Raw genomic sequence first — 41,384 nt, 5'->3', positions numbered from 1 at the left:
GGCCCCCCCCCCCCCCGCAAGCGGGGGAGGAGCAGGTCGCTCCAACCGCCAGCCGCTAGCCGACCAGCGCCTCTACGCTCGGCATAGTCTCGCTGAGCCGGCCGCCGATGCGGATGGGCTCGACGCGGCGGGCCAGGCCCGTGGCGTTGTCGGTCTCCACATAGACCCCGCAGACCGTGGCCGGGCCCTCCGCGGGGCGGTAGCGGCCGCCGGAGATGCGGGTGGTGAAGCGCCGCAGGGGTTCTTCCTTCTGGTTGCCGATCACGCTGTCGTAGTCGGCGCAGGCGCCGGCGTCGGTCTGGTAGGCGGTGCCGCCGGTAAGGATCTGGCAGTCGGCGGTGGGCACGTGGGTGTGGGTGCCCACCACCAGGCTGGCGCGCCCGTCGCAGAAGTGGCCCATGGCCATCTTCTCAGAGGTCGCCTCGGCGTGGATGTCGACCACGATGGCGTCGGCGACGGCGCCCAAGGGGCAGGCCTCCAGCTCCTTGTCGACCGCGGCGAAGGGGTCGTCGAGGCTGTCCATGTGCACCCGGCCCAGCAGGTTGATGACCAGGATCTGCTTGCCGCCGCTCGTCTCGAAGAGCTGGGCGCCGCGGCCCGGCGCGTCGGAGAAGGCGGAATAGTTGAGCGGACGGATCAGCCGCGGTTCGCGCACGATGTAGGTCAGCGCCTCCTTCTGGTCCCAGGAGTGGTTGCCCAGGGTGAGCGCGTCGGCGCCCGCCTCGAACAGCTCGCGCGCCGTGGACTCGGTGATGCCGAAGCCCGCGGCGGCGTTCTCGGCGTTGACGATCACGAACTCCAGGCCAAGCCGCTTGCGCAGCCCCGGCAGGTGGTCCGCCAGGCCGTCGCGCCCGGCGCGGCCCACCACGTCCCCGAAAAAGGCAAATCTCATCGAACTTCTCTAGCCACTTCTATGTATTCCGTCTCCGTCACGATGGCGTCGAGGCGCTGATCGTGGGGCCCCATGGGCACGGCGGCCAGTTCCTGGCCGGCGAAGGCGACGCCAAGCACGAAAACCGGCCGCTGCCGCCGAAGGTTCGCGAGCGTCCGGTCATAGTGGCCGCCGCCCTGCCCCAGCCGCCCGCCGTGGCGGTCGAAGGCCAGCAGCGGGGTGATCAGCAGGTTCGGCAGGACCTCGGGCGCGGAGGCCAGCGGCGAGGGGATGCCGTAGAGGTCCGGCTTCAGGGGATCCTCCGGCCGCCAGAGGCGGAAATGCAGGGCGGCGTCCTTCGCGGCCGCCACCGGAAGGGCGGCCTGGGTGCGCCCCTGGCCGAGCTCGAGGATCGCCTGCAGGATGGGGCCGGGGTCGAGCTCGGTCCCTTGCGCGCAATAGGCGCCCACGATGCTGAAGCGGCTGAAGCGGGAGACCGGCAGCTTGCGGGCGGCCCGGCTGGCCGCGTCCGGCGTCTCGTCCAGCAGCCGGCGGCGCAGGACGCGCATCTCCACGCGCAGCGCCTTCTTGTCGAGCGGCTCGGTCACGGCCCGATCCTATACGCGAAAGGATGACCTCGGGGGAAACGGTGGCGGCGCCGCGAGAACCGTGAAGGACTGTTTCATTCCCTCGACCTGGTAGACCAGGTGGGCGCCGTGTGCTCGCAACCACGGTCACGAGCAGGGACAGCTCCCTATGAGTGAATTAAGGTCGCTGGAATATGTCGCCTTCGACGTGGGCCGCAGCAGACCCGCCGGCAGCTAATGTAGGCCCGCGGCCGGGGCTTCTCAAGCGAAGCCGGCATTTGGCCAGGCGGGGCGCGAAATGCCCTAGTGGCTGTGGGCGATCAGCATCGCGAGCTGCACCAGCGGAAAGGTCGCCGGAACGATCAGCGAGCCCCAGAGGCCCATGGCGAAAGCGTTGCGGCGGTAGCGGTCGGCATCGGCCGGTTTCACCCAGCCTTCGACCGCCGGGCCCAGGAGGTAGAAGACGTTGGCCACGCCCATGACCACCAGGAAGATCGTGCCGAGGAAAAGGGTCATGCCGAGGCCGCCGCGCCAGTCCTTCCAGACCGGATGGCCCAACCCGTAGTTCAGCGCGACCGCGGCGCCGTAGCAGGCCCAGCCGCCGGCCGCGAGCGTCAGGTTGTAGCGGAGCCGTCGCGCCTGCCACCAGGTCCAGGTCTCGCCGGAAAAGAAGTCGCTCGAAGGCGCGCTGTCGAGGGAAGTCATCTGCAAGACTCCGTCGGAATCCGAGCCGTCTTAGCACGATATCGGCTCGGGATGGACCCTACGCCTCTTCCGTCGCCAGCTTCTCGATGCGCTTGGCGGCGCCTTCCAGGGCGGTGACGGCGCGGGCTTCGACGCGGGTGCGGTCGGCCTGCAGGCGGGCGACCTCGGCCTGCAGCGAGCCCAGGCGCCCGCGGGCGTCGGCGAGCTCGTCGGCGAGCAGCAGGGCGCCCATCAGGAACAGCCGCGTGTCGCCGAGCTGGCCCATGTCCTGGCCGACCTGGCGGACCTGGTGGTCGAACATCCGGGCCAGTTCCATGAGGTGGGCCTCCTGGCCGTCCTCGCAGCCCACCGCATAGGGCCGGCCGTTCACCTCGACGCTGATCTGGGCCATCGCTAGTGCTCCGTCGGGAAGGCGGGCGGCGACGACGGCGGCGGGCCCGAGCCGTTCAGCGCGGCCCGGATCTCGACGATCGCGCGGCCAAGCGCCGCGGAGGCCTCGGCGCCGGCGGCCTCCAGCTCGCGCTCGCGGGCGCGGGCCTCATCGAGCTGGGACGCCAGGTTGGCGCGGTCCTGGTCGAACAGGCCGCCCACCGCATCGCTCGCGGTCTTCAGCCGTTGCGCCAGCCGCTGCTCCAGGACATGCACCGCCTGCTCCAGCCGCCGGGCCGCCAGGTCCAGGGCGTTGTCACCGCCGCTCATCGCCATCCTCCGCCAAGCCCCTATCTATAGACCTGCGTCGCGCGCCTTGCGAAGGGCGATCCGGCCTCCGCGCGAAGCGCGGCGAAGAGGCGTGTCGGCATTCCTTGACCCTGCCGCCCCCACATGCGACCCCGCCGCCATTCCTTAACGCCGGACGACTCGACGCCCATGCCTGCGCCCCTTCAGACCATGGCCAACGCCATCCGCGCCCTCTCGATGGACGCCGTGCACAAGGCGAAGTCCGGCCACCAGGGCATGCCGATGGGCATGGCCGACGTGGCCACGGTGCTGTTCACGAAGTTCCTGAAATACGACGCCGCCCGCCCGGACTGGGCCGACCGCGACCGCTTCGTGCTGTCGGCCGGCCACGGCTCGATGCTGCTCTACAGCCTCCTGCACCTGACCGGGGTGAAGGCGGTGACCATGGAGCAGATCCGGAACTTCCGGCAGCTCGGCTCCAACACGCCGGGCCACCCGGAGTACGGCCACACCCCGGGCGTCGAGACCACCACCGGGCCGCTCGGCCAGGGGCTCGCCACGGCGGTCGGCATGGCCATGGCCGAGCGGCACGTGGCCGCCCGCTTCGGCGACGCCCTGGTCGACCACCGCACCTGGGTGGTGGCCGGCGACGGCTGCCTGATGGAGGGCGTCAGCCACGAGGCGATCAGCCTGGCGGGCCGCTTCAAGCTCGCCAAGCTGACGGTGCTGTTCGACGACAACAACACCACCATCGACGGCGAGGCGACCATCGCGGAGACCGGCGACCAGCTCGCCCGCTTCAAGGCCGCCGGCTGGGCGGTGAAGGCGGTGGACGGCCACGACTTTGCGAAGATCGCCGCGGCGATGCGCTGGGCCACGCGCCAGGACAGGCCGACGCTCATCGCGTGCAAGACCAGGATCTCCAAGGGCGCGGGGCCCAAGGAGGGCGACCCGCACAGCCACGGCTACACCCTGTTCGATCCGGAGATCGCCGCGGCGCGCGCCGCCATGGGCTGGGGTCACGAGCCCTTCACCGTGCCCGACGAGGCGCTGAAGCCCTGGCGCGCGGCCGGCCGCCGCGGCGCCAAGGTCCGCAAGGCCTGGGAGGCCAAGCTCGCCGCCTCCAACCGGCGCGACGAGTTCGAGCGCGCCATGGCGGGCGACCTGCCCGCGGGCGCCTATGAGGCGATCGACGCCCACATCGCCCGGGCCGAGGCCGAGAAGCCCGCCGCGGCCACCCGCCAGCACTCCGGCGCGGCGCTGGCCGAACTGGTCCCGGCGATCCCGGAGATGGTCGGCGGCTCGGCGGACCTGACCGGCTCCAACAACACCATCGTCAAGGGCATGGGGACCTTCGACCTCCCCGACTACGCCGGGCGCTACGTGCACTATGGCGTGCGCGAATTCGGCATGGCGGCGGCCATGAACGGCATGGCCCTGCACGGCGGGGTGATCCCCTATTCGGGGACCTTCCTGGTGTTCTCCGACTACAGCCGCCCGGCGATCCGGCTGGGCGCGCTGATGGGCGCCCGGGTGATCCATGTGATGACCCACGATTCGATCGGCGTCGGCGAGGACGGGCCGACGCACCAGCCGGTGGAGCATGTGGCGTCGCTGCGCGCGATCCCGAACCTCAACGTCTTCCGCCCCGCCGACGCGGTGGAGGCCGCGGAGTGCTGGAAGCTGGCGCTGGAGGCGCGCACGATGCCGTCGATCATGGCCCTGTCCCGCCAGAAGGTCCCGGCGGTGCGCGGCGCGGTCGCAGGCGAGAACCTCTCGGCCCGCGGCGCCTATCAGCTCGCCGGCGCCGGCGCCGGCCACCCGGCCCAGGTCACGATCTTCGCCTCCGGCTCGGAGGTCTCCGTCGCCATGGCGGCGCGCGACCTGCTGGAAGCCGAAGGCATCGGCGCCCGCGTCGTCTCGACGCCCTGCTGGGAGCTGTTCGACGCCCAGCCGGCCGACTACCAGGCCCAGGTGATCGGCGAGACGGACGTGCGCGTCGCCGTGGAGGCCGGCATCGGCATGGGCTGGGAGAAGTTCATCGGCGAGGGCGGCGCCTTCGTCGGCATGACCGGCTTCGGCGCCAGCGCGCCCGCCGAGGTGCTCTACAAGCACTTCGGCATCACCGCCGAGGCGGTGGCCGCCGCCGCCAAGGCGAAGCTGTAGGGACGCGGCCTCGCCTCCTCTCCCCCGGCGAAGCCGAGAGGGAGAGGCCGGGAGAGGGCGGCTCCGAGTCAAAGGGTCACGGATGGTCCAGCCGGTATCTCCTTTCCGAGGCGTCTGTCGGATGACGATGGGCGCACCGGGAGTGCGCGCACCACGCCCTGCGCCGCCCTTTCCCTACCCTCTTCCTCTCGCTGCGTGGGGGAGAGGATGACGCGCCTCGGCACGCCGCTTTCGCCGACCGCCGTGAAGGTCATGCTCCTCGGCTCCGGCGAACTCGGCAAGGAGGTCGCCATCGAGCTGCAGCGGCTGGGCTGCGAGGTGATCGCCGTCGACCGCTACGCCGACGCCCCGGCGATGCAGGTGGCGCACCGAAGCCACGTGATCGCCATGACCGACGCGGTCGCCTTGCGCGCCCTGGTCGAGGCCGAGCGGCCGCACCTGATCGTGCCGGAGATCGAGGCCATCGCCACCGACGAGCTGGCCGCCATCGAGGCCGCGGGCCTGGCGGTCGTCATCCCGACCGCCCGGGCCGCCCAGCTCACCATGAACCGCGAGGGCATCCGCCGGCTGGCCGCCGAGGACCTCGGCCTGCCGACCAGCGCCTACGCCTTCGCCTCGTCCGAGGCGGAGCTGGCGGAGGGCGCGCAAGCCGTGGGCTTCCCCTGCTTCGTCAAGCCGGTGATGAGTTCGTCCGGCAAGGGCCAGTCCTATGTGGAGGGCCCCGACGGGATCGCCGCGGCCTGGCGCTACGCCCTGGAGAGCGGCCGGGTCGCTGAGGCCCGCGTCATCGTCGAGGGCCGGGTGGACTTCGACTTCGAGATCACCCAGCTCACCGTCCGCAGCCTGGCCGGCGGGACGACGGTGACCGGCTTCTGCGAGCCCATCGGCCACCGCCAGGTGAAGGGCGACTATGTGGAAAGCTGGCAGCCGCAGGCGATGAGCCCGGCCGCCCTGAAGGCCGCCCGCGACATCGCCGCCAAGGTCACCGAGGCCCTGGGCGGCCAGGGCCTGTTCGGCGTCGAGCTGTTCGTGAAGGGTGACGAGGTCTGGTTCTCGGAGGTCAGCCCGCGGCCGCACGACACGGGCCTCGTGACCCTGGTCACCCAATACCAGAGCGAGTTCGCCATCCACGCCCGCGCCATCCTGGGCCTGCCGGTGGACGTGTCCCTGCGCGAACCCGGCGCCAGCGCGGTGATCTACGGCGGCCTGGAGGCCAGGGGAATCGCCTTCGAGGGCGTCGCCGAGGCCCTGGCCGTCCCGGGCGCCGACCTGCGCCTGTTCGGCAAGCCGGAGAGCTTCGCGCGCCGCCGCATGGGCGTCGCCCTGGCGCGGGCGGGCGATGTGCAGACCGCGCGGCAGCGGGCGACCGAGGCCGCCGGCAAGGTAAAGCCAAAGGCGTAGTAGGCGCTACCCGCCGAACGATCGGATGGCTTGACAAGTCACAATCGTTCCCCTTTGGTTCTACAACCATTGCGATCTATCGCGCGGATGGCCAGTCTGGCGCGATCAGTAGGGGGGCCTATGATTCAAACCATTCGAGCGACAGCCGTGGCTGTCGCGATCAGCTTGGCGTGCGCGGGTGCGGCGGTCGCCCAGCCGGCGGCGCCGACTGACGCTCAGAAGGCGGAAATCACTCGGCTGCGCGGTATCCTGGCCGCCCAGCACCGACAGTTCGACGACGTGCGACTGGCCGGGCCCGATGTCACCCTACACCTTGGCCGGCGCTTCTACTTCCTGGGCCCTGACGAGGCGAAGCAGGTCCTCAAGGAGTGGGGCAACCCACCGGAGGCCATTGACGGAGTGCTCGGGATCATCTTCCCCGCCGGCAAGACCTTCGTGAACGACACCTGGGGCGCGGTGATCACCTTCAAGCCTTCGGGCTTCGTGACCGACAAGGACGCAGACAAGGCCGACTACGACAAGTTCATCCGCGACGTGCAGAGCCATGAGGACGAGGATAACGAAGCGCGCAAGAAGAGTGGTTTTGCGTCAATCCACTTGGTCGGATGGGCGCAGCCCCCTTCGTATGATCGCACCCACCACTTCCTGATCTGGGCGCGCGACCTGAAGTTCGGTGGCGAGGCGGACGACACCCTGAACTACGATCTGCGCGTGTTGGGCCGACGCGGCGTGTTGAGCGTGAACCTAGTGTCGACGATGCCGCAACTCGCCGCCGTTCGCGCCGATGCCAGCCAGCTCGCCGCCGATGTGACCTTCGATCCCGGAAGCGCGTATGGCGACTTCCGGGCCGGGACAGACAAGAAGGCGGAATATGGTGTCGCCGGCCTGGTTGCCGCGGGCCTGGGGCTCGCCGCGGCGCAGAAGTTCGGCCTGCTGGCGGTCATCCTGCTCTTCGCCAAGAAAGGGTTGGTCCTGATCTTGGCGGGGTTCGCCGCGGTGACAGCCTGGTTCCGTCGAGTTTTCAACCGCAGAAAGACCATAATCCCGAGCACGGAGCCCGCCAGCACGGCCACCAATGAGGAGCCGGACGAAGCGGCCTGATCAGTCGCCCGAGCGGGAACTGTCACCGTCCGGCTCCGGTGTTAATCCCTCCGGGGGTTGACTTAGGTCCCCCCGCCCGAAAAAACGCGCGAACTTCAATTGGGAGAGCTGATCTCATGACCGTCCGCGTCGCCATCAATGGTTTCGGCCGCATCGGCAGGCTGGTCCTGCGCTCGATCGTCGAACATGGGCGCACCGACATCGAGGTTGTGGCGATCAACGACCTGGGCCCGGTGGAGACCAACGCCCACCTGCTGCGCTACGACAGCGTCCACGGCCGCTTTCCCGGAACGGTCACCACGGGCGAGGACTGGATCGACGCCGGCCGCGGCAAGATCAAGGTCACGGCGATCCGCGACCCCAAGGACCTGCCGCACAAGGACCTGAACGTCGACATCGCCCTGGAATGCACCGGCCTCTTCACGTCCAAGGAAAAGGCCGGCGCCCACCTGGCCGCCGGCGCCAAGCGGGTGATCGTCTCGGCCCCCGCCGACGGGGTCGACAAGACCATCGTCTATGGGGTGAACCACGACACGCTCACCGCCGGCGATCTGGTGATCTCCAACGCGTCGTGCACCACCAACTGCCTGGCGCCGGTGGCCCACGTGCTGCAGGGGCTGTGCGGCATCGAGCGCGGCTACATGACCACGATCCACTCTTACACCGGCGACCAGCCGACGCTGGACACCCTGCACAAGGACCTCTACCGCGCCCGCGCCGCGGCCATGTCGATGATCCCGACCTCCACCGGCGCGGCCAAGGCGCTGGGCCTGGTGATCCCGGCGCTGGCCGGCAAGCTGGACGGCTCCTCGATCCGCGTGCCGACCCCCAATGTCTCGGTGGTCGACCTGAACTTCGTGCCCAGCCGCAAGGTGACGGTGGACGAGATCAACGCGGCCATGGAGGCCGCCGCCGCCTCCGGCCCGCTGAAGGGCATCTTAGGCGTGACCAAGGAGCCGCTGGTTTCCCACGACTTCAACCACATCGCCGCCTCCTCGACCGTGGCCCTGCCGCAGACCCAGATGGTCGACGGCGGCCTCGGCCGGGTGCTCTCCTGGTACGACAACGAATGGGGCTTCTCGTCGCGGATGGCCGACACCGCCGTCGCCATGGCCAAGTTGATTTGATCGGGACCGCGTGAGCTTCAAAACCCTCGACGACGCCGATCTGCAGGGCAAGCGCGCCCTGGTCCGCGTGGACTTCAATGTCCCCATGGAGGACGGCCAGGTCACCGACGACACCCGCCTGAGGGCGGCCAAGCCGACCATCGACAAGCTGCGGGCCGGCGGCGCCAAGGTGATCCTGCTGGCCCATTTCGACCGGCCCAAGGGCAAGGTCGTGCCGTCCATGAGCCTAAGGCCCATCGTCGAGCCGCTCTCCAAGGTGCTGGGCGCGCCCGTGGCCTTCGCCGAGGACTGCATCGGGCCGAAGGCGCGCGCGGCGGTGAACGCCATGCAACCGGGCGACGTCCTGCTCCTGGAAAACGTCCGCTTCCACGAGGGCGAGGAGGCCAACGACCGCAGCTTCGCCGACGCCCTGGCGGCCAACGGCGACCTCTACGTCAACGACGCCTTTTCCGCCGCCCACCGGGCGCACGCTTCCACCGAGGCCATCGCGCGCCGCCTGCCGGCCTATGCGGGCGAGCAGATGCGCCTGGAGCTGGAGGCGCTGGACCGCGCGCTCGGCCACCCCGAGCGCCCGGTGCTGGGCATCGTCGGGGGCTCGAAGGTCTCCACCAAGCTCGACCTGCTGCGCCACCTGGTCACCAAGCTGGACAAGCTGGCGATCGGCGGGGGCATGGCCAACACCTTCCTCTACGCCCAGGGCCACGACGTCGGCGCCTCCTATTGCGAGAAGGACCTGGCCGAGACCGCGCGCGACGTGATCCGCCTGGCCGGCCAGAACAACTGCAAGCTCTTCCTGCCGCTGGACATCGTGGTGGCCGAGAAGCTGGCGCCCGGCGCGCCGGCCCGGGTGCGCGACGTGGGCTCCATCGACGAGGACGAACGCATCCTCGACGCCGGCCCCGAGACCGTCGAGCGCCTGTGCCGCGCCATGGGAAATTCCAAGACGCTGATCTGGAACGGCCCCCTGGGCGTTTTCGAGATACCGCCCTTCGACAAGGGCACGGTGGAGGCGGCGCGGCACGCGGCCAAACTGGTTCGTGAGGGCAAGCTGGTGGCGGTGGCGGGCGGCGGTGATACGGTGGCGGCCCTCAACGCAGCCGGTGTCGCCGGCGACTTCACCTTCGTCTCGACGGCGGGCGGCGCGTTTCTTGAATGGATGGAGGGCAAGACCCTGCCCGGCGTGGCGGCGTTGTCCCGATAGAGAACGACCAGAGAGCGAAGACGATGGCCCGTATCACCCTGCGACAGCTTCTCGATCACGCGGCTGAGCACAGCTATGGCGTGCCGGCCTTCAACATCAACAACATGGAGCAGGGTCTGGCGATCCTGGAGGCGGCCGACGCGGTCGACGCCCCGGTGATCATCCAGGCCAGCCGCGGCGCGCGCTCCTACGCCAACGACATCGTGCTGAAGCACCTGATCGACGCCCTGGCGGAAATGTACCCGCACATCCCGATCTGCATGCACCAGGACCACGGGAACAACGAGGCGACCTGCGCCACGGCGATCCAGTTCGGCTTCACCAGCGTGATGATGGACGGGTCGCTGAAGGCCGACGGCAAGACGCCCGCCGACTACGACTACAACGTCGGGGTCACCAAGGCCGTGGTCGACATGGCCCACTGGGTGGGCGCCTCCGTCGAGGGCGAGCTCGGCGTGCTGGGCAGCCTCGAGACCGGCATGGGCGAGAAGGAGGACGGCCACGGATTCGAGGGCAAGCTCGGCCATGACCAGCTCCTGACCGACCCCGACCAGGCGGTGGACTTCGTGAAGACCACCCAGGTGGACGCGCTGGCCATCGCCATGGGCACCAGCCACGGCGCCTACAAGTTCACGAGGCAGCCGGACGGCGACGTCCTGGCGATGAACGTCATCGAGGAAATCCACCGCCGCCTGCCCAACACCCACCTGGTGATGCACGGCTCCTCCTCGGTGCCGCAGGACCTGCAGGACATCATCAACAAGTACGGCGGCGAGATGCCCCAGACCTGGGGCGTGCCGGTGGAAGAGATCCAGCGCGGCATCAAGCACGGCGTGCGCAAGATCAACATCGACACCGACAACCGCATGGCCATGACCGGCGCCATCCGGAAGGTGTTCGCCGAGAACCCCGGCGAATTCGACCCGCGCAAATATCTGAAGCCCGCCATGGACGCCATGCGCGCGGTGGTCCGCCAGCGCTTCGAGGAGTTCGGCACGGCCGGCTGGGCCGGCAAGATCACCCCGCTGCCGATGACCGTCATGGCCAAGCGCTACGCCGCCGGCGAACTGGCGCCGAAGATCGGGGTCACCCGCCACGCGGCGGAGTAGCTCTTCCCTCCCCGTGATGGGGAGGGACAGGCCGCAGCGGCCAGGGTGGGGAACTCTCGATCTGGCGCGGCTCATCATTCCGGCCCACACTTCCCCACCCGACCAGGCCCTTGGCTCGGCCACCCGGCCCATGAGCAGGAGGGAAGGAGCGCCGCGATGATCGCGTGGATTTGGATGGGCGTGCGAAAGCACGCGGTCCTTCTGGTGCTGACCTTTCTCGCGCTGGCCGGTTTTGCGGCCTTCGTCGCCTGGGCCTTCCTGGCGACCGCCCACACCGGCGGCGGTTGGGCCAGCCTTTTGCCGATCTGGCCCTATGTGCTGGGCGGGGTGATCGCCACCGGCGCCCTGACAGGGGTCCTGATGTGGCTGGCCTTCTACTCGGCCAACCACGGCTACGACGACCGCATCGACAAGGACGATGTCTGAGCGCCGGAGCGGAGATCAGGCCTCGATCGGCGCGCCGCGCATTTCCTTCACGAACAGCAGGCCGACCACGAAGGTCACCGCGGCCACCGCGATCGGGTACCAGAGGCCGTAGTAGATGTTGCCCGTGGCGGCCACCATGGCGAAGGCTGTGGTCGGCAGGAAGCCGCCGAACCAGCCGTTGCCGACGTGGTAGGGCAGGCTCATCGAGGTGTAGCGGATCCGGGCCGGGAACATCTCCACCAGCGCCGCGGCGATCGGGCCGTAGACCATGGTCACATAGAGCACCAGCACCCAGAGCAGCGCCACGACCAGGGGCTTGTTCATCTTGGCCGGGTCGGCCTTGGCGGGATAGCCGGCGGTCTTCAGCTCCGCGCTCAGCGCCTTGGTCCAGGCGGCCTTCTGGGTCTTCAGGTCGGCCGCGGAGAGGGCCTGACCCTTGAAGCTCGGGATCGTCACCGCGCCGATCTCGACGGAGGCGACCGTCCCGGCGGGCGCGGCCTTATTGGCGTAGGTGACCCCGGCGTTGGCCAGGGCGCCCTTGGCGATGTCGCAGGACGACGCGAAAACCTGCTTGCCGACGGGGTCGAACTGGAAGGCGCAGTCGGCGGGATCGGCGACCACGGTCACCGGCGCGGCGGCGCTGGCGGCGGCGAGCTGCGGGTTGGCGGCCACGGTGATCGCTTTGAACACCGGGAAATAGGTCAGCACCGCCAGCAGGCAGCCGGCCAGGATGATCGGCTTGCGCCCGATCTTGTCGGAGAGCCAGCCGAAGACCACGAAGAAGGGCGTCGCCAGCAGCAGGGCGACCGCGACCAGCTCGTTGGTCAGCACGCCGTCGACCTTCAGCATCTTCTCCAGGAAGAACAGGCTGTAGAACTGGCCGGTGTACCAGACCACCGCCTGGCCGGCGGTGAGGCCCGCGAGGGCCAGCAGCACCAGCTTCAGGTTCGGCCAGCGGGCGAAGCTCTCGGTGAGCGGCGCCTTGGAGCCCTTGCCCTCGGCGATCATGGTCTGGAACACCGGGCTCTCGTTCAGCCGCAGGCGGATCCACAGCGAGACGATCAGCAGCAGCGCCGAGGCCAGGAACGGGATGCGCCAGCCCCAGGCCTTGAAGGCGTCCTCGCCGATCTTCGTGCGCACGGCGATGATCACCACGAGGCTGAGGAACAGGCCGAAGGTGGCGGTGATCTGGATCCAGCTCGTGTAGAGGCCGCGCTTGCCCGGCGGGGCATGCTCGGCGACGTAGGTGGCCGCCCCGCCGTATTCGCCGCCCAGGGCCAGGCCCTGGATCAGGCGCATGACGATCAGCGCCACCGGCGCGGCCACGCCCCACTGGCTGTAGCTGGGCAACAGGCCGACGGCGAAGGTCGCCAGGCCCATCAGGGTCATGGTGACGAGGAAGGTGTTCTTGCGTCCCCACAGGTCGCCCAGCCGCCCGAACACGATCGCCCCGAACGGCCGCACCGCGAAGCCCGCGGCGAAGGCGAGGAGGGCGAAGATGTAGCCGGTCGTGGCGTTCACGCCGGAGAAGAAGTGCTCGGTGATGAAGGTGGCCAGCGAGCCGTAGAGGTAGAAGTCGTACCACTCGAAGACGGTCCCGGCCGACGCGCCGGCGATCACCATCCGATTGGACGTCGCGCGCACGTCCACGCCCGCCGCTGTCGCAGCCGTCATCGTTTTCGCTCCCTCGACCCTTGTTATTGGGCGGGAGCCTATGGCGAAGGCCACGGCTCGGCTAGTGCCTCTCTAGTGAACCGTCCAGGGCTCCGCGGGCTTGCGCGACAGGCCTTCGCTGAGCGCATTGGCGACCCCCATCCAGCCGACGTAGGGCGCGACCATGTTGGCGGCCGGCGGGTCCACCTGGCGGGCGCGCCAGACGTAGGCGGCGGCCGTGCCCAGCGAGGCGACGGCGGCGGCGAGCTGGCCGCCCAGGCGCCTCGGCCCCAGCACCATCCAGACCCCGTTCAGCGCCTGGACCGCGCCCCAGAGCGTCAGGGCCTGGGTGCGCGCGGCGCTGCGCGGCGCGTTCCAGATGCGCAGGCCCGACAGGGTGAGCGCCATGAACAGCGGCGGCCACAGGTTGGCGAGCAGCTTCGACGGCGGCTTCGGCTGCTCGTAGGCCGGGGCGTCGTAGTCGGAATAGGCCTCGTAGGCGTCGTCCTGCCGGGCGTTGATCCGCGCCACCAGGGCCGAGATCGCCACCGCGCCCACCGTCAGGCCCACGCCGACCAAGATGTGCTGGGTGGACCGGCCACGGCTGTTGGCGAGGCTGTCGACAGCCCCGCGGACCGGGTTCGTTGACATGGATCAGCCTCCCACGATGGCGCGTCACTACGAAATCCGCAGGCGCCGCCGAGGGTTCCGGCCCAGCTTGTCCCGGGTCGGCCCGACGGCTCCCTGCAACGCCCTGCAGGCCGTCTGTTCGCCCAGCCGGCGCGCCAGGGCAAGCGGGTTCGCCCGCAGCCCCGGCTCCATGGAGCCCGCGACGGTCTGTCGCATGACAAAAGAGCTCGGCTGTGCGTTGCTGGGGAGCGCGTCGCAAAGGCGCGCCCTCGGGGACGGGGCCAATGCATTTCGACGCACTCCTGCTGTCGCGTTTGCAGTTCGCCTTCACGATCGCGTTCCACATCATCTTCCCCAGCTTCAGCATCGGGCTGGCGGGTTTCCTGACTGTGCTGGAAGGCCTGTGGCTGGCGACCCGGAACGAGGCATTCAAGGTCCTCTACCTCTTCTGGATCAAGATCTTCGCGATCTCCTTCGGCATGGGCGTGGTGACCGGCGTGGTGCTGTCCTACGAGATCGGGACCAACTGGAGCGTCTTTGCCGCGGCGGCCGCGCCGGCGATCGGACCCTCGATGGCCTTCGAGGTGCTGGCCGCCTTCTTCATGGAGGCAAGCTTCCTGGGCGTGATGCTGTTCGGCTGGCGCCGGGTGGGCCCGGGCCTGCATTTCGCCGCCACGGCGCTGGTGGCGATCGGCACCCTGATATCGGCCTTCTGGATCATCGCGGCCAACAGCTGGATGCAGCACCCGACGGGCTATGTGCGGCTGGCCAACGGCGTGTTGCGGGTCACCGACTGGGGACAGGCGATCTTCTCGCCCACCTTCCCGCTGCGGCTCGGCCACATGGTGCTGGCGGCCTTCCTGACCACGGCGCTGGCGGTTGGCGCGGCATCGGCCTGGCGGCTGCTCAAGGACCCCGAGGAGTCCGAGAGCTGCCTGGCGCTGAAGATGGCCATCGGCATGTTCGCCATCGTCGCCCCCCTGCAGCTTCTGGTCGGCGACATGGCCGGCAAGGAGGTGCTGAGGGTCCAGCCGGCCAAGCTCGCGGCCATCGAGGCGTTCTGGGACACCCAGCGCGGCCAGGCCTTCCACATTGCCGCCTGGCCCGACAGGGCGGTGGCGGCCAACCGCTGGGAGATTTCGATCCCCAAGCTGGGCAGCCTGATCACCGCCGGCAGCCTCGATGCGCAGATCGAGGGCCTGAAGGGCTTCGCGCCGCAGGACCGGCCGCCCGTGGCGGTGGTGTTCTGGGCGTTTCGGGTGATGGTCGGGCTGGGCCTGGCGATGATCGGCCTGGGCGCCTGGGGCGCCTTGCGCGCCTGGCGAGGCGACCTGGGGCATGACCGCCTGTTCCTGCGCGCCTGCGTGGCCATGGGCCCCGCCGGCTTCGTCTCGGTGATCGCCGGCTGGACCGTGGCCGAGGTCGGCCGCCAGCCTTACGTGATCTACGGCGTCCTGCGGACCGCCGACGCGGTCTCGCCGGTGACCCGCGGCGAGGTCTCCGTGTCGCTCGTCGCCTTCATGAGCATCTACGCCCTGATCTTCGGCTTCGGCGCGCTCTACATCCTGCGGCTGATGGCCGGCGGACCCCTGGCCGGGGCGCAGGACGAGGCGCCCGCCATGCTGCGGCCGCCCGGCTACGCCCTGGCCGCGGCGCCCCACGAGCCGGAGGAAGGCGCATGAGCCTCGACCTGCCGCTGATCTGGGCCGGTCTGATCGCGATCGCGGTCCTGCTCTATGTGATGCTCGACGGCTTCGACCTGGGCATCGGCATCCTGTTCCCGTTCGCGGGATCGAGCGCCGAGCGCGACACCATGATGGCCAGCGTCGCGCCCGTCTGGGACGGCAACGAGACCTGGCTGGTGCTGGGCGGCGGCGGGCTGTTCGCGGCCTTCCCCTTCGCCTACGCGGCCCTGATGCCGGCGCTCTACATCCCCATCATCCTGATGCTGCTGGCCCTGATCCTGCGGGGCGTCGCCTTCGAGTTCCGCCTGCACGGGCGGGCGCGCAGCAAGCCGCTCTGGACGGCGGCCTTCACCGCCGGCTCCCTGACCGCGACCTTCGCCCAGGGCCTGGTGCTGGGCGGCTTCATCCAGGGCGTGACGCTGCGCGGCCTCAGCTTCGCCGGCGGTCGCTTCGACTGGCTGACGCCCTATTCCCTGCTGGTCGCCGTGGGCCTGGTGGCCGGCTATGCGCTCACCGGCGCCTGCTGGCTGGTCTGGCGCACGGAGGACGCCCTGCAGGGCCGCGCCCGCCGCTGGGCCTGGATCGCGCTGGCCTGCGTCGCCGGCCTGTTGGCGGCGGTGAGCCTGGCCACCCTCTACGTCCACGCCCAGGTGGCGGAGCGCTGGGGCTGGAACGGCCGGGGTTTCGACCTGGCGAAGCTCGCGCGGCTGTCGCCGATCCCGCTCCTGGGCGGCGCGGGGCTCGCCGCGGTCGCGTTTGGCCTCCGGGCCCGCTCGCAAGGCTGGCCGTTCGCCGGCGCGATCGCGGTCTTCCTCTCCGGCTACCTGGGCCTGGCGGCGGGCTTCGTCCCCGACGTCGTCCCCTACGGCATGACCTTCCGCCAGGCGGCCAACGCCGATAACGCGCTGGCCTTGCTCCTGGTGGGCGGCGGCGTGCTCTTGCCGGCGATCGTCGGCTACAGCCTGTGGGTCTACTGGATCTTCCGCGGCAAGGTGAGCGCCGATGCGGGCTATCATTGAGCCGCCGCCGGAGCCGGGCGCGCCCCTGGCTCCGCTGGCCCGCCGCCTCGGCTGGTTCTTCGGCCTGGCGATCGCCGCGGCCCTGACGACCGCCGGCGTCGCCTACCTCTTGAAGGCGCTGCTCAGATAGGGTCTAGGCGGCGTATGGCCGTTCCGCTCTGCCGCCTCTACCTGATCACCCCGCCGCGGCTCGACGACCTGGCCGCGTTCGGGCGCGCGCTCGCCCACGCGCTGGACGCCGGCGACGTGGCCGCCCTGCAGATCCGGTTGAAGGACGTTCCCGACGAGATCGTCGCCGCCGCCGTCGATGCGCTCATGCCCATCGCCCAGGCGCGCGACGTGGCGGTGATCCTGAACGACCGGCCGGACCTGGCCGCGCGGCTGGGCTGCGACGGGGTCCATGTCGGCCAGGACGATACGCCGCTCGCCGAGGCCCGCCGCATCGTCGGCCCGGAGCGGATGGTCGGCGTCACCTGCCACGACAGCCTGCACCTGGCCATGGAAGCCGCCGAGGGCGGGGCGGACTATGTGGCCTTCGGCGCCTTCTTCCCGACCACGACCAAGGACGCCTCCACCCGCGCCGATCCGGACCTGCTGACCGGCTGGCAGGCGGACATGGTGATCCCCTGCGTGGCCATCGGTGGGATCACTGTGGAAACCGCCGCGCCCCTTGCCAAGGCCGGCGCCGACTTTCTGGCCGTCTCGGCGGGCGTCTGGTCCCACGGCGAAGGCCCGGCCCCGGCGGTGGCGGCGTTCAACGCCGAGATCGCCAAGGGCCTGGCTGAGCGCGCCGCCTAGCTCCTTCCCGCTTGCGGGCGAGGTTTCAGGAGCCTTGCCTTGCGCCCGACCGGCGCGGCGACTAGGTTCCGCGCCCTCTAGACGCCCCCGAGATCTTTCACACCGTGAGCACCCAGTCCGCCCTCCTGAAGGTCATGTCCGACGCCGCGCGCAAGGCCGCGCGCGGGCTGAACCGCGACTTCGGCGAGCTGGCCGAACTGCAGGTGGCCAAGAAGGCGCCGGCCGACTTCGTCTCCGCCGCGGACCTGAAAGCCGAGCAGACCATCTTCGAGGCCCTGACCAAGGCGCGGCCGGGCTACGGCTTCCTGGGCGAAGAGCGCGGGATGATCGAGGGCACCGACAAGACCCACACCTGGATCGTCGACCCGCTCGACGGGACCACCAACTTCCTGCACGCCATCCCGCACTTCGCGATCAACATCGCCCTGCAGCGCGAGGGCCAGATCGTGGCCGCCGTCACCCTGAACCCGGTGGCCAACGAGCTCTTCTGGGCCGAGAAGGGCAAGGGCGCCTTCGTCAACGACAAGCGCCTGCGGGTGGCCGCGCGGACGCGGATGGAGGAGGCGGTGCTGGCCACCGGCATCCCCTTCATGGGCCACGGCCAGCACGCGACGTTCCTGAAGGAGCTGCACCAGGTCAGCCAGCGCGTCGCGGGCGTGCGCCGCTTCGGCGCCGCGGCCCTCGACCTCGCCTGGGTGGCCGCCGGCCGCTACGACGGCTACTGGGAGCGGGACCTGCACCCCTGGGACCTGGCGGCGGGCGTGCTGCTGGTCACCGAAGCCGGCGGCCGGGTGACCGACGCCGAGGGCGCCGACGACGTGCTGGCGACCGGGTCAGTCTGCGCCGGCAACCTGGAGATCCAGCCCCAGCTCCTGGAGCGCCTGCGCGCAGCCGCGCGCTAGGAATCGCCCCGCGACGCCGCAAAGCGGCGAATTCGATTTTCAACCGCCAGGGACGCCAAGGACACCAAGGCCGCGGCGGAGGCGGGCGCGGCGCGCGCCGGCATGCTCGCGGTTGACCCTTCCCCGCTCGGGTGACTGACTGTCATCAACACGCGCCAGGGGAGGGCTCATGGACATCACTCGACGCACGCTGGCCGCAGCCGCAGCGGCGGCCGCCGTCGCCGGCCTTCCCGCCCGGGCCGCGGCGCCCGACTTCAAGCAGGGCTTCAGGAAGACGCCGCTGATCATCGGCCACCGCGGCGCCAGCGGCGAGCGGCCGGAGAGCACGCTGGCCGCCTTCCGCCTGGCCATCGCCGAGGGGGCCGATTTCATCGAGCCGGACCTGGTGGTGACCAAGGACGGCCACCTGGTGGTGCGCCACGAGAACGAGATCTCCCAGACCACCGATGTCGCCCTGCGCCCCGAGTTCGAGAACCGCCTCACCACCCGCCAGATCCAGGGCCAGGGGGTGAGCGGCTGGTTCACCGAGGACTTCACCCTTGAGGAGCTGAAGACCCTGCGCTGCCGCGAACGGCTGCCGAAGCTGCGGCCGGAGAGCGCCAGGTTCAACGGCCAGGAGGCCATCCCGACCTACCAGGAGGTCATCGACCTCGCGAAGGCCGAGAGCGCGCGGCTGAAGCGGGTCATCGGCACCTATCCGGAGATGAAACACGCCAGCTACTTCGCCGGCATCGGCCTGCCGATGGAAGGCCGGCTGGCCGACATCCTGAAGGCCAACGGCCTCGACGGGGCCAACGCCCCGGTGTTCATCCAGTGCTTCGACGTCCTGCCGCTGAAGACCATCATGACGCTGTGCCAGGCGCCGCGCATCCAGTTGGTCTCGCCGGAGGGCGGGCCGACCGACGTCACCCTGCGCTATAAGGACATGGTCTCGGCCTCGGGCATGAAGGCCATCGCGACCTACGCCAACGGGGTCGGGCCGGACTGGTCGATGGTGATCCCGACCGTCGACGGCGGGATCGGGGCGGCCACCTCCCTGGTCGCCGACGCCCACGCCGCGGGCCTGGCGGTGCATCCCTGGACCGTGCGGGCGGAGAATTTCTTCCTGCCGCCCAAGCAGCGCATCGGGACCGACCCTGCCGCCCACGGCGACGTGGACGCGGTCTACCGCGCGCTCTATGCGGCCGGCGTCGACGGCCTGTTCAGCGACTTTCCAGGGCTGGCGGTGAAGGCGCGGGGGTGAGGCCCCGCTAGGCCGCCTCGCCGAACTGCAGCGACGCCAGCCGGGCGTAGAGCCCGTTCTTCGCCACCAGCTCGTGGTGGGTGCCTTCCTCGACCACGCGGCCCTCGTCCATGACCACGATGCGGTCGGCCTTCAGCACGGTGGCCAGGCGGTGGGCGATGACCAGGGTGGTGTGGCCGGCCATGGCCTCGTCCAGGGCGCGTTGCACCAGCCGCTCGTTCTCGGCGTCCAGCGCGCTGGTGGCCTCGTCGAGCAGCAGGATGGGGGCATGGCGGACCAGGGCGCGGGCGATGGCCAGGCGCTGGCGCTGGCCGCCCGAAAGGCTGCGGGCGCGCTCGCCGACCGGGGTGTCGAGGCCTTCCGGCAGGGCGGCCAGGAAGCCCTCGGCCTGGGCGGCGCGAACGGCGGCCTGCACGTCCTGAAGGCTCGCGTCCTCGCGGCCGAAGCGGACGTTCTCCAAGGCCGAGCCGGAGAACAGCGGCGATTCCTGCGCCACCAGGGCCATGCGCGCGCGGACCTCCACGGGATCGGCGTCGCGCACGTCGACTCCGTCCACCAGCACCCGGCCGGCCTGCGGATCGTAGAAGCGCAGCAGCAGGCGGAAGACCGTGCTCTTGCCGGCCCCGGACGGGCCCACCAGGGCGACCCGCTCGCCGGGCTTCACCGAGAGCGTCAGGCCGCGCACGGCGGGCATGTCCGGCCGTCCGGGATAGGCGAAGGTGACGTTCTCCAGCTTGAGCTCGCCGCGCGGCGGGCTGGGGAGCGCGATGGGATGGGCCGGCGGCGCGATGCCGGGGCGCGCGGCCAGGATCTCGGACACCCGCTCCATGGCGCCGGCCGCCTTCTGCACGTCGCCCCAGGTCTCGCCCAGCGCGCCGACCGAGCCCGCCGACATCACCGCCAGCAGCACGAACTGGATCAGCGTGCCCCAGGTCATCTCGCCGGCCAGGGCCGCGCTGACCCCCAGCCAGAAGATCCAGACCACGCCGCCGAACACCAGGGCGATGGCCGCGCCGGTCATCAGGGCGCGCGCGCTCATCCGCCGGAGCGAGGTGCGGAAGGCGTTCTCCACCGCGTCCCCGAAACGCGCGGCGCCGGCCGCCTCGCGGCCGAAGGCCTGGACGATCTCGAGCGCGTCGAGGGTCTCGCCGGCCGCGCCGATCGCGGCGGCGAACTGGTCCTGGGTGGACGCGGTCAGCCGGCGCACCTGCCGGCCGAACAGGAACAGCGGCGCGATCACCACCGGGAAGGTGATCAGAACCAGCCCGGTCAGGCGCGGGCTGACGATCACCATGTAGCCCAGTCCGCCCAGCAGCATCAGCAGGTTGCGCAGCGAGACCGAGATCGAGGTGGTGAGCAGGTTCTCGACGATCTGGATGTCGGTGGTCAGCCGGGACAGCACCTCGCCGGTGCGGGTCATCAGGAAGAAGGCCGGGTCCAGCGACAGGATATGGGCGTAGGTGGCCTTCCGCAGGTCCGCCACGATCCGTTCGCCGAGCTTGGTGACGAAGAAGTAGCGCAGCGCCGAGGAGGCCGCCAAGGCCAGCGCCACCCCGCCCAGGATCCAGAACCAGGGCGCGATCTCGCGCGGGGTCGGATGGGCGTTCGGCCCGCTCAGGTGGTCGATCACCAGCCGCGCGGCGCCGGTCAGGCCCAGGCTCGCCCCGGCGGCGGTGACCAGGAAGACCCCGGCCGCGAGCGCATCCAGCCGGTGGCCGGCGGCGAAGGGGATCAGGTGGCCGAGCGCGCGGACGTTGCGGCTCCTCGGGCGGCGCTGGGCGGCCTCCGCTAGCGTCTGGGCGAGCGCCTGGCCCGAACTTGGGCGTCCATCCGCCGCAGCATCCACCCCCAGGTCGGTGTTCGGGGGCTCACTCATACGCTCAGGCGCCTTGCAAAATGGGCGGCGTTTCTCTATACGCCGCGCTTCCTCGGAACCGCCCCCTGCGGACGGCTTCCGATCCTATTCGACGCTTCCTTACGTCAGGCGCTGATCCGATGAAACAAGACACCCATCCGGACTATCACTTCATCACCGTGGTGATGACGGACGGCACGACCTATCAGACCCGTTCCACCTACGGGAAGGAAGGCGCGACCCTGAACCTCGACATCGACCCGAAGACCCACCCGGCCTGGACCGGCGGCGGCCACCAGATGCTGGACCGCGGCGGCCGCGTGTCGCGCTTCAACGCCAAGTTCGGCGGCTTCACCCGCAAGTGAGCGCATAGCGACTCATCCCCGCGCAGGCGGGGATCCAGTCCCGCTGAGCCAACCCACTATCCCAAACACGAACGGCGCGGAGAGCCACCTCCGCGGCGTTTTCGCATGATCTCCTCTCCCCCGAGCGCAGCGAGAGAGGGAGAGGACGGGAGAGGGCGGCGCAGGACTGGCCGCCGCGCTCCCGGTTCAGCCATGACCCACAGGTTGCGGGGCTTCGCCTGACCATTGATGGAAGGCATTCTCACGCGCCGCCCTCTCCCTACCCTCTCCCTCTCGGCTTCGCCGGGGGAGAGGAGGCGCGGCTACTTGCCGAAGGCCGTCTTCAGGCGGTCGTGTTGCGACAGCACCGGGTGCGGGGCCTCGTCGGCCTCGCCCTCGACGTACATGCGCCGGTCGAGGTGGCGGACGCGCTCATAGAGCCGCTCGGAGCGGTCCAGCAGGCTCACCAGTTCGCCGGGCAGGCCGTCGTCGGCCCCATTGGCCAGGCAGACGTCCGCGGCGGCCAGGCGATAGCGCTCCTCGCAGGCGGCCGACGGGGGCATGTCGCCCTCGCGCACCGCGCGCTGCACCAGCAGCCACGAGGCCACCTGCATCAGCCGCGTGGTCAGCCGCATGCTCTCGGCCGCATAGGCGAGGGCGGCGTTGCGCGACAAAAGCTTGGAGGCCTGGCGGCCGGCGCCGTCCAGATAGCCGGCGGTTTCCTCCACGAGGTCCATGCCCTCCTGGAAGGTCCGCTGGAACAGCTCGGACCGCGCAAAGTCCTGGATGACCTCGGCGCGCCACGGCGTTGAAGGGGCGTTCAATTCGCTCATCCGGTGCTCAACCTATACCAAAGCCCGCCATGGGGTCGCGAAAACCGTCAGTGCAACGCCCATGCCATGCCGCGGGGCGCCCAGCTTTGAGACAGAATACCTCCTACCACGCGATCTGGGCCGCTTTGCGCCGGGCGCTCGCGGCAAACTAGCTGGGCCCTGCCCCGAACAAGGCGTCGGCGGCGGCGCGCCCCGCGCGCTTGCGGTCGATCTGGGCCCGGACGCGGGCGATTTCCGACTGCAGGACATCGATGCGCTCCTCCAGTTCGGCGACGCCGAACAGCTCCAGGTCTTCACGGACGGCTTCGATCAGGCGCTGGCCGCGGCCAATGCGGACTTCGGCAGGTTCTTCCATGACGGGCTTTACCTTTCCGGTTCCCCGATGGGGCGCTATCTGAACGCGCACGCCGCCAAAGCGCAAGTTTGCGCCCCGCGCCGGCGCCCAGCTTTGCCGGAGTTCTCCACATGACCGAGACCATGACCGCGATCGCCATCGAGGGCGGCAAGGGCCCCGCCGAGGCGCTGAAGGCCGTGCAGATCGCCCGCCCCGAACCGAAGGACGGGCAGATCCTCATCAAGGTGCGCGCCGCCGGGATCAACCGGCCCGACATCCTCCAGCGCTGGGGCCTCTATCCGCCGCCGCCGGGCTCGCCGGAGACCCTGGGCCTGGAGGTGGCCGGCGAGGTGGTGACCGGCGCCGGGCGGTGGAAGACGGGCGACCGCGTCTGCGCCTTGCTGGGCGGTGGCGGCTATGCGGAATACGCCGTCTGCGATTCGCGCCACGCCCTGCCGATTCCAAAGGGCCTCGACTTCGTCCAGGCCGCGGCCCTGCCCGAGACGGTGTTCACCGTCTTCGCCAACGTCTTCGAGCATGGCCGCCTGCAGCCCGGCGAGACGCTCCTGGTGCACGGCGCGACCTCGGGGATCGGCACGACGGCGATCCAGATGGCCAAGGCCCATGGCGCCAGGGTGATCGCCACCGCCCGCGGGGCCGACAAGGCCCGGACCGCCCGCGGCCTGGGCGCCGACGTGGCGATCGACGCCAAGAGCGAAGATTTCGCGGAGATCGCAAAACGCGAGGGCGGCTGTGACGTGGTCCTCGACATGGTCGGCGGCGATTATTTCGCCAAGGACCTGGACGCGCTGAAGATGGACGGCCGCATCGTCTTTATCGCCAGCCTCGGCGGCGGCGACGTGACCTTGCCCATCGGACGGCTGATGCAGAAGCGCGGCGTGGTCACCGGCTCGACCCTTCGGCCGCGCAACCCGGACGAGAAGGCCCGCCTGGCCGCCGCGGTCGAAGCCCTGGCCTGGCCGTGGATCGAGGCGGGGAAGGTCCGCCCGCAGGTCGACGCGACCTTCCCGCTGGCCGAGGCGGCCAAGGCCCATGCGCACCTGGAAGCCGGGGCGCACGTGGGCAAGATCGTGTTGGTCGTCGGCAAATCCTAGGGTTGTGTCCGGCCTCGAGATATCCCGCGCCATACAAACCCATTTTTTGAACAGCGCGGTAAAAACCTATTACGAACAGCGTTATTGAACAAACCGTGTTTTCGAAAGCGAGTTGTATTTTTGCCTCAGGGTGGTTGACGCCTCGGTGAGGCTCAGCCAGTGGGAAGAAAAATAGGCTGTTTTCTTTTCCTGGCCGCGAGGCCCACTGGGGAGGTTCAATTGAATAACAAGGTTCGCCTTTTGGCGTCCGGCGCGGTGCTGTTCGCCATGGCGCTCGGGACATCCGCCCACGCCCAGACCACGGCCGCCGCGGCGCCGGCCGCCGCTGCGGGCGGCACCATCGAAGAACTGGTGGTCACCGCCGAAAAGCGGTCGCAGAGCCTGCAGGACGTGCCGGTGGCCATCTCGGCCTTCTCGTCCGCAAAGCGCGACCTCCTGGGGATCAACTCCATCCAGGACATGACCAACTTCACGCCGGGCCTGAACTACACCAGCGCCAATGACCGGCCGAGCCTGCGCGGCATCGGCCGCCTGACCAACGCCCACCCGGTGGCCGTGCCGGTCGCGGTCTATGACGACGGCATCTACACGACCTCGACCGTGACGGCCGGCAAGACCCCGATCTTCACCGACCGGGTTGAAGTGCTGCGCGGCCCGCAGGGCACGCTGTATGGCCGCAACTCCATCGGCGGCGCGATCAACGTGATCTCCAGGCGCCCGACCGAAGACCCCTACGCCGAAGTCCGCGGCACCATCGGCAACTACGGCCGCACCCTGTTCGAGGCCGCGATCTCCGGGCCGCTGGCGCCCGACCTGCAATATCGCCTGGCCGGCAACTGGGAAAAGCAGCGCGACGGCTACTTCACCAACGTCGTCCCCGGCATGCCTTCGGAAGGCAATGTCGTCGACCAGTACTACATCGAGGGCCAACTGCAGGCGAAGTTCGGCGACAAGGCCGACGGATGGGCGCGCGCCTATGTCTCCGGGTGGAACAACGGCGCCGGCGGCCCCGGCGCTCGCGCCGGCTACACCGCTGCTCCGTATAGCTTCAGCGAGTTCGGCACCCAGAACGTCAACGCGGGCTTCGCCTGCGCGCCCGGCGGCGTCGTGGCCAATGTGGTCAACACCTCGCCGACCGGCTGCGTGAACCCCGCCTCGACCGACCCGCGGAAGTTCGCCAGCAACGTGGCCCAGACCGTCTCGCTGGACGACGCCTACGGCATCGCGGTGAACTACACCTACCACCTCGACGGAATGGACCTGAAGTACGTCGGCGGCGGGATCAACTACCACTACACCCTGTTCTCGGATAACAGCGGCACCAACCAGCCCGGGTCGATCAGCTCGTTCCAGATCCCACTGCGCACGGCGGCTTCAGGCGCGCCGGCCGCCACCTGCTCGCCGACACTCGTCGCCGTCGGAGTCTGCTCGCCGCTGACGATCAACCCGACGGAGTCGTCGACCTACGCCGAGGACTACCACAACATCAGCCACGAGATCAGCCTGGGCTCGAGCAACAACGGCCCGCTGCAGTGGATCGGCGGCGTCTACTACTACAAGGAAGGCTACAAGCAGCCGGTCTTCACGACGCTCGCCAACCAGACCCAACTCGCCGGGACGATCCTGTCTCCGACCGGCGCGGTGGCCCAGGACTTCCAGGGCCGGCTCTACGACGACCGGCCGCAGTTCGAGGAGGAATCCTACGCGGCCTACGGCCAGGTCGACTGGAAGTTCACCGAAGACTGGAAGGCCACGCTCGGCCTGCGCTACAGCCACGACAGGCTGCAGGGCACCGAATCCGTGCGCGTGATCTGCTTTGCGGTCACGGCCTGCGGCACCACGCCGGAGCTGCTGGGCTCGCTCACCCCGCCGATCGATGTGACCGGGGCCGTGAGCTATACCGGCGGCGTGCCGAAGGGCGTGGTCAACAACGGCAAGCCCGGCGGCATCACCTTCACGCCGGACGGCTTCGCCACCCGCAGCTACGACCACACCTGGACGGCCACCACCGGCACCGCCGGCCTGCAGTGGGATCCCGCGCCGGGCACCATGATGTACGCCCGCTACAGCCGCGGCTACCTGATGGGCGGCATCAATTCCGGCGTCACCAGCGTGCTGGGCCAGTTCCCCTTCACCGACGCCGAGCATGACAACGACTACGAAGTCGGCATCAAGAAGGACCTCTTCCACAAGACCCTGCAGATCGACCTGGCGCTGTTCTGGGAAGACCTGAGCGGCTATCAGGCCCCGCTGACGGTGGTCGCCAACACCGGCAGCCTGGCGGTCAGCCAGAGCCAGTACCTGAACATCCCCAAGGCGGTCAGCCGCGGGTTCGAGCTGGAAACCACCTGGATCCCGATCGATCACCTGAACATCCTGTTCAACTACTCCTTCACCGACGCCATCGTTCAAAGCCTGTCGGGCATCATCGATCCGAGCGATCCCGAAGCCCTCGCGGCCGGCGCCAAGCCGCTCACCGCCCTGCAGACCTGCACGGGCACCAACCCGGCCCAGCCGGGCGGCAACGCGCTCTGCGACGTGAACACCGGCCTGGTGCAGCGGGCGCAGAACCTGAGCGGCAACAGCCTGCCTCAGTCGCCCAGGAACAAGATCGCGCTGTCGGCGACCTACACCTGGGAAACCGACCGGGGCTCGCTGTCGCCGTCGGTCAGCTACATCTGGCGCGACAAGCAATACGCCGGCGTGTTCACGCGCTCGTACAACGAGGCCCCGTCGTGGAGCCAGACCGACGCGCGGGTCACCTGGAAGGACAAGGACAACAAGTACTCGATCATCGCGTACGTGAAGAACATGTTCGACCAGCTCGGCTATGACGGCGGCGCTTCCAGCACCCGCGTCGCCGGCGTCTATTCCGCCGCCACCATCGCGGCGGCCGGCATGACCCCGGGCCTGCCCGGCGTGATCCCGGGCACCTTCAACGCCGTGCAGAAGACGCCGGGCTTCAACGGCATCGCCACCAGCTACAACCTGACCCCGCCGCGCACTTTCGGCGTGGAATTCCAGTACCGATTCTAGAAACTAAATCAGCCGTCCTCCCGGCTTTTTGGGGCGCGCCCGTCAAGGGCGCGCCCTTGTTTTTTTGGGCTGAATCTGTGGCGGCCATGCCGACTTTTGGAAAAATGCCGTTCTGTCAGAGCGAAAATCGTTGACGCTCTCGAAGCCCTACCTCAGGTTCGCCGAACAATAGGATCAGGTGACTGCGGCCGAACGGCTGCGGAACGCCTGACGAAGTCGTCGAAAAGGGCGGCAAGGGAGGACAACATGGGGCAGGGGCGGCTTCAGGCCGGGCGCGCGATCGCGAGTTCGCACCGCCACGCCATGACCTGCGCCCCGTCGCATCCGGACCTGCCGAACAATTCGAGCCATCCAACCGACGGCGTCGCAGCCTGCGGATCCCGCACCTGCGCGGCCGGCGAGGCGCAATAAACCTATAATTTAATCAAGGGCCTATCAGGCCGCTGGGGAGGATAAGTTGCAACACAAGGTTCGCCTGTTGGCGTCAAGCGCACTGCTGTTCGCCGCCGTTCTTGGGACGTCGGCGCACGCTCAGACCAAGCCCGCGGCGACCGCCGCGGCGGCCGGCACCATCGAAGAGTTGGTGGTCACCGCCGAAAAGCGGTCGCAGAGCCTGCAGGACGTGCCGGTGGCCATCTCGGCCTTCACGTCCGAGAAGCGCGACCTCCTGGGGATCAAGTCGATCCAGGACCTGACCAACTTCACGCCGGGCCTGAACTACACCAGCGCCAACGACCGCGCCTCGCTGCGCGGCATCGGCCGCCTGACCAACGCCCACCCGGTGGCCGTGCCGGTCGCGGTCTATGACGACGGCATCTACACCACCTCGACGACCACCGCCGGCAAGTCGCCGATCTTCACCGATCGGGTGGAAGTGCTGCGCGGCCCGCAGGGGACGCTCTACGGGCGCAACTCCATCGGCGGCGCGATCAACGTGATCTCCAAGCGCCCGACGGAAGACCCCTACGCCGAAGTCCGCGGCACCATCGCCAACTATGGCCGCACGCTTTTCGAAGCCGCGGTCTCCGGGCCGCTGGCGCCCGACCTGCAGTACCGCCTGGGCGGTAGCTGGGAGAAGCAGCGCGACGGCTACTACACCAACATCGTCCCCGGCATGCCCTCCGAGGGCAATGTCATCGACCAGTTCTACGTGGAAGGCCAACTGCAGGCGAAGTTCGGCGAGCACGCCGACGGCTGGATGAAGGCCTTCGTCCAGGGCTGGAACAACGGTTCCGGGGGCCCCGGCGCCCGGGCCGGCTACACCAATGGCCCGGCCAATTTCTCGGAATTCGGAGCCCAGAACCTCAGCGCCGGCTTCGCCTGCGCGCCCGGCGGCGTGGTCGCCAATGTCGTCAACACCAGCCCGCTGGGCTGCACCAACCCGGCGCTCACCGGCGACCACCGCAACTTCGCGACCAACGTCGCGCAGACGGTTTCGCTGGACGACACCTATGGCCTGTCGGTCAACTTCGCCTACCACTTCGATGGCTTCGACGTGAAGTACATCGGGGGCGGGCTGAACTACCACTACACCCTGGTTTCGGATAACTCGACGGCCGGCTCGGTCACGTCGTTCCAGGTCCCGCTGCGCACGGCGACCGCGGGTCCGCCCGCCGCCACCTGCTCGCCGACCCTCGTCGCCATCGGCGTCTGCACGCCGCTGACCTTCCAGGCGATCCAGAGCTCGACCTACCAGGAGGACTATCACAACTTCAGCCACGAGCTGAACATCGCCTCCAGCGGGACCAGCGCGTTCCAGTGGCTGGGCGGCCTCTACTACTACAAGGAAGGCTACAAGCAGCCGGTCTTCACCACCGAGCCGAACAACGCCGCCCTCGACGGGACGGTGAACGCGGCCGTGGCGCCCCTGACGGGCGCCGTCGGTCGTGACTTCCAGCGCCGCATCTATGACGACCGTCCGCAGTTCGACGAGGAATCCTACGCCGGCTTCGGTCAGGTCGACTGGAAGTTCACCGACACCCTGAAGCTGACGGTCGGCCTGCGCTACAGCCACGACAAGCTCACCGGCACGGAGGCGGTGCGGCTGATGTGCTTCGCCACCACCGCCTGCGGCACCACGCCGGAACTCCTCGGCAGCCTGACGCCGCCGGTCGACGTCACCGCGGCCGTCGTCTACGGCCCCCTGCTGGGGCTCACCACGGGCACGGTCGTTCCCCCGCCGGCGGGTGTGGTGAACAACGGCAAGTCGGGCGGCATCACCTTCACGCCCGACGGCTTTGCGACCCGCAACTATGCCGCGAGCTGGTCGGCGACCACCGGGACGGCGGGCCTGCAGTGGGATCCGGCGCCCGGCACCATGTTCTATGGCCGCTATAGCCGTGGTTACCTGATGGGCGGCTTCAACTCCGGCGTGACCTCCTCGGCGGGCCAGTTCCCGGAGACCAACCCGGAGCACATCAACGACTACGAAATCGGCATGAAGAAGGACTTCTTCGACCGCACGCTGCAGGTGAACCTGGCGGTCTTCTATGAAGATCTCCGCGACTTCCAGGCGCCGCTCACCGTGGTGTCCACCAGCGGCCAACTGGCCACCAGCCAAAGCCGCTACCTGAACATTCCGAAGTCGGTCAGCCAGGGCGTGGAGCTGGAGGTGAACTGGGCCCCGGTCGAGCACCTCAACGTCCTGTTCAACTACTCCTACGACGACGCCCATGTGGTCAGCCTCTCCGGGATCGTCGATCCGTCGGATCCGCAAGCCCTGGCCTCCGGCGCCAAGCCGCAAGGGGCCTTGGCCGCCTGCGGGACCGCGGTCGGCATCTGCGACGTCAACACCGGCTTCAACCAGCGCACCCAGGACCTCAGCGGCAACAGCCTGCCGCAGAACCCGAAGAACAAGGTGGCGGTCGCGGTCACCTACGCCATCGAGACCGAGCGCGGCACCCTGGTCCCGGAAGTCTCCTACATCTGGCGGGACAAGCAGTACGGCACGATCTTCGAGCGCTCGTACAACGAGGCCCCGTCGTGGGATCAGTGGGATGGACGGCTGACCTGGAAGGGCAAGGACAACCGCTACAGCATCATCGCCTACGTCAAGAACGCCTTCAACACCCTGGGCTACGACGGCGGCTCGACGAGTTCGCGCTATTCGGGCATCTATTCGGCCTCGACGATCGCGGCGGCCGGGATGACCGCCGGCTTGCCCGGCGCGATCCCGGGCACGTTCAACGCCGTGCAGAAGACCCCGTCCTTCAACGGCATCGCGACCACCTACGCCCTGACCCCGCCGCGGACCTTCGGCGTGGAGTTCCAGTACCGCTTCTGAGACCCCGGAATTTCCGGATCGGAGGGCGCGCCTGCAAGGGCGCGCCCTTTGTTTTTGCGGCAGGATCTGACGGTCGACATCCCGGCCGTTCGAACCTTTCGGCGCCGCGGGATCAAAGCCGTTGACGGCCCTGTGAGCCTACCGCACGGTCGGTGCAGACAGAGCGGGCGCGACCCCGAAGGGGCCGGAAGTCCGACGAGCGCCGCCCCCGCGGCAGGAGGACCCCGGCGTGTCCGCTGAACCCGCAATCCATCCTGCCGCCCGGCGCCTGAGCCTGCCCACCAAGCTGTTCTACGGCCTGGGCTCGGTGGCTTTCGGAGTGAAGGACAACGGCTTTCAGACCTTCCTGCTGATTTTCTACAACCAGGTCGTCGGCCTGCCGTCGGCGACCGTCGGCTTCGCGATCATGATCGCGCTGGTTTTCGACGCCTTCCTGGACCCGATCACCGGCCAGATCTCGGACAACTGGCGATCCAAGTGGGGCCGGCGACACCCGTTCATGTACGCGGCCGCCGCGCCGGTCGCGATCACCTACCTGCTGATCTGGAACCCGCCGCATGGCTGGAGCCAGGGCGCGCTGTTCGTCTATCTCATCGCGACGGCGGTCCTGATCCGCACCTTCATCACCGGCTATGAAATCCCGTCGACGGCGCTCTCGGCCGAGCTGACGGCGGAGTACGACGAGCGCACCAAGCTCCTGAACTACCGCTTCCTCTTCCAGTGGATCGGGGGATTGTTCATGTATTTCATGGCTTTCAAGGTCTTCCTGAGGCCTGACGCGGCGCACAAGGTGGGGCAGCTCAATCCGGCCGGCTATGCCGCCTACGGACTGGCCGCCGCCGGGGTCATGCTCTTCGCGATCCTGGCCTCGGCGCTGGGCACGCACCGCCAGATTCCCTACCTGCGCCAGCCGCCGCGGCGCGAGGTCACGCTGGGGGTCTTGGCGCGTGAGATGTTCACCACGCTAGCCCATGGCTCGTTTCTGGCGATGCTGGGGGGCACGCTGTTCTTCGCCATGGCCGTAGGCCTCGGCTTCTCCATCGGGCTCTATTTCCAGACCTACTTCTGGGAGCTGTCAGCGGCCCAGATCTCGATCTTCACCTTCTCCAGCCTGACTGGCGCGGCCCTGTCCTTCGTGGTCACACCCCTCCTGTCGAAGGGTCTCGGCAAGAAGGCCGGCGCCCTTACGATCATCCCCATCGCGGGCATGTGCGCTATCGGGCCGATCAGCCTGCGCCTGGCGGGTCTCCTGCCGCCCAACGGGTCGCCGGTGATCTTTCCGATGTTGTTGGCGCTGGGCGTCGCGACCGTCTGCCTCGGCACGGCCGGCGCAATCCTGATGGCGTCGATGATCGCCGACATCGTCGAGGACTCGGAACTGAGGACCGGCCGTCGCTCCGAAGGCCTGTTCTTCGCCGCCGCGGCCTTCATCAACAAGGCGGTCAGCGGCATCGGCATCTTCGCCTCGGGCATGTTGCTGGCGGCGATCCACTTTCCGCAGCATGCCCGCCCGGGCCAGGTCGACCCGCAGATTGTCCGGAACCTCGGGTTGATCTATGCGCCGGTCACGATCGCACTTTACGGCCTCGCGCTCTTCTGCCTCACCCGATACGGGATCACGCGCCAGCGGCACGAAGAGACGCTCCGCGAACTCGTGGCAAAGGCCGAGCGGGTCGCAGAGGGGATCGAATCCTAGAGCGCATCAGGGTCTAGCGCGAGAAGACGCCCATCAGCAGCGGCCGGGCGAAGACCGCCGGCGCCGCCTTCTGGCTCACGTCCGGCACCCAGGCGCCGAGCTCGCCGCAGGCGTTCACCGTGGCGTTCAGCATCTGGGCGGCCACGAACGGGTCGACCGGGCGGATCGAGCCCTCGGCGATGCCGTCCGAGATCATCGAGGCGAAGCGGTCGGAGACCTTGTCGGACTGCTGCACCATCTCGCGCCGGATGGCCTCGGGCAGCGCCGCGAGCGCCGAGGTCCGCAGTAGCGGCCCGTGCTCAGAGAGCTGGTATTCGGCCAGCGCCGCGGCGGCGCTGGACAGGCGGGTCCACTGGTCGCCGGGCAGGGTCAGCGCCTGGCGCTGCACGCGGGTCATGACGTCGAAGGTGCGCTCGAAACAGGCCACCACCAGGTCGTCCTTCGCGTCGTTGTGGTGGTAGAAACTGCCCTTGGTGACGTTCAGCTCGGCGGAGATCTTGTCCACCGAGGCGCCGCGGTAGCCGCGGGCGTTGATCAGCTTGGTGGCGGCGGTCAGGAAGGTCTCGCAGGCGATCTCCTGGCGGCCGCGCGGCGCGGCCTCGGCGATCGGGACCGGCTGCGGCGCCCAGACGGAATTGTCGGCCGCCAGCCCCGCGGCCAGGACGTCGTACATCCGCTCGCACACCCGGCCGTAGTCCTCGGGGTCGTATTTGGGCAGCCAGGCCGCGGCCCAGAAAAGCTGGTTCAGCAGCATGTGGGTGCGGGCGGTGCGCCGGCCGCGCGACAGCCAGGCCAGCTCCGGCGCCTCGAAGATCTGCCGCACGCGGCGGAACATCTTCAGATAGGCCGCAGAGACCTCGCCGCGCTGGGGCATGGACAGCGCCCGCAGGTCGGAAAACAGCGGCAACTGCGGCGCCTCGCCGAGCGCCGCGCGGCGCATCCGCTGCAGGTAGAGCCGCAGCAGGGCGTGCAGCCGCTGGGCGGGCGTCGGCTCGGCCAGCGCGACATTGACGATCTCGGTCAGGCTGTGGACGCCGCGCAGCATCACCGCCGCGGCCAGGTCGTCCTTTCGTCGGAAGTAGTAGGTGACGCTGGTGGTGGACAGGTCCACCGCCGCCGCCGCGATGCCAAGGGTCAGCCCCTTGACGCCACGCGCATTCAACAGCGCCGTCGAGGCGTCCAGAATCGCCTCGCGCTTGCGCTCGAACCGGTCCGTGGACTGGATCGCCGCCTGAGCCATGTTTCGCTTCCCAGCACTCTTATCCGGGAATGTGTTTCATTCCCGATATTTTCGATGATTTGTGCACGGAAATTAGCGTTACGCCAGTCACTTAGCGCGTGTCCGCCGATGCAATTCCGTAACCCGTTCGCCGAACCCGGCGGGGCGGGCTCAACTGTCGGAAAAACCGAACGGCAGGCTGGTGCGGCGGATGTCGTCCGGCAGGATCAGGCGGCCGATCGGCGGCTCGGAGCGGGCGGTGCATTCGGTGCGCTGGCAAAGCCGGCAGGTGACGCCGATCGGGGTCGCGGTGTCCGGTCCCGGCGCGGCGGGATCGGCGGCGTAGATCAGCTTGCTGGCGTGCTCGGCGGCGCAGCCCAGGGCGATGGCCCGCTCGACCCGGGGCGCGCCGAACGCCCCGCCGCCGGCGGTCACCGTGCGGGCGATGGAGAAGAATCGCTGGCCGTCCGGCAGCTCCAGCCACTGGGTGACGATCTCGCGCGGGGTGCGGAAGGCGTGGTGCACGCTCCACAACGGACAGCCGCCGCCATGCCGGGCGAAGGGAAAGCCGGCGCCGTCCAGGCGCTTCGAGACATTGCCGGCGGGGTCCACGCGGATGAAGAAGAAGGGCACCCGCTCCTGGCCGGGCTTCTGCAGGGTGGTCAGCCGGTGGGCGGTCTGCTCGAAGCTGCAGCCGAACTGGCGGGCCAGGGCCTCCACGTCGTAGCGGCGCGCCTCGACGGCCCGGGCGAAGGCGGAGTAGGGCATCAGCACGGCCGCCGCCGCGTAGCTGGCCAGGGCCCGCCGCGTCAGCCGCTCGCCGCTCTCGCTGGCGAAGCTGCCGCCGGCCAGCACCGCGCCGATCTCCTCGCCCAGTTCCAGGTAGCAGAGCTGCAGGGCGAGCTGGAAGGCCTGGCTGGCGGCGTCGAGGCTGTCGTCCAGCAGGATCTCCTGGCGGTGGCGGTCGAGCCGGCGCGTCGAGCCGACCATGAAGCTCGGCGGCACCCGGCGGACCTTGAGGTCGTGCCGCTCGCGCAGGTAGCCGGCGAAGTTCTCCCGCGCGCCCACCGCCTGGGCCAGCCGCTCGGCGGCGTCGTCCAGGGTAGGGAAGCTGTTGCGCCGCGCCGCCAGGAAGCGCCGCGAGTCGGCTACCGGATCGGCGGCGTCGTCGGCCTCGTCGCCCCGCGTCCCGGCCTCGCGGTCGGCGAAGGCGAGCTGGCCTTCCTGATAGGTGGTGTAGAGGCGCAGCATGGCCTCGGTGATCCCCGGATAGTTGGTGGCCATGTCGGTGAGGTCGTTGGGCGCCCACTCGAGGCCGGCGAAGATCGGGTCCTTCAGCACCCCCTGCAGGCGCGCGGTATCCTCCGCCGCCCCGCTGCCCAGCGCCGTCACGTCGATGTCGTAGGTCTGGGCGAGCTTCAGGAGCAGGCCCGCGGTCAGCGGCCGGTTGTTGCGCTCCAGAAGCGCGATGTAGGAGGCCGAAACCTCCAGGGCCGCGGCCATGTCCGCCTGGGTCAGGCCCAGGTCGCGCCGCATCCGCCGCAGTCGGGGGCCGACGTAGAGGCCGCGTTCCATCGCCATATCAACTCTGTCCGCCGAGAACCTTACAGAGTTACACCACAGATCTGTAAAGTTTTACAGCTCAACCTTGCGGCCTCTCCACAGCCGGGCCGTCCGCGCGTTAGGGCGATGGCAAGTTCCGGGGGCGCTCTCGCGTCCCCGCTCCAGACGCGGAAGAGGCAGATGGCTTACCAGGACCACATCATCGAGATGAGCCAGCTCATCAAGGGCAAGAACGGCGCGTGGGACGGCATCGATCCCGAGGGCGTGGCCCGGATGCGCCTGCAGAACCGCTTCAAGACCGGCCTGGAGATCGCCAAGTACACCGCCGGCATCATGCGCCAGGACATGGCCGCCTACGACGCCGACCCGGCGAACTACACCCAGTCGCTGGGCTGCTGGCACGGCTTCATCGCCCAGCAGAAGATGATCTCGATCAAGAAGCACTTCGGCTCCACCAAGGGCAGGTACATCTACCTTTCCGGCTGGATGGTCGCGGCCCTGCGCTCCGACTTCGGTCCGCTGCCGGACCAGTCGATGCACGAGAAGACCTCGGTGCCGGCCCTGATCGAGGAGATCTACACCTTCCTGAAGCAGGCCGACGCCCGCGAGCTGGGCGGCCTGTTCCGCGACCTCGACGCCGCGCGCGACGCCGGCGACGCCGCCAAGGAAGAGAAGATCCAGGACGCGATCGACAACTTCCAGACCCACGTCGTGCCGATCATCGCCGATATCGACGCGGGCTTCGGCAACGCCGAGGCCACCTACCTGCTGGCCAAGAAGATGATCGAGGCCGGGGCCTGCGCCCTGCAGATCGAGAACCAGGTCTCCGACGAGAAGCAGTGCGGCCACCAGGACGGCAAGGTCACCGTCCCGCACGACGACTTCCTGGCGAAGGTGCGCGCCTGCCGCTACGCCTTCCTGGAGTTGGGCGTCGACAACGGGATCATCGTCACCCGCACCGACTCGCTCGGCGCCGGCCTGACCAAGCAGATCGCCGTCAGCCGCGAGCCCGGCGACATCGGCGACCAGTACAACTCCTTCCTCGACTGCGAGGAGATCTCGCCGGCCGACATGAAGAACGGCGACGTGGTGCTGAACCGCAACGGCAAGCTGCTGCGGCCCAAGCGCCTGCCCTCCAACCTGTTCCAGTTCCGCGCCGGCACCGGCGAGGACCGCTGCGTGCTCGACTCGATCACGTCGCTGCAGAACGGCGCGGACCTGCTGTGGATCGAGACCGAGAAGCCGCACATCGAGCAGATCGCCGGCATGATGGACCGCATCCGCGCGGTGATCCCCAACGCCAAGCTGGCCTACAACAACAGCCCGTCCTTCAACTGGACGCTGAACTTCCGCCAGCAGGTCTATGACGCCTGGGCCAAGGCCGGGAAGGACGTCTCCGCCTACGAGCGCGAAAAGCTGATGAGCGTCGACTACGACACCACGGCGCTGGCCATCGAGGCCGACGAGAAGATCCGCACCTTCCAGGCGGACGCGGCCAAGCGGGCGGGCATCTTCCACCACCTGATCACCCTGCCGACCTACCACACCGCGGCGCTGTCGACCGACAACCTGGCCAAGGAGTATTTCGGCAGCCAGGGCATGCTGGGCTACGTCCAGAACGTCCAGCGCGAGGAGATCCGCCAGGGCATCGCCTGCGTCCGCCACCAGAACATGTCGGGCTCGGACATCGGCGACGACCACAAGGAATACTTCGCCGGCGAAGCGGCCCTCAAGGCCGGCGGCGTCCACAACACGATGAACCAGTTCGCTTAAGGCCTCAGCGCCGGAAGGGGGCCTCGAAAGGACCTTGGCTCCCGCCTCAGGGCGGGGGCCTTTCTTTTTCCTCCGCCCCCGGCATCTTTCACGCCTTCGATCGCTTCGCCCCCGACGCCACCGGTCCCGCCATGGAAATCTCCCCCAGCCTTTCGGTCGACGACCTCCTGCACGCCTTCGTGGAGGGCGAACTTCTGCCTGGGACGGAGGTCACGCCGATCGCCTTCTGGTCGGCGCTGGAGGCCATCCTGGCGGACTTCACCCCGGCCAACGCCGCCCTGCTGGCGCGCCGCGACGACCTGCAGGCGCAGATCGACGCCTGGTGGCGGGCGCGGCGGGGCCAGCCCCTGGACCTGGCGGAGGAGACCGCCTTCCTGCGCGGGATCGGCTACCTCCTGCCCGAGCCCGCGGGCTTCCGGATCGCCACCGAGAATGTCGACCCCGAGATCGCGAGATTGGCCGGGCCGCAGCTCGTCGTGCCGGTCTCCAACGGCCGGTTCGCCCTGAACGCCGCCAACGCCCGCTGGGGCAGTCTCTACGACGCCCTCTACGGCACCGACGCCCTGGAGCCGCCGACCGGCGCGAAGGGCTACGATCCGGCGCGGGGCGCCAAGGTGGTGGCCTACGCCCGCGCCTTCCTCGACCGGACGGCCCCGCTGGCCCACGGTTCACATGCGCAGGCGAGCGCCTATGCGACGTCGGCCGGGCGGCTGGTGGTGAGCCTGCGGGACGGAACCCAGACCGGCTTGGCCATGCCCGAGCAGTTCGTCGGCTGGCGCGGCCCGGCGGAGGCGCCGCAGGGCGTGCTGCTGCGCCACAACAGCCTGCACCTGGAGATCCTGATCGACCGCCAGCATTCGATCGGCAAGGACGATGCGGCGGGCGTCGCCGACCTCCTGGTGGAAGCCGCGCTCACGGCCATCCAGGATTGCGAGGACTCCGTCGCGGCCGTGGACGCCGAGGACAAGACGGGCGTCTACCGCAACTGGCTGGGCCTGATGCGCGGCGACCTTGTCGCCACCTTCGCCAAGGGCGGCCAGACCGAGACGCGTCGCCTGGATGCCGATCGCACCTATCAGGCCGCGCTCGGCGGCGAGCTCATCCTGAGCGGCCGCAGCCTGATGCTGGTGCGCAACGTCGGCCACCATATGCTGACCGACATGGTCCGCTATGAAGGCCGACCGGTCTATGAGACCGCCGTCGACGCCTTGATCACCGTGGCCGCCGCCCTGCATGACCTGAACGGCGCCCGGCGGAACAGCCGCGCCGGCTCGGTCTATGTGGTGAAGCCCAAGCTGCACGGGCCGGACGAGGTCGCGCTGGCCGTGCGGCTGTTCGACCTCGTGGAGGACGGCCTGGGTCTCGCCCGCAACACCGTCAAGCTCGGCATCATGGATGAGGAGCGCCGCACCAGCGCCAACCTCAAGGCCTGCATCCACGCCGCGCGCGAGCGGGTGGTGTTCATCAACACCGGCTTCCTCGACCGCACCGGCGACGAAATCCACACCGCCATGGAGGCGGGGCCCGTGGTGCGCAAGGAAGCCATCAAGGCCGAGCCCTGGCTCCCGGCCTACGAGAAGCGCAACGTCGAGATCGGCCTCGCCGCCGGCTTCCCCGGCCGCGCCCAGATCGGCAAGGGCATGTGGGCGGCGCCCGACCGGATGCAGGCCATGCTGGCGGCCAAGATCGGCCACCCGAAGTCCGGCGCGAACACCGCCTGGGTGCCGTCGCCCACCGCCGCGGTGCTGCACGCCCTGCACTATCACGAGGTCGATGTCGCGACCTTGCAGGCGCGGATGATCGCGAGCGCGACCACCACCGGCCTCGATGACCTGCTGACCCCGCCGCTCGCGAAGTCCAACTGGAACGCCGCCGACGTACAGCAGGAACTGGACAACAACTGCCAAGGCATCCTGGGCTATGTGGTCCGCTGGATCGACCAGGGCATCGGCTGCTCCAAGGTCCCCGACATCCACGACGTGGGGCTGATGGAGGACCGCGCCACCCTGCGCATCTCCAGCCAGCATATCGCCAACTGGCTGCATCACGGCGTCTGCACCGAGGCCCAGGTGCGCGAGACCCTCGCCCGTATGGCCAAGGTGGTTGACGCCCAGAACGCCGGCGACCCGGCCTACAGCCCGATGAGCCCCGACCCGGCGGCCAGCGTCGCCTTCCAGGCGGCCGTCGATCTGATCTTCGAAGGCCGCGTCCAGCCGAACGGCTACACCGAGCACATCCTCACCGCCCGCCGCCGCGAGCGGAAGGCGGAGCTGGCGGCGATCCCTCCTCTTTAGGGGAGGGACAGATCGCGAAGCGATCAGGGTGGGGGAATCACGCTCAAGCTCGGACGTCGGAGTCCTGGCCCCCACACCCCCACCCGTCCGAGGCTTCGCCTCGTCCACCCTCCCCTAAAGAGGAGGGATGATGACTTCAGAGCCCCCCGGTCATCGCCAGCGCCACGCCGCCGTCGACGGCGATGGTGTCGCCGACCACATAGTCGCCAGCCGGGCTCGCCAGGTAGATGGCCGCGCAGGCCATGTCCTCGTCCTTGCCGATGCGGCGCGAGGGGATGCGCTTGGCCACTTCCTCGCCCTGGTCGCGGGCCACCCGGTTCATCTCCGAGGCGAAGGCGCCCGGCGCGATGGCGGTGACCGCGATGTGGTCGGCGATCAGGGTCGCGGCCATCCGGCGGGTCAGGTAGATCAGCCCGGCCTTGGAGGCGTGGTAGCTGTAGGTCTCCTGCGGATTGAGCCGGATGCCGTCGATCGAGGCGATGTTGATCACCTTCGACGGCCGCTCGTGCGTGCCGGCTTTCTTGAGCGCGCCGTGCAGGGCCTGGGTCAGGAAGAAGGGCGACTTCAGGTTCAGGTTCAGGACCTTGTCCCAGCCGCTCTCCGGGAACTCGTCGAAGGCCGCGCCCCAGGCGGCGCCGGCGTTGTTGACCAGGATGTCGAGCTTGTCCTCGTGCTCCAGGAACTTGGCGACCAGGGCCTTCACGCCCTCCACGGTGGAGACGTCCTGCGGCAGGGCGATGCAGTTGGGACCCAGCTCCTCAGCGGTCTCGATGCAGGCCGGCGCCTTGCGCGAGGAGATGTAGACCTTCGCGCAGCCGGCCTCCAGGAAGCCGCGGGCGATCATCTTGCCGATGCCGCGCGAGCCGCCGGTGACGAGCGCCACGCGCCCCTTCAGTGAGAACATGTCGAGCATCATGGGCGCATCCCCTTCGTTGACGCGGCCAGCGCCGCTTTTGCCTCGGCAAATCCCCTCGCACATTTGACTTGGAAGGGTCCAGCGTGGCCTGTAACAAGCGTTTGAATTCTTGCGGTCGCCCACCCAGATGAACGAGGCGCCGCGGCAAATCCCAGGGAGCCCAGCATGGCCGAGATCAATTCGGTGACCACCCTCACCCAGGAGGGCGACGTCGCGGTCATCACCCTGAACTCGCCGCCGGTGAACGCGCTCTCGGCCAAGGTCCGCGAGGGGCTGTTCGAGGGCTTCAAGGCCGCCAACGCCTCCGACGCCAAGGCCATCGTGCTGATCTGCGAGGGCCGCACCTTCATCGCCGGCGCCGACATCACCGAATTCGGCGGCGCCATGGCCGGCCCCAGCCTGCAAGAGGTGCAGGACATGATGGAAGGCTCGCCCAAGCCGGTGATCGCCGCCATACACGGCACCGCGCTTGGCGGCGGCCTGGAGGTCGCGCTCTGCGCCCACTACCGCGTCGCGGTGCCGTCGGCCCGCGTGGGCCTGCCGGAAGTGGCGCTTGGCCTGCTGCCCGGCGCCGGCGGCACCCAACGCCTGCCGCGGATCGTCGGCGTCGAAGCCGCCCTCGACATGGTCACCTCCGGCCGCCACGTCCCCGCCAGGCAGGCCCTGGCCGTCGGCCTGGTCGATGAGATTGTGGAAGAGGGCAAGCTCAAGGAAGGCGCCCTGGCCTTCGCCCGCAAGGCGGTCGCCGAGGGAAAGCCCCTGGTGAAGGTGCGCGACAACAACGCCAAGCTCGAAGCCGCCAAGGGCCAACCCGAGATTTTCGCCGATTTCCGCAAGGCCAACGCCCGCAAGTTCCGCGGCTTCATGGCGCCGGAAAACAACATCAAGGCCGTCGAGGCCGCCGTGAATTCCGCCAGCTTCGACGACGGTCTCAAGGCCGAGCGCACGCTGTTTAGCGAGCTGATGATGGGCGCCCAGTCGGCGGCCCAGCGCTACTATTTCTTCGCCGAGCGCCAGGCCAACAAGATCCCCGACGTGCCGGACGACACGCCGATCCGGCCGATCAAGAAGGTCGGAATCCTGGGGGCCGGCACCATGGGCGGCGGCATCGCCATGAACTTCCTGAACGCCGGCATCCCGGTGACCATCGTCGAGGTGCAGGAGGCGGCCCTGGAGCGCGGCCTCTCCACGATCCGCAAGAACTACGAGCGCTCCCGCACCGCCAAACCCGAGGAGACCGAGGCTCGGATGGCCCTGCTTTCCGGCTCGCTGGACTTCGACAAGCTTGCCGACTGCGACCTGATCGTCGAAGCCGTCTTCGAGCGGATGGACATCAAGAAGGACATCTTCGCGCGCCTCGACAAGGTGGCCAAGCCCGGCGCCATCCTGGCGTCCAACACCAGCTACCTCGACATCGACGAGATCGCCTCGGTGACCAGCCGGCCCCAGGACGTGATCGGCCTGCACTTCTTCTCGCCGGCCAATGTCATGAAGCTGCTGGAAGTGATCCGCGGCGAGAAGACCGCCAAGGACGTCATCGCCACCTCGATGAAGCTCGCCAAGCAGATCGGCAAGATCGCCGTCCTGGCCGGCGTCTGCCCCGGCTTCATCGGCAACCGGATGCTCTCCCAGCGCCAGCGCGAGGCCCAGAAGCTGGTCATGGAAGGCGCCATGCCCTGGGACATTGACCGCGTGCTCTACGACTTCGGCTTCCCCATGGGCCCGTTCGCCATGAGCGACCTGGCCGGCCTCGACATCGGCTGGGTGAAGGAGAACTCCAAGGGCGAGACCATCCGCGACGTGCTCTGCGAGATGGACCGC

Annotated in this window: 34 protein-coding genes and 1 other RNA gene; 21 read left to right on the top strand and 14 right to left on the bottom strand. The window is 69.1% G+C overall.

From position 1 onward, the window contains the following. Window positions 1-55: 55 nt before the first annotated feature. The 6 genes from VNW53_RS17035 to VNW53_RS17010 all read right to left on the bottom strand — a co-directional run bounded on the left by VNW53_RS17035 (window position 56) and on the right by VNW53_RS17010 (window position 2,862). A complete protein-coding gene (locus tag VNW53_RS17035) occupies window positions 56-892 on the bottom strand; it encodes a TIGR00282 family metallophosphoesterase (RefSeq protein WP_325557040.1) in 837 nt (278 codons plus the stop codon). Beyond that, window positions 889-1,479, bottom strand: coding sequence for a 5-formyltetrahydrofolate cyclo-ligase (locus VNW53_RS17030; RefSeq protein WP_325557039.1), 591 nt, complete (start codon window positions 1,477-1,479; stop codon window positions 889-891). The genes VNW53_RS17035 and VNW53_RS17030 overlap by 4 nt, the downstream gene beginning before the upstream one ends. Before the next feature lie 43 nt (window positions 1,480-1,522). Beyond that, window positions 1,523-1,683, bottom strand: a non-coding RNA gene (ssrS, locus tag VNW53_RS17025) — 6S RNA. Between the two features lie 78 nt (window positions 1,684-1,761). Then, a complete protein-coding gene (locus tag VNW53_RS17020; protein ID WP_325557038.1) occupies window positions 1,762-2,163 on the bottom strand; it encodes a hypothetical protein in 402 nt (133 codons plus the stop codon). Between the two features lie 58 nt (window positions 2,164-2,221). Next, complete coding sequence (locus tag VNW53_RS17015) at window positions 2,222-2,554, bottom strand: cell division protein ZapA (RefSeq protein WP_325557037.1); 333 nt, start codon at window positions 2,552-2,554, stop codon at window positions 2,222-2,224. A gap of 2 nt (window positions 2,555-2,556) precedes the next feature. Next, window positions 2,557-2,862, bottom strand: a complete 306-nt coding sequence (locus VNW53_RS17010) for a DUF4164 family protein (RefSeq protein ID WP_325557036.1) — start codon at window positions 2,860-2,862, stop codon at window positions 2,557-2,559. A 168-nt stretch (window positions 2,863-3,030) separates the two neighbouring features. On the opposite strand from VNW53_RS17010, the gene tkt reads away from it, so the two are divergent. The 7 genes from tkt (at window position 3,031) to VNW53_RS16975 (ending at window position 11,372) form a co-directional block, all read left to right on the top strand. Next, window positions 3,031-5,007, top strand: a complete 1,977-nt coding sequence (tkt, locus tag VNW53_RS17005) for a transketolase (protein ID WP_325557035.1) — start codon at window positions 3,031-3,033, stop codon at window positions 5,005-5,007. A 207-nt stretch (window positions 5,008-5,214) separates the two neighbouring features. After that, window positions 5,215-6,408: a formate-dependent phosphoribosylglycinamide formyltransferase gene (gene purT, locus VNW53_RS17000; RefSeq protein WP_325557034.1), complete on the top strand. Its 1,194-nt coding sequence runs from the start codon at window positions 5,215-5,217 to the stop codon at window positions 6,406-6,408. Between the two features lie 147 nt (window positions 6,409-6,555). Beyond that, entirely contained in the window at window positions 6,556-7,509 is a 954-nt protein-coding gene (locus tag VNW53_RS16995; protein ID WP_325557033.1) for a DUF2167 domain-containing protein, read from the top strand. Window positions 7,510-7,625: 116 nt separating this feature from the next. Further along, window positions 7,626-8,636: a type I glyceraldehyde-3-phosphate dehydrogenase gene (gene gap, locus VNW53_RS16990; RefSeq protein WP_325557032.1), complete on the top strand. Its 1,011-nt coding sequence runs from the start codon at window positions 7,626-7,628 to the stop codon at window positions 8,634-8,636. A 10-nt stretch (window positions 8,637-8,646) separates the two neighbouring features. After that, window positions 8,647-9,837 carry a phosphoglycerate kinase gene (locus VNW53_RS16985; protein ID WP_325557031.1) on the top strand — a complete coding sequence of 397 codons (1,191 nt, stop codon included), beginning with the start codon at window positions 8,647-8,649 and terminating at the stop codon, window positions 9,835-9,837. 23 nt (window positions 9,838-9,860) lie between these two features. Next, complete coding sequence (gene fba, locus VNW53_RS16980; protein WP_325557030.1) at window positions 9,861-10,946, top strand: class II fructose-bisphosphate aldolase; 1,086 nt, start codon at window positions 9,861-9,863, stop codon at window positions 10,944-10,946. Between the two features lie 156 nt (window positions 10,947-11,102). Continuing rightward, window positions 11,103-11,372 (top strand): hypothetical protein, encoded by a 270-nt coding sequence (locus VNW53_RS16975; RefSeq protein WP_325557029.1) that lies wholly within the window; start codon window positions 11,103-11,105, stop codon window positions 11,370-11,372. Window positions 11,373-11,387: 15 nt separating this feature from the next. Here the strand turns inward: VNW53_RS16975 and VNW53_RS16970 are convergent, their stop codons facing one another. Both VNW53_RS16970 and VNW53_RS16965 read right to left on the bottom strand, forming a co-directional pair. Next, entirely contained in the window at window positions 11,388-13,046 is a 1,659-nt protein-coding gene (locus VNW53_RS16970) for an MFS transporter (protein WP_325557028.1), read from the bottom strand. A gap of 72 nt (window positions 13,047-13,118) precedes the next feature. Continuing rightward, a complete protein-coding gene (locus VNW53_RS16965) occupies window positions 13,119-13,676 on the bottom strand; it encodes a TspO/MBR family protein (RefSeq protein ID WP_325557027.1) in 558 nt (185 codons plus the stop codon). A gap of 263 nt (window positions 13,677-13,939) precedes the next feature. On the opposite strand from VNW53_RS16965, the gene VNW53_RS16960 reads away from it, so the two are divergent. The 6 genes from VNW53_RS16960 to VNW53_RS16935 all read left to right on the top strand — a co-directional run bounded on the left by VNW53_RS16960 (window position 13,940) and on the right by VNW53_RS16935 (window position 19,302). Next, complete coding sequence (locus tag VNW53_RS16960; protein ID WP_325557026.1) at window positions 13,940-15,337, top strand: cytochrome ubiquinol oxidase subunit I; 1,398 nt, start codon at window positions 13,940-13,942, stop codon at window positions 15,335-15,337. Continuing rightward, window positions 15,334-16,359, top strand: coding sequence for a cytochrome d ubiquinol oxidase subunit II (gene cydB / locus VNW53_RS16955; RefSeq protein WP_325557025.1), 1,026 nt, complete (start codon window positions 15,334-15,336; stop codon window positions 16,357-16,359). Before VNW53_RS16960 ends, cydB begins: the two co-directional genes overlap by 4 nt. Beyond that, on the top strand, window positions 16,343-16,489 hold the full coding sequence (locus VNW53_RS16950; RefSeq protein ID WP_325557024.1) for a hypothetical protein: 147 nt from the start codon (window positions 16,343-16,345) through the stop codon (window positions 16,487-16,489). The genes cydB and VNW53_RS16950 overlap by 17 nt, the downstream gene beginning before the upstream one ends. A 14-nt stretch (window positions 16,490-16,503) precedes the next feature. Continuing rightward, the gene (gene thiE, locus VNW53_RS16945; RefSeq protein WP_325557023.1) at window positions 16,504-17,157 is read left to right on the top strand and encodes a thiamine phosphate synthase; all 654 of its coding nucleotides are present in this window, start codon (window positions 16,504-16,506) and stop codon (window positions 17,155-17,157) included. A gap of 104 nt (window positions 17,158-17,261) precedes the next feature. Further along, window positions 17,262-18,059 (top strand): inositol monophosphatase family protein, encoded by a 798-nt coding sequence (locus VNW53_RS16940; protein WP_325557022.1) that lies wholly within the window; start codon window positions 17,262-17,264, stop codon window positions 18,057-18,059. 169 nt (window positions 18,060-18,228) lie between these two features. After that, the gene (locus VNW53_RS16935; protein WP_325557021.1) at window positions 18,229-19,302 is read left to right on the top strand and encodes a glycerophosphodiester phosphodiesterase; all 1,074 of its coding nucleotides are present in this window, start codon (window positions 18,229-18,231) and stop codon (window positions 19,300-19,302) included. Between the two features lie 7 nt (window positions 19,303-19,309). Here VNW53_RS16935 and VNW53_RS16930 read toward each other — a convergent pair whose 3' ends face one another. Beyond that, window positions 19,310-21,178: an ABC transporter transmembrane domain-containing protein gene (locus VNW53_RS16930; protein ID WP_325557020.1), complete on the bottom strand. Its 1,869-nt coding sequence runs from the start codon at window positions 21,176-21,178 to the stop codon at window positions 19,310-19,312. Window positions 21,179-21,297: 119 nt separating this feature from the next. Between VNW53_RS16930 and rpmE the strand changes: the two genes are divergently transcribed. Next, the gene (gene rpmE / locus VNW53_RS16925) at window positions 21,298-21,522 is read left to right on the top strand and encodes a 50S ribosomal protein L31 (RefSeq protein ID WP_299540133.1); all 225 of its coding nucleotides are present in this window, start codon (window positions 21,298-21,300) and stop codon (window positions 21,520-21,522) included. A 302-nt stretch (window positions 21,523-21,824) separates the two neighbouring features. On the opposite strand, the gene VNW53_RS16920 is transcribed toward rpmE, so the two are convergent. Further along, on the bottom strand, window positions 21,825-22,334 hold the full coding sequence (locus tag VNW53_RS16920; protein ID WP_325557019.1) for a DUF1465 family protein: 510 nt from the start codon (window positions 22,332-22,334) through the stop codon (window positions 21,825-21,827). Between the two features lie 148 nt (window positions 22,335-22,482). Next, entirely contained in the window at window positions 22,483-22,689 is a 207-nt protein-coding gene (locus tag VNW53_RS16915; protein ID WP_325557018.1) for a DUF1192 domain-containing protein, read from the bottom strand. A 110-nt stretch (window positions 22,690-22,799) separates the two neighbouring features. Between VNW53_RS16915 and VNW53_RS16910 the strand changes: the two genes are divergently transcribed. The 4 genes from VNW53_RS16910 (at window position 22,800) to VNW53_RS16895 (ending at window position 31,798) form a co-directional block, all read left to right on the top strand. Beyond that, window positions 22,800-23,783, top strand: a complete 984-nt coding sequence (locus tag VNW53_RS16910; protein ID WP_325557017.1) for an NAD(P)H-quinone oxidoreductase — start codon at window positions 22,800-22,802, stop codon at window positions 23,781-23,783. Window positions 23,784-24,002: 219 nt separating this feature from the next. Beyond that, window positions 24,003-26,819 carry a TonB-dependent receptor gene (locus VNW53_RS16905; protein WP_325557016.1) on the top strand — a complete coding sequence of 939 codons (2,817 nt, stop codon included), beginning with the start codon at window positions 24,003-24,005 and terminating at the stop codon, window positions 26,817-26,819. A 478-nt stretch (window positions 26,820-27,297) separates the two neighbouring features. Continuing rightward, window positions 27,298-30,102, top strand: a complete 2,805-nt coding sequence (locus VNW53_RS16900) for a TonB-dependent receptor (protein ID WP_325557015.1) — start codon at window positions 27,298-27,300, stop codon at window positions 30,100-30,102. 229 nt (window positions 30,103-30,331) lie between these two features. Beyond that, window positions 30,332-31,798: an MFS transporter gene (locus VNW53_RS16895; protein WP_325557014.1), complete on the top strand. Its 1,467-nt coding sequence runs from the start codon at window positions 30,332-30,334 to the stop codon at window positions 31,796-31,798. 13 nt (window positions 31,799-31,811) lie between these two features. Here the strand turns inward: VNW53_RS16895 and VNW53_RS16890 are convergent, their stop codons facing one another. Next, window positions 31,812-33,038, bottom strand: coding sequence for a TetR/AcrR family transcriptional regulator (locus tag VNW53_RS16890; RefSeq protein WP_325557013.1), 1,227 nt, complete (start codon window positions 33,036-33,038; stop codon window positions 31,812-31,814). Between the two features lie 150 nt (window positions 33,039-33,188). Next, window positions 33,189-34,598, bottom strand: a complete 1,410-nt coding sequence (locus VNW53_RS16885) for a helix-turn-helix domain-containing protein (protein WP_325557012.1) — start codon at window positions 34,596-34,598, stop codon at window positions 33,189-33,191. Between the two features lie 162 nt (window positions 34,599-34,760). Between VNW53_RS16885 and VNW53_RS16880 the strand changes: the two genes are divergently transcribed. Continuing rightward, the gene (locus VNW53_RS16880) at window positions 34,761-36,353 is read left to right on the top strand and encodes an isocitrate lyase (protein ID WP_325557011.1); all 1,593 of its coding nucleotides are present in this window, start codon (window positions 34,761-34,763) and stop codon (window positions 36,351-36,353) included. Window positions 36,354-36,484: 131 nt separating this feature from the next. Next, window positions 36,485-38,647: a malate synthase G gene (locus VNW53_RS16875; protein ID WP_325557010.1), complete on the top strand. Its 2,163-nt coding sequence runs from the start codon at window positions 36,485-36,487 to the stop codon at window positions 38,645-38,647. 136 nt (window positions 38,648-38,783) lie between these two features. Here VNW53_RS16875 and VNW53_RS16870 read toward each other — a convergent pair whose 3' ends face one another. Beyond that, window positions 38,784-39,563 (bottom strand): SDR family oxidoreductase, encoded by a 780-nt coding sequence (locus VNW53_RS16870; RefSeq protein ID WP_325557009.1) that lies wholly within the window; start codon window positions 39,561-39,563, stop codon window positions 38,784-38,786. Between the two features lie 165 nt (window positions 39,564-39,728). On the opposite strand from VNW53_RS16870, the gene VNW53_RS16865 reads away from it, so the two are divergent. Further along, window positions 39,729-41,384, top strand: a 1,656-nt coding sequence (locus tag VNW53_RS16865) for a 3-hydroxyacyl-CoA dehydrogenase NAD-binding domain-containing protein (protein ID WP_325557008.1), incomplete at its 3' end; no start/stop codon positions are given.

It is taken from the genome of Phenylobacterium sp., from assembly GCF_035569475.1.
Taxonomy (GTDB): domain Bacteria; phylum Pseudomonadota; class Alphaproteobacteria; order Caulobacterales; family Caulobacteraceae; genus Phenylobacterium.
This window is presented reverse-complemented; position numbering and strand designations above follow the sequence as displayed.

Coding starts and splice junctions, on each gene's coding strand:
- fba (WP_325557030.1), top strand. CDS start 9,861: ATGGCCCGTATCACCCTGCGACAGCTTCTCGATCACGCGGCTGAGCAC.
- thiE (WP_325557023.1), top strand. CDS start 16,504: ATGGCCGTTCCGCTCTGCCGCCTCTACCTGATCACCCCGCCGCGGCTC.
- rpmE (WP_299540133.1), top strand. CDS start 21,298: ATGAAACAAGACACCCATCCGGACTATCACTTCATCACCGTGGTGATG.
- purT (WP_325557034.1), top strand. CDS start 5,215: ATGACGCGCCTCGGCACGCCGCTTTCGCCGACCGCCGTGAAGGTCATG.
- VNW53_RS16915 (WP_325557018.1), bottom strand. CDS start 22,689: ATGGAAGAACCTGCCGAAGTCCGCATTGGCCGCGGCCAGCGCCTGATC.
- VNW53_RS17010 (WP_325557036.1), bottom strand. CDS start 2,862: ATGAGCGGCGGTGACAACGCCCTGGACCTGGCGGCCCGGCGGCTGGAG.
- VNW53_RS17015 (WP_325557037.1), bottom strand. CDS start 2,554: ATGGCCCAGATCAGCGTCGAGGTGAACGGCCGGCCCTATGCGGTGGGC.
- tkt (WP_325557035.1), top strand. CDS start 3,031: ATGCCTGCGCCCCTTCAGACCATGGCCAACGCCATCCGCGCCCTCTCG.
- VNW53_RS16875 (WP_325557010.1), top strand. CDS start 36,485: ATGGAAATCTCCCCCAGCCTTTCGGTCGACGACCTCCTGCACGCCTTC.
- VNW53_RS16890 (WP_325557013.1), bottom strand. CDS start 33,038: ATGGCTCAGGCGGCGATCCAGTCCACGGACCGGTTCGAGCGCAAGCGC.
- gap (WP_325557032.1), top strand. CDS start 7,626: ATGACCGTCCGCGTCGCCATCAATGGTTTCGGCCGCATCGGCAGGCTG.
- VNW53_RS16960 (WP_325557026.1), top strand. CDS start 13,940: ATGCATTTCGACGCACTCCTGCTGTCGCGTTTGCAGTTCGCCTTCACG.
- VNW53_RS16975 (WP_325557029.1), top strand. CDS start 11,103: ATGATCGCGTGGATTTGGATGGGCGTGCGAAAGCACGCGGTCCTTCTG.
- VNW53_RS16930 (WP_325557020.1), bottom strand. CDS start 21,178: ATGAGTGAGCCCCCGAACACCGACCTGGGGGTGGATGCTGCGGCGGAT.
- VNW53_RS17020 (WP_325557038.1), bottom strand. CDS start 2,163: ATGACTTCCCTCGACAGCGCGCCTTCGAGCGACTTCTTTTCCGGCGAG.
- VNW53_RS16935 (WP_325557021.1), top strand. CDS start 18,229: ATGGACATCACTCGACGCACGCTGGCCGCAGCCGCAGCGGCGGCCGCC.
- VNW53_RS16950 (WP_325557024.1), top strand. CDS start 16,343: ATGCGGGCTATCATTGAGCCGCCGCCGGAGCCGGGCGCGCCCCTGGCT.
- VNW53_RS16970 (WP_325557028.1), bottom strand. CDS start 13,046: ATGACGGCTGCGACAGCGGCGGGCGTGGACGTGCGCGCGACGTCCAAT.
- VNW53_RS16910 (WP_325557017.1), top strand. CDS start 22,800: ATGACCGAGACCATGACCGCGATCGCCATCGAGGGCGGCAAGGGCCCC.
- cydB (WP_325557025.1), top strand. CDS start 15,334: ATGAGCCTCGACCTGCCGCTGATCTGGGCCGGTCTGATCGCGATCGCG.
- VNW53_RS17035 (WP_325557040.1), bottom strand. CDS start 892: ATGAGATTTGCCTTTTTCGGGGACGTGGTGGGCCGCGCCGGGCGCGAC.
- VNW53_RS16965 (WP_325557027.1), bottom strand. CDS start 13,676: ATGTCAACGAACCCGGTCCGCGGGGCTGTCGACAGCCTCGCCAACAGC.
- VNW53_RS16870 (WP_325557009.1), bottom strand. CDS start 39,563: ATGATGCTCGACATGTTCTCACTGAAGGGGCGCGTGGCGCTCGTCACC.
- VNW53_RS16885 (WP_325557012.1), bottom strand. CDS start 34,598: ATGGCGATGGAACGCGGCCTCTACGTCGGCCCCCGACTGCGGCGGATG.
- VNW53_RS16920 (WP_325557019.1), bottom strand. CDS start 22,334: ATGAGCGAATTGAACGCCCCTTCAACGCCGTGGCGCGCCGAGGTCATC.
- VNW53_RS16880 (WP_325557011.1), top strand. CDS start 34,761: ATGGCTTACCAGGACCACATCATCGAGATGAGCCAGCTCATCAAGGGC.